The organism is Streptomyces sp. DF42 (assembly GCF_058267695.1).
In genome coordinates this window covers 225818-282498 of sequence record NZ_CM177859.1, presented here as the reverse complement: position 1 = coordinate 282498, position 56681 = coordinate 225818, and the positions used below count along the sequence as shown (strand labels likewise).

The 56681-nt window shown below is 71.2% G+C and carries 52 protein-coding genes and 6 pseudogenes (2 of these 58 running past the window's edge); 31 read left to right on the top strand and 27 right to left on the bottom strand.

Features of this window, described 5'->3' with window-relative positions; translation table 11 throughout:
- The 5 genes from ACYUED_RS01415 to ACYUED_RS01395 all read right to left on the bottom strand — a co-directional run.
- Window positions 1-530 carry the 5' end (the start) of an ATP-grasp domain-containing protein gene (locus tag ACYUED_RS01415; RefSeq protein ID WP_491290493.1) on the bottom strand. The gene continues 646 nt to the left of window position 1, outside the view, so the window shows 530 of its 1176 coding nt (coding positions 1-530); it begins with the start codon at window positions 528-530; the stop codon falls past the left edge of the window.
- 83 nt (window positions 531-613) lie between these two features.
- Complete coding sequence (locus tag ACYUED_RS01410; protein WP_491290492.1) at window positions 614-1633, bottom strand: ABC transporter substrate-binding protein; 1020 nt, start codon at window positions 1631-1633, stop codon at window positions 614-616.
- Between the two features lie 33 nt (window positions 1634-1666).
- A complete protein-coding gene (locus tag ACYUED_RS01405; RefSeq protein ID WP_491290491.1) occupies window positions 1667-2482 on the bottom strand; it encodes an ABC transporter ATP-binding protein in 816 nt (271 codons plus the stop codon).
- A 68-nt stretch (window positions 2483-2550) separates the two neighbouring features.
- Entirely contained in the window at window positions 2551-3600 is a 1050-nt protein-coding gene (locus tag ACYUED_RS01400; protein WP_491290490.1) for a FecCD family ABC transporter permease, read from the bottom strand.
- Window positions 3597-4589: a FecCD family ABC transporter permease gene (locus ACYUED_RS01395; protein ID WP_491294786.1), complete on the bottom strand. Its 993-nt coding sequence runs from the start codon at window positions 4587-4589 to the stop codon at window positions 3597-3599. Before ACYUED_RS01395 ends, ACYUED_RS01400 begins: the two co-directional genes overlap by 4 nt.
- Window positions 4590-4796: 207 nt before the next feature.
- Here ACYUED_RS01395 and ACYUED_RS01390 point away from each other — a divergent pair, with 207 nt between their 5' ends.
- Window positions 4797-5642, top strand: coding sequence for an iron-sulfur protein (locus tag ACYUED_RS01390; protein ID WP_491290489.1), 846 nt, complete (start codon window positions 4797-4799; stop codon window positions 5640-5642).
- Between the two features lie 28 nt (window positions 5643-5670).
- Here ACYUED_RS01390 and ACYUED_RS01385 read toward each other — a convergent pair whose 3' ends face one another.
- Both ACYUED_RS01385 and ACYUED_RS01380 read right to left on the bottom strand, forming a co-directional pair.
- Window positions 5671-7425: an ABC transporter ATP-binding protein gene (locus ACYUED_RS01385; protein WP_491290488.1), complete on the bottom strand. Its 1755-nt coding sequence runs from the start codon at window positions 7423-7425 to the stop codon at window positions 5671-5673.
- 28 nt (window positions 7426-7453) lie between these two features.
- Entirely contained in the window at window positions 7454-7666 is a 213-nt protein-coding gene (locus ACYUED_RS01380; protein WP_491290487.1) for a hypothetical protein, read from the bottom strand.
- 22 nt (window positions 7667-7688) lie between these two features.
- Here ACYUED_RS01380 and ACYUED_RS01375 point away from each other — a divergent pair, with 22 nt between their 5' ends.
- From ACYUED_RS01375 to ACYUED_RS01355, 5 genes are all read left to right on the top strand, one after another.
- On the top strand, window positions 7689-8006 hold the full coding sequence (locus ACYUED_RS01375; RefSeq protein ID WP_491290486.1) for a hypothetical protein: 318 nt from the start codon (window positions 7689-7691) through the stop codon (window positions 8004-8006).
- A gap of 88 nt (window positions 8007-8094) precedes the next feature.
- Window positions 8095-9180 carry an S-(hydroxymethyl)mycothiol dehydrogenase gene (locus ACYUED_RS01370; protein WP_491290485.1) on the top strand — a complete coding sequence of 362 codons (1086 nt, stop codon included), beginning with the start codon at window positions 8095-8097 and terminating at the stop codon, window positions 9178-9180.
- The gene (locus ACYUED_RS01365; protein ID WP_491290484.1) at window positions 9180-9809 is read left to right on the top strand and encodes an MBL fold metallo-hydrolase; all 630 of its coding nucleotides are present in this window, start codon (window positions 9180-9182) and stop codon (window positions 9807-9809) included. Before ACYUED_RS01370 ends, ACYUED_RS01365 begins: the two co-directional genes overlap by 1 nt.
- Window positions 9810-9837: 28 nt before the next feature.
- Complete coding sequence (locus tag ACYUED_RS01360; protein WP_491290483.1) at window positions 9838-10212, top strand: DUF4180 domain-containing protein; 375 nt, start codon at window positions 9838-9840, stop codon at window positions 10210-10212.
- Between the two features lie 94 nt (window positions 10213-10306).
- Window positions 10307-11221, top strand: a complete 915-nt coding sequence (locus ACYUED_RS01355) for an SDR family oxidoreductase (protein WP_491290482.1) — start codon at window positions 10307-10309, stop codon at window positions 11219-11221.
- 2 nt (window positions 11222-11223) lie between these two features.
- Here the strand turns inward: ACYUED_RS01355 and ACYUED_RS01350 are convergent, their stop codons facing one another.
- Window positions 11224-11760 (bottom strand): hypothetical protein, encoded by a 537-nt coding sequence (locus tag ACYUED_RS01350; protein ID WP_491290481.1) that lies wholly within the window; start codon window positions 11758-11760, stop codon window positions 11224-11226.
- A gap of 48 nt (window positions 11761-11808) precedes the next feature.
- Here ACYUED_RS01350 and ACYUED_RS01345 point away from each other — a divergent pair.
- The 3 genes and pseudogenes from ACYUED_RS01345 to ACYUED_RS01335 all read left to right on the top strand — a co-directional run.
- A pseudogene (locus ACYUED_RS01345) lies at window positions 11809-12282 on the top strand (SDR family NAD(P)-dependent oxidoreductase); the annotation flags it as partial.
- 162 nt (window positions 12283-12444) lie between these two features.
- Window positions 12445-12555, top strand: a pseudogene (locus ACYUED_RS01340) (oxidoreductase); the annotation flags it as partial.
- A gap of 165 nt (window positions 12556-12720) precedes the next feature.
- Window positions 12721-13419, top strand: coding sequence for a L,D-transpeptidase family protein (locus ACYUED_RS01335; RefSeq protein ID WP_491290480.1), 699 nt, complete (start codon window positions 12721-12723; stop codon window positions 13417-13419).
- Window positions 13420-13447: 28 nt separating this feature from the next.
- On the opposite strand, the gene ACYUED_RS01330 is transcribed toward ACYUED_RS01335, so the two are convergent.
- Together ACYUED_RS01330 and ACYUED_RS01325 are read right to left on the bottom strand one after the other, a co-directional pair.
- Window positions 13448-14650, bottom strand: coding sequence for a Gfo/Idh/MocA family protein (locus ACYUED_RS01330; RefSeq protein WP_491294784.1), 1203 nt, complete (start codon window positions 14648-14650; stop codon window positions 13448-13450).
- Between the two features lie 26 nt (window positions 14651-14676).
- Window positions 14677-14925 (bottom strand): hypothetical protein, encoded by a 249-nt coding sequence (locus ACYUED_RS01325; protein ID WP_491290479.1) that lies wholly within the window; start codon window positions 14923-14925, stop codon window positions 14677-14679.
- 316 nt (window positions 14926-15241) lie between these two features.
- Here ACYUED_RS01325 and ACYUED_RS01320 point away from each other — a divergent pair, with 316 nt between their 5' ends.
- From ACYUED_RS01320 to ACYUED_RS01305, 4 genes and pseudogenes are all read left to right on the top strand, one after another.
- Window positions 15242-16402, top strand: coding sequence for an ROK family protein (locus ACYUED_RS01320; protein WP_491290478.1), 1161 nt, complete (start codon window positions 15242-15244; stop codon window positions 16400-16402).
- 110 nt (window positions 16403-16512) lie between these two features.
- A complete protein-coding gene (locus tag ACYUED_RS01315; protein WP_491290477.1) occupies window positions 16513-16698 on the top strand; it encodes a hypothetical protein in 186 nt (61 codons plus the stop codon).
- 56 nt (window positions 16699-16754) lie between these two features.
- Window positions 16755-17090 (top strand): annotated as a pseudogene (locus ACYUED_RS01310) (multidrug DMT transporter permease); the annotation flags it as partial.
- Window positions 17091-17277: 187 nt separating this feature from the next.
- Window positions 17278-17589 (top strand): EamA family transporter, encoded by a 312-nt coding sequence (locus tag ACYUED_RS01305; RefSeq protein ID WP_491290476.1) that lies wholly within the window; start codon window positions 17278-17280, stop codon window positions 17587-17589.
- Between the two features lie 4 nt (window positions 17590-17593).
- Here the strand turns inward: ACYUED_RS01305 and ACYUED_RS01300 are convergent, their stop codons facing one another.
- Entirely contained in the window at window positions 17594-18973 is a 1380-nt protein-coding gene (locus ACYUED_RS01300; protein WP_491290475.1) for a S1 family peptidase, read from the bottom strand.
- Window positions 18974-19088: 115 nt separating this feature from the next.
- Window positions 19089-19919: an SAM-dependent methyltransferase gene (locus tag ACYUED_RS01295; protein ID WP_491290474.1), complete on the bottom strand. Its 831-nt coding sequence runs from the start codon at window positions 19917-19919 to the stop codon at window positions 19089-19091.
- Between the two features lie 174 nt (window positions 19920-20093).
- Here ACYUED_RS01295 and ACYUED_RS01290 point away from each other — a divergent pair, with 174 nt between their 5' ends.
- The 3 genes from ACYUED_RS01290 to ACYUED_RS01280 all read left to right on the top strand — a co-directional run bounded on the left by ACYUED_RS01290 (window position 20094) and on the right by ACYUED_RS01280 (window position 22587).
- Window positions 20094-21272: a MalY/PatB family protein gene (locus ACYUED_RS01290; RefSeq protein ID WP_491290473.1), complete on the top strand. Its 1179-nt coding sequence runs from the start codon at window positions 20094-20096 to the stop codon at window positions 21270-21272.
- A gap of 121 nt (window positions 21273-21393) precedes the next feature.
- Window positions 21394-22149, top strand: coding sequence for a type 1 glutamine amidotransferase domain-containing protein (locus tag ACYUED_RS01285; RefSeq protein ID WP_491290472.1), 756 nt, complete (start codon window positions 21394-21396; stop codon window positions 22147-22149).
- Window positions 22150-22200: 51 nt separating this feature from the next.
- Complete coding sequence (locus ACYUED_RS01280) at window positions 22201-22587, top strand: PPOX class F420-dependent oxidoreductase (protein ID WP_491290471.1); 387 nt, start codon at window positions 22201-22203, stop codon at window positions 22585-22587.
- A 65-nt stretch (window positions 22588-22652) separates the two neighbouring features.
- Here the strand turns inward: ACYUED_RS01280 and ACYUED_RS01275 are convergent, their stop codons facing one another.
- Both ACYUED_RS01275 and ACYUED_RS01270 read right to left on the bottom strand, forming a co-directional pair.
- Entirely contained in the window at window positions 22653-22892 is a 240-nt protein-coding gene (locus ACYUED_RS01275; protein WP_491294856.1) for a hypothetical protein, read from the bottom strand.
- A 23-nt stretch (window positions 22893-22915) separates the two neighbouring features.
- Window positions 22916-23125 (bottom strand): annotated as a pseudogene (locus tag ACYUED_RS01270) (hypothetical protein); the annotation flags it as partial.
- A 427-nt stretch (window positions 23126-23552) separates the two neighbouring features.
- Here ACYUED_RS01270 and ACYUED_RS01265 point away from each other — a divergent pair.
- On the top strand, window positions 23553-24899 hold the full coding sequence (locus tag ACYUED_RS01265) for a Gfo/Idh/MocA family protein (protein WP_491290470.1): 1347 nt from the start codon (window positions 23553-23555) through the stop codon (window positions 24897-24899).
- Between the two features lie 125 nt (window positions 24900-25024).
- Here ACYUED_RS01265 and ACYUED_RS01260 read toward each other — a convergent pair whose 3' ends face one another.
- The 3 genes from ACYUED_RS01260 to ACYUED_RS01250 all read right to left on the bottom strand — a co-directional run bounded on the left by ACYUED_RS01260 (window position 25025) and on the right by ACYUED_RS01250 (window position 27232).
- A complete protein-coding gene (locus ACYUED_RS01260; protein ID WP_491290469.1) occupies window positions 25025-25927 on the bottom strand; it encodes an aminoglycoside phosphotransferase family protein in 903 nt (300 codons plus the stop codon).
- 85 nt (window positions 25928-26012) lie between these two features.
- Window positions 26013-26426, bottom strand: coding sequence for a Zn-ribbon domain-containing OB-fold protein (locus ACYUED_RS01255; protein ID WP_491290468.1), 414 nt, complete (start codon window positions 26424-26426; stop codon window positions 26013-26015).
- A 137-nt stretch (window positions 26427-26563) separates the two neighbouring features.
- A complete protein-coding gene (locus ACYUED_RS01250; RefSeq protein WP_491290467.1) occupies window positions 26564-27232 on the bottom strand; it encodes a TetR family transcriptional regulator in 669 nt (222 codons plus the stop codon).
- Window positions 27233-27508: 276 nt separating this feature from the next.
- On the opposite strand from ACYUED_RS01250, the pseudogene ACYUED_RS01245 reads away from it, so the two are divergent.
- From ACYUED_RS01245 to ACYUED_RS01235, 3 genes and pseudogenes are all read left to right on the top strand, one after another.
- A pseudogene (locus tag ACYUED_RS01245) lies at window positions 27509-28365 on the top strand (ATP-grasp domain-containing protein).
- Window positions 28366-28492: 127 nt separating this feature from the next.
- On the top strand, window positions 28493-29182 hold the full coding sequence (locus ACYUED_RS01240; RefSeq protein WP_491290466.1) for a peptidoglycan-binding domain-containing protein: 690 nt from the start codon (window positions 28493-28495) through the stop codon (window positions 29180-29182).
- Between the two features lie 50 nt (window positions 29183-29232).
- On the top strand, window positions 29233-29418 hold the full coding sequence (locus ACYUED_RS01235) for a hypothetical protein (RefSeq protein ID WP_491290465.1): 186 nt from the start codon (window positions 29233-29235) through the stop codon (window positions 29416-29418).
- 47 nt (window positions 29419-29465) lie between these two features.
- On the opposite strand, the gene ACYUED_RS01230 is transcribed toward ACYUED_RS01235, so the two are convergent.
- The 6 genes from ACYUED_RS01230 to ACYUED_RS01205 all read right to left on the bottom strand — a co-directional run bounded on the left by ACYUED_RS01230 (window position 29466) and on the right by ACYUED_RS01205 (window position 38669).
- The gene (locus ACYUED_RS01230; RefSeq protein WP_491294782.1) at window positions 29466-31781 is read right to left on the bottom strand and encodes a PP2C family protein-serine/threonine phosphatase; all 2316 of its coding nucleotides are present in this window, start codon (window positions 31779-31781) and stop codon (window positions 29466-29468) included.
- Window positions 31782-32105: 324 nt separating this feature from the next.
- Entirely contained in the window at window positions 32106-32480 is a 375-nt protein-coding gene (locus ACYUED_RS01225) for a hypothetical protein (protein ID WP_491290464.1), read from the bottom strand.
- Window positions 32481-32802: 322 nt separating this feature from the next.
- Entirely contained in the window at window positions 32803-33726 is a 924-nt protein-coding gene (locus ACYUED_RS01220) for a MurR/RpiR family transcriptional regulator (protein WP_491290463.1), read from the bottom strand.
- 121 nt (window positions 33727-33847) lie between these two features.
- Complete coding sequence (locus tag ACYUED_RS01215; RefSeq protein ID WP_491294780.1) at window positions 33848-35542, bottom strand: ArnT family glycosyltransferase; 1695 nt, start codon at window positions 35540-35542, stop codon at window positions 33848-33850.
- Between the two features lie 91 nt (window positions 35543-35633).
- Window positions 35634-37568, bottom strand: coding sequence for a phosphatase PAP2 family protein (locus tag ACYUED_RS01210; protein ID WP_491290462.1), 1935 nt, complete (start codon window positions 37566-37568; stop codon window positions 35634-35636).
- A 201-nt stretch (window positions 37569-37769) separates the two neighbouring features.
- Window positions 37770-38669: a BadF/BadG/BcrA/BcrD ATPase family protein gene (locus tag ACYUED_RS01205; protein WP_491290461.1), complete on the bottom strand. Its 900-nt coding sequence runs from the start codon at window positions 38667-38669 to the stop codon at window positions 37770-37772.
- Window positions 38670-38964: 295 nt separating this feature from the next.
- On the opposite strand from ACYUED_RS01205, the gene ACYUED_RS01200 reads away from it, so the two are divergent.
- The 6 genes from ACYUED_RS01200 to ACYUED_RS01175 all read left to right on the top strand — a co-directional run bounded on the left by ACYUED_RS01200 (window position 38965) and on the right by ACYUED_RS01175 (window position 47257).
- Window positions 38965-40101, top strand: coding sequence for an ROK family protein (locus ACYUED_RS01200; protein WP_491290460.1), 1137 nt, complete (start codon window positions 38965-38967; stop codon window positions 40099-40101).
- Between the two features lie 273 nt (window positions 40102-40374).
- Window positions 40375-41706, top strand: coding sequence for an extracellular solute-binding protein (locus ACYUED_RS01195; RefSeq protein WP_491290459.1), 1332 nt, complete (start codon window positions 40375-40377; stop codon window positions 41704-41706).
- A 116-nt stretch (window positions 41707-41822) separates the two neighbouring features.
- Window positions 41823-42734 (top strand): carbohydrate ABC transporter permease, encoded by a 912-nt coding sequence (locus ACYUED_RS01190; RefSeq protein WP_491290458.1) that lies wholly within the window; start codon window positions 41823-41825, stop codon window positions 42732-42734.
- Window positions 42731-43633: a carbohydrate ABC transporter permease gene (locus tag ACYUED_RS01185; protein ID WP_491290457.1), complete on the top strand. Its 903-nt coding sequence runs from the start codon at window positions 42731-42733 to the stop codon at window positions 43631-43633. Before ACYUED_RS01190 ends, ACYUED_RS01185 begins: the two co-directional genes overlap by 4 nt.
- 2 nt (window positions 43634-43635) lie before the next feature.
- Window positions 43636-45354, top strand: a complete 1719-nt coding sequence (locus ACYUED_RS01180) for a hypothetical protein (RefSeq protein ID WP_491290456.1) — start codon at window positions 43636-43638, stop codon at window positions 45352-45354.
- A 70-nt stretch (window positions 45355-45424) separates the two neighbouring features.
- A complete protein-coding gene (locus ACYUED_RS01175; RefSeq protein ID WP_491290455.1) occupies window positions 45425-47257 on the top strand; it encodes a hypothetical protein in 1833 nt (610 codons plus the stop codon).
- Here the strand turns inward: ACYUED_RS01175 and ACYUED_RS01170 are convergent.
- Complete coding sequence (locus ACYUED_RS01170; RefSeq protein ID WP_491290454.1) at window positions 47247-47909, bottom strand: nucleoside/nucleotide kinase family protein; 663 nt, start codon at window positions 47907-47909, stop codon at window positions 47247-47249. The genes ACYUED_RS01175 and ACYUED_RS01170 overlap by 11 nt on opposite strands.
- A 100-nt stretch (window positions 47910-48009) precedes the next feature.
- Between ACYUED_RS01170 and ACYUED_RS01165 the strand changes: the two are divergent.
- The 3 genes and pseudogenes from ACYUED_RS01165 (at window position 48010) to ACYUED_RS01155 (ending at window position 51540) form a co-directional block, all read left to right on the top strand.
- Window positions 48010-48406: pseudogene (locus ACYUED_RS01165) on the top strand (YybH family protein).
- A gap of 54 nt (window positions 48407-48460) precedes the next feature.
- Complete coding sequence (locus ACYUED_RS01160) at window positions 48461-49201, top strand: HAD family hydrolase (protein WP_491290453.1); 741 nt, start codon at window positions 48461-48463, stop codon at window positions 49199-49201.
- Window positions 49198-51540, top strand: coding sequence for a glycoside hydrolase family 65 protein (locus tag ACYUED_RS01155; protein ID WP_491290452.1), 2343 nt, complete (start codon window positions 49198-49200; stop codon window positions 51538-51540). Before ACYUED_RS01160 ends, ACYUED_RS01155 begins: the two co-directional genes overlap by 4 nt.
- A 53-nt stretch (window positions 51541-51593) precedes the next feature.
- Here the strand turns inward: ACYUED_RS01155 and ACYUED_RS01150 are convergent, their stop codons facing one another.
- Together ACYUED_RS01150 and ACYUED_RS01145 are read right to left on the bottom strand one after the other, a co-directional pair.
- The gene (locus tag ACYUED_RS01150) at window positions 51594-52553 is read right to left on the bottom strand and encodes a hypothetical protein (protein WP_491290451.1); all 960 of its coding nucleotides are present in this window, start codon (window positions 52551-52553) and stop codon (window positions 51594-51596) included.
- An 11-nt stretch (window positions 52554-52564) separates the two neighbouring features.
- Window positions 52565-54037 carry an APC family permease gene (locus ACYUED_RS01145; RefSeq protein ID WP_491290450.1) on the bottom strand — a complete coding sequence of 491 codons (1473 nt, stop codon included), beginning with the start codon at window positions 54035-54037 and terminating at the stop codon, window positions 52565-52567.
- Window positions 54038-54388: 351 nt separating this feature from the next.
- On the opposite strand from ACYUED_RS01145, the gene ACYUED_RS01140 reads away from it, so the two are divergent.
- Window positions 54389-54856, top strand: coding sequence for a DUF5709 domain-containing protein (locus ACYUED_RS01140; RefSeq protein WP_491294779.1), 468 nt, complete (start codon window positions 54389-54391; stop codon window positions 54854-54856).
- Between the two features lie 7 nt (window positions 54857-54863).
- Here the strand turns inward: ACYUED_RS01140 and sthA are convergent, their stop codons facing one another.
- The gene (gene sthA / locus ACYUED_RS01135; RefSeq protein WP_491290449.1) at window positions 54864-56267 is read right to left on the bottom strand and encodes a Si-specific NAD(P)(+) transhydrogenase; all 1404 of its coding nucleotides are present in this window, start codon (window positions 56265-56267) and stop codon (window positions 54864-54866) included.
- Between the two features lie 165 nt (window positions 56268-56432).
- Between sthA and ACYUED_RS01130 the strand changes: the two genes are divergently transcribed.
- A protein-coding gene (locus ACYUED_RS01130; RefSeq protein ID WP_491290448.1) for a sulfite oxidase crosses the window boundary here: on the top strand, window positions 56433-56681 show its 5' portion. It continues 879 nt past the right edge of the window; only the first 249 of its 1128 coding nucleotides appear in the window; it begins with the start codon at window positions 56433-56435; its stop codon lies off the right edge, out of view.

Here is a 56681-nt window from a genome sequence, read left to right as displayed (position 1 = left end):
AGGACGGCACCGGGCCGACGGTCCAGGATCTCCCTGGCCCGTGCCACGAGCTGTTCCGGGTCGTCGACCAGGACGACGTCCTCGCTGGCCACGCCCTCGCGTGGCTTGAGGACGCACGGGTACGGCGCATCCGCGGGCGCGACGGGCTCCGTGAGCTCGGCCGACCACACGGTGTCCACACCGGCGGCGGCGAGCCGGCGCCGCATCTCCGCCTTGTCCTTGGTGCGCAGCGTGGCTCGCCAGTCCTTGGCGGGGAGGCCGAAGTAGGCGGCGGCCAGGGCGGCCTGGGTCTGGAGGTGGTCGCTGTTGGTGAAGACGGCGTCGGGCCGGTGGTGTGTGGATATCCGGGTGACGACGGCCCGGTGGTCGCGGACGTCGCACTCCAGGACCTCGATGTCCGGGTGGGGGCGGCGATGGGCGGCGCTCTGGTCGGTGAGGACGGTGACATCCAGGCCCAGCCGGGCGGCGGCGGGCAGGAAGCCCTCGGTGACGGAGTCGGTCGGATTGAGGGCAAGCAGGTAGATGCGCACGGTGTGCAGGCAACTTCCTTTGGCGAGTGGGGGGTTGGGGACGGACCGGGCAGACGGCGCGGTCCGCCCCCGGGAAACGGGAGTTACTTCTTCGGGAGGTCCACGCCGGTGGCCTTCGCCACGTCCTTGAGCACCTGTTCGGCGGCCTGGACGCCGATGCCGGACATCCACGTCTCGTCCGGGACCTCGTGGACCCGGCCGTCCTTGACGGCCGGGAGAGCCTTCCAGACCGGGTTGGAGGTGACCTGCTCCTTCTGGGTCTTGCCGTCGACGTCGGCGGAGGTGACGAAGATCAGATCGGCGTCGGCCCGGTCGATCTCCTCGGGGCTGACGTCCTTCATGGTGACGTCGGGGTCGTTCGACACCTGGGACTTGGGCCGCTTGAGGCCGATGTCGTTCAGGACCACACCGCTGTAGGAGTTGGACTGGTACAGGCGGGTCGGACCGGCGATGAAGCGGACCACGGACGCGGTCGGCATCGTGCCGCCGTCCTTCTTCCGGATGGCCTCACCGAGCGCCTTGGCCTGCGTCTCGTACTCCTTGAGCTTGGCCGCGGCCTCCTTCTCCAGGCCCAGAGCCTCGGCGTGCACCTTCAGGTTCTGCTTCCAGACCCCGCCGGTGGTCTCCGTGAAGACGGTCGGGGCGATCGCGCTGAGCTTGTCGTAGACCTTCTCGTGCCGGACCTTCGACGACAGGATCAGATCGGGCTTGAGGGAGGCGATCTTCTCCAGGTTGGGCTCCAGGAGCGGTCCCACGTCGGCGGTGCCGCTCAACTCGCCCTTGAGGTACGTCGGGAAGCCGCCCTCGGTCTTGAAGTGGGGGGCGACCGCGCCGACCGGGTCGATGCCGAGCAGGGTGACGTCGTCCAGCTCACCGGTGTCGAGGACCACGACCCGCTTCGGCTTCGACGGGATCTCGACGTTGCCCATCACGGTCTTGAGGGTGCGTGGGAAGCCGGCCGACGCCGAGCCGGAGGACTTGGCGGTGTCGGCACCGTCGGTCTTCTCACTGCCGCAGGCGGCCAGTACGGCCGTACCGAGCACCACGGAGAGCAGCACGGCGAGGAGTCTGCCGATTCCGTGCAGGGGAGAGCGCTTGAACATGGGGGGTCGGTCTTTCTGGTAGGTGCTTACGGGTCAGGCGGACACGGCGGGGCGCCGTACCGCGCTGCTCTTCGGTACGACCAGCGGGGTGCCGGTCTCCGGGTCGGGGATCACCCGGCAGTCCACGTCGAACACGGACCTGACCAGGTCCGCGTCGAGGATGTCCGCCGGGGCGCCGGCGGCGGCGAGACGGCCGTCCTTGAGGACCACCATGTGGTCCGCGTAGCGGGCGGCCTGTCCGAGGTCGTGCAGCACCATCACCACGGTGCGGCCCGCCTCGGCGTGCAGGGCGGCGACCAGGTCGAGGACGTCGAGCTGGTGCCGCAGGTCGAGGAAGGTGGTCGGCTCGTCGAGCAGGAGCAGTTCGGTGTCCTGGGCCAACGCCAGCGCGATCCAGGCGCGTTGGCGCTGACCGCCGGAGAGCTGGTCGACGCTCTGGTCGCGCAGGGACGTGGTGCCGGTGCGCTCCAGCGCCTCGTCCACCGCCTGCTGGTCCGACGCCGACCAGGGGCTCAGCAGCCGCTGGTGCGGATACCGGCCCAGGCGTACGAGCGCCTCGACGGTGATCGCCTCGGGCGTGACCGGCTGCTGGGGGAGCAGTCCCATCCGGCGGGCGAGTGTCCGCGCGGACATGCGGTGGATGTCCGCGCCGTCCAGGGTGACGGTCCCGGCGGCCGGGGCGAGCAGCCGGCACAGTCCGCGCAACAGGGTCGACTTTCCACAGGCGTTGGGTCCGACGATGGCGGTGACGGCGCCTCCCGGCAGCGTCAGATCGAGTCCGCCGACGACGAGCCGGTCGCCGTAGCGCAGATCGAGGCCCCGCGTGGAGAGCTGGTTGGCGGTGGTCATGTGCGGCTCCTGACGCGCTTGCTGTGCTGCGGTCGCATGTGGCTCGTGGCCGGTTTCCGGGGCGCCGGTCATGGCCGGCTCCTCTGGAGGGGCGAGCTCTGCCGGAACATCAGCACCAGCAGCCAGGGCGCGCCCAGCGTGGCGGTGACCGCGCCCACCGGCAGCCCCTCGACCGGCAGCAGGTGCTGCACGACCAGGTCGGAGGCGAGCAGCAGCACCGCTCCCGCAAGACCGGCCAGCCCCAGGGAGGAAGCCGTGGGCGGACCGGTGACGAACCGCACGATGTGCGGCACGGCGAGCGCGACGAAGGTCACCGGACCCGCGACCGCGGCCGCCAGGGACGCCAACGCGACCGCGACGACAAGGAGTTGGAGACGAGCGGCCGACGTCCGCAGGCCGAGGGCACCCGCCGAGTCGTCCCCGAGGTCCAGCACGGCCAGCCGGCGGTGCAGTACGAGGGTGACGGCGAGCGCGAGCACCATGGCGCCGCCCGCTCCCCACACCTCCGTCCACGTCCGCCCGTACACCGACCCCGTGGTCCACTGCAGCGCGGACCCGGCGAGCTCGGCCGGGAAGCGCACGATCATCAGGTTCACGGCGGCGGCCAGTCCCGCCTGCACGGCCAGCCCGGTGAGCACGAGCCGGGTGACGGCGAGCCCGGACCGCCAGGCGAACACGCCCAGCAGCAGGGCCGCGAGCAGGCCTCCGCCGAGGGCTCCGAGCGGGACCAGCGTCTGTGAGGCCCCGGCGGCGATGAGCGCGACAGCGCCCAACGACGCCCCGCCTGTCACGCCCATGACATCCGGGGATGCCAGGGGATTGCGGAACAGCCGTTGCAGCACGCAGCCCGCCGCGCCCAGCCCCGCTCCGGCGACGATGGCCGCCACGGTCCTCGGCGCCCGGAACTGCTGCACCACCAGCACGTCTCCCGGATCCCCGAGGCCGACCAGCGCACGCAGCGCCGTGCCCGCGGGCATCCGCATCTCACCCGTCGTCAGGGACACGGTGAGCAGCACGAACAGCGCGACGAGACCGGAAACGGCGAACACCAGGACACGGCGCCGCACCCGGCTGCGGGAGGCGGACTTCGTACGAACGGTGGCGACGGCGGCGCTCATCGGGCCACCTTCCGGGCCAGCAGCGCCAGCAGGGGCGCGCCCAGGAACGCCGTCACGATGCCCGCATCCAGCTCCGAGGGACGGATCACCATCCGGCCGACGACATCGGCCGACAGCAGCAGCACCGGTCCGGCGATCAGGCAGCCGGGCACCAGCAGCCGGTGGTCGGCGCCGAGCAGGGGACGTACGAGATGGGGCGCGGCGAGGCCGATGAAGGCGATCGGCCCGGCCATGGCGACCGCCGACCCGGCGAGCAGGACCACCGCGATGCCGCCGGCCAGCCGGATCCGGGCCACCGGCACACCGAGTGCCTGGGCCGCATCGTCGCCCAGGGCAAGGGCGTTGAGCGCCGGAGAGACGGCCAGGGCGGCCACCAGCCCGAGCAGCAGGGTCGGCAGCACCGGCCACAGCACGTCGAGGGGCCGGTCGGACAGGGATCCGGCCAGCCAGAAGCGGGCCTCGTCGAGGGTGCGCTGGTTCATCAGCATCACCGCCGACGTCCAGGACAGCAGCACGAGTTGGAGGACGGTGCCGCCGAGCGCCAGCCGTACGGGATCGATGTCCCCGGCGCGGCGGGCCAGCGCCTGGGCGAACAGGGCGGCGCCCGCGGCGCCGGCGAACGCGAACCACACATACTGCACAGGGTCGTTGAGCTTCAGTGCGAAGATCGCGACGACCACCGCGAAACCGGCGCCGGCGTTGATGCCGAGGGTGGTCGGCGACGCGAGCGGGTTGCGGGTGATGCCCTGGGCAACGGCGCCTGCGACCCCGAGCGCCGCGCCGACCGCGAGGCCGATGACGGTGCGTGGCAGCCGCAGCCCGGTGACCACGAGTGCCTCCCGGCCCTGGGCGTGACCGAACAGCGCGTCGGCAACCGTGGACAGGGGCACCGACCTGGCGCCGAGAGCGAGGCTCAGCGCGGTGCAGAGCGCAAGGGCGCCCAGTCCGGCGAGGAACACGGGGACGTGTCTGAGGGCAGGGGAGGGCACACCGGTGGGAGCGGCCCGTCGGGTCACGGTCACAAGCCGTGAGCTTAGGTGAGCCTTCCTTTACTTATCAACCGGCCGTGAGATGGCCTCGGCCTGGGAGCTCCATGATCCCGGGGTGCGCATGCCCCGTGGATCAACTCGCCGGGCGTGAAGTAAGGTAAGCCTGACCTTGCTGTCCGTCGTCGAACCTCCTGTGCTGGAGCGCCCATGTCCGTGGCTCTGAAGGCCCACTCCGCCGGTGCCGTCACGCATGCCCTCGGCGGTGCCTACCGGAAGCTGGGCGAGGTCTGCGAAGCGCTGACCGTGCGGGTCGTGGAGCCGGGCCACGAATCGGCCCGAACCGTGGTCACCGCGGCTGAGTTGGCCTCGGACCGGGCAGCGCTCGACGCCTTCGTCGACGCCGAGGCGGCCCGCATCCACGACCGCTACGAGGTTGCTGCCCGCCGTGACGTCGCCGCCTCGCGGGCCCTGCACGCCTACGCCTGGACCCTCGGCGTGCTGACGGGCGGGACCTGGTACCTCCAGCGACGCGTGCCCCTGATCCGGCTCGACGACCTGCGGCCGGACCTCGCCACAGGCGGGTACGAGATCACACCCGGCACCGAACTGGCCTGCCTGGCAGGTGACGTGGTCGCCTCGCAGCCCGGAGTGCTGACGCTCCGCCATGAGGACCAGCTGCGGGCCGTGCTGCGCAAGGCGATGGCCGATCACATGCGTCCGCTCCTGACCGCGATCGGCCCCACCGCACGACGCGGGGCACGGTCACTGTGGGGCATGGTCGCCGACGACCTCGTGTCCGGCATCTGGCACCTGGGCCGGATGCTGGGCCAGGAGGGCGACGCCGTGCGCGCCGCCACCGAGGTGCTGCCGATCGGCCTGGCCCCGTACCCGGCCGGCGCCGGCTTCCGTGACCTGGTCGGGGACGACGGCCGACGGCACATCACCCGCACGCGTACCGGCTGCTGCATGTTCTCTGCGATCCGGCCCGCCGAGTCCTGCGTGACCTGTCCCCGCACCGGCGACGCGGAGCGGCTGCGCAGACTGGGAAGCTGAGCGGCTGCGCAGGCCGGGAACGCAGTTGTCAGTCGGCCGTGGCCAGGAACTGGGTGGCCGCCAGCTCGGCGTAGAGCGGATCGGCGGCGACCAGTTCGCGATGGGTGCCGACCGCACGTACCCGTCCCGCGTCCATGACCACGATCCGGTCGGCCATCGTCACCGTGGACAGCCGGTGGGCGACGACGAGAACCGTCGTCGTGCGCGCGACATCGGAGACCGTGTCCCGCAGCGCCGCCTCGTTGACCGCGTCGAGCTGCGAGGTGGCCTCGTCGAGCAGCAGCAGCCGTGGCCGGCGCAGCAGCGCACGGGCGATGGCGACCCGCTGCCGCTCGCCGCCCGACAGCTTGGTGCCGCGGTGTCCCACCAATGTGTCGAGGTCCTTCGGCAGGCGGGCGACGAGACCGTCGAGACGGGTCGTCTTGAGCACGCGGGTGAGCGCCTCCTCGTCGGCGTCCGGGTTGCCCAGCAGCAGATTGTCCCGCAGCGAACCCGACAGCACCGGGGCGTCCTGCTCCACATAGCCGATCGCCGCACGGAGCGGGGGCAACTCCCAGTCCGGCAAGCCGAGTCCGTCGAGGGTGATGGTGCCGGACTCGGGATCGTAGAACCGCTCGATGAGAGAGAACACCGTGGTCTTGCCCGCGCCGGACGGTCCGACGAACGCCGTCATGCCCCGTGCGGGCACGGCGAACGTCACCCCGTGGTGGACGTACGGCAGATCGTCGGCGTACCGGAAACGGACGTCGTCGAAGGCGAGGGCGGCCGGCTCGGCGCCCGCGGAGGGCAACGGGGCGGGCGCGGCGGCCGGTTCGGACGGCAGACTCAGTGCCTCCTGGATCCGGGCGAGCGCGGCGGCGCCCGTCTGGTACTGCGTGATCGCGCCGACCACCTGCTGGATCGGGGACATGAGGTAGAAGACGTACAGCAGGAACGCGACCAGCGTGCCCACCTGGATGGCGCCGGTCGCCACCCGCGCCCCGCCCACCGCGAGCACCGTGATGAACGCGATCTGCATCGCGAGACCGGCCGTGTTGCCCGCCGCCGCCGACCACTTGGCGGCTCGCACGCTCTGCCGCCACGACTCCTCGGCGGCCTCGTGCAGCGTCCGCTCCTCCCGGTGCTCGGCGCCGGACGCCTTCACCGTGCGCAGCGCGCCGAGGATCCGCTCCAGCGACGCGCCCATCACGCCGACCGCGTCCTGCGCCTGCCGGCTCGCCCGGTTGATGCGCGGCACGATCACTCCGAGGACCGTGCCCGCGCCGAGGATCACGCCCAGGGTGACGGCGAGCAGCACGGGGTCCACCAGGCCCATCATCGCCACGGTCGCGACGAGAGTGAGTCCGCCGGTGCCCAGCCCGACCAGCGAGTCGGTGGTGACCTCGCGCAGCAGAGTGGTGTCCGAGGTGATACGGGCCATCAGGTCGCCCGGCTCACTGCGGTCGACCGCCGTGATCCGCAGCCTCAGCAGATACGACGACAGGGCGCGCCGCGCACCGAGCACCACCGACTCCGCGGTGCGCCGCAGCACATAGGAGCCGAGCGCGCCCACCGCCGCGTTGACGACGACCAGGACCGACATGACCACCAGCGCGCCGGTGATGGCCCGATCGTGCGACAGGTCGTCGATCAAGCCCTTGGCCACCAGCGGCAACAGCAGTCCGGTGGCCCCCGTGACCAGCGAGAGCAGGGCGCCCGCCAGCAGCGCCCACCGATGCGGCCGTACGTAGGCGAGGAGCAACCGCCAGGCGGGCGGGCCGGACACGGTCTCTGCGATGCTCACGGCGCTCCTCGGAATTCGGCTGAAGGGTTCAGGCTACGTCGGCCTCCTCCCCCATGGCCTGCCAGTTCCGGGCCATCGAGAGGGTGAGCGGTCGGTCGGCGCCTTCGGGCAGACAGTCGGCGAGCATGCCGGTCAGGACGTCACCGGGCCCGAGTTCGACGTAGGCCGTCATGCCGTCGCGGTGCATTCGCCCGACCGCGTCCGCGAAGCGGACCGGATCGCGGATGTCACTCCTGGACACTGTTGAGGAACGGTTCGCACTCGTGCGGGACGGGCGCGCCGGTGTCCTGCTCTCCGTGGGCGCCACCCTCGACCCCGTGCTGCGCGCCACCGCCGGCCTGGACCTGGCGGTCCTCTACGGCGCGACCATCAGGCCCTTCGACGAGATCGGTCTGCGCACCACAGCCCTCGCGACGGACCACGCCGACGTGGTGCTGATCGAGCCCGGCCTGCCCGGCACCTCGGCCCGGCAGGTCGCCGAGACCCTGGTGCACGTGCCGCATCGGCTGCTCGCCCTGGGCGGTGCGGTCGGGTTCGATGAGCAGGCTGTCGGCCGGGCCGTGCGGGAGTTCCTGCGGTGAGCGGCGGCGCGGGACCACCGCCGCCGTTACTGATCAGTCACCCGTAGGGTCGGAAGGACGGACAGCGGCCGACGAAGGGCTCACCACCATGGCGCAGGAAGTACGCGGCGTGATCGCGCCGGGCAAGAACGAACCGGTGCGGCTGGACACGATCGTCGTGCCCGATCCGGGGCCCGGGGAGGCGGTGGTACGCGTCCAGGCCTGCGGGGTCTGCCATACCGACCTGCACTACAAGCAGGGCGGGATCAGCGACGACTTCCCCTTCCTGCTCGGTCATGAGGCCGCGGGTGTGGTGGAGTCGGTGGGCGAGGGCGTCACGGACGTCGCGCCCGGGGATTTCGTCGTCCTGAACTGGCGTGCGGTGTGCGGGAATTGCCGGGCCTGCCTGCGGGGCCGGCCGTGGTACTGCTTCAACACGCACAACGCGAAGCAGAAGATGACCCTGCTCGATGGCACCGAGCTGTCGCCGGCGCTGGGCATCGGCGCGTTCGCGGAGAAGACGCTGGTCGCGGCGGGCCAGTGCACGAAGGTCGACCCGTCGGTCTCACCTCAGGTGGCCGGGCTGCTCGGCTGTGGCGTGATGGCCGGGATCGGGGCGGCCATCAACACCGGCGGTGTCGGCCGGGGAGACAGCGTCGCCGTGATCGGCTGCGGCGGGGTGGGCGACGCCGCCGTCGCCGGGGCGAACCTCGCGGGCGCGGCGAGGATCATCGCGGTGGACATCGACGACCGGAAGCTGGCCACGGCGCGCGAGATGGGCGCCACGCACACGGTGAACTCCAGGCAGCACGACGCCGTGGAGGCGATCCGTGAGCTGACAGGTGGCTTCGGCGCGGACGTGGTGATCGAGGCGGTGGGCCGCCCGGAGACGTACCGGCAGGCCTTCTACGCCCGCGACCTGGCCGGCACGGTCGTGCTGGTCGGCGTGCCGACTCCGGAGATGAAGCTGGAGCTGCCGCTGCTGGACGTCTTCGGGCGGGGCGGATCGCTGAAGTCGTCCTGGTACGGCGACTGCCTGCCCTCCCGTGACTTCCCGATGCTCATCGACCTGCATCTGCAGGGCCGCCTGCCGCTGGACAAGTTCGTCACCGAGACGATCGAACTCGACGCGGTGGAGAAGGCGTTCGAGCGGATGCACCACGGTGACGTGCTGCGTTCGGTGGTGGTGCTGTGATGACCGCGCGCATCGAACGCCTCGTCACCTCCGGCCGGTTCACCCTCGACGGCGGCAGCTGGGAGGTCGACAACAACGTGTGGATCGTCGGCGACGACCACGAGGTGATCGTCATCGACGCGGCGCACGACGCCGATGCCATCGCGGAGGCCGTCGGGGACCGGCGCCTGGCCGCGATCGTGTGCACCCACGCCCACAACGACCACATCGACGCCGCGCCCGCGCTCGCCGACCGCACCGGCGCGACCATCTGGCTGCACCCCGACGACCTGCCGCTGTGGAAGCAGACCCACCCCGACCGGGGCCCCGACGCCCATCTGGTCGACGGCCAGGTCATCGAGGCCGCGGGCGCCGACCTCACGGTGCTGCACACGCCGGGGCACGCGCCGGGCGCCGTGTGCCTCTACGACCCCGCACTGGCCACGGTCTTCACCGGCGACACCCTCTTCCAGGGTGGCCCGGGCGCCACCGGCCGCTCGTACTCACACTTCCCGACGATCATCAACTCCGTCCGCGACCGGCTGCTCACCCTCCCGCCCGAGACCAAGGTCCTCACCGGCCACGGAGATGCGACCACCATCGGTGCCGAAACCCCCCACCTGGAGGAATGGATCACCCGCGGCCACTGAGAGCGGCCGACGGATACGATCACCGAGCATGACCACCCACACACTCGAAACCATCCATGGCGTACGCGTGCTGCGCGGCGCCCTTGAGGGCCCGCCGCTCGACGGCGAGCAGGCCGCGCTCGATCTGATCGGCGATGCGATGGGGCACGACGCGCAGCTGGTCGCGCTGCCCGTGGGCCGGGTGGCGGACGAGTTCTTCCGGCTGAGGTCGGGCATCGCGGGTGCGGTCATGCAGAAGTTCGTGAACTACCGCGTCCGCCTCGCCGTCGTCGGCGACATCTCCCTGCTTGTCGCCGACAGCACGGCACTGCGCGATTTCGTCCACGAGACCAACCAGGGCGCCCACATCTGGTTCCTCGCCGACGACGACGCGCTCGACGCGAGGCTGCGGCCGGCCGGGTGACCGGTCCGGGTTCCCCGTAAAAGGCGACAGAAGATGTCCGGCTTCCCCGGCACCCTCGACTCCGACAGCAGTCGTGCGAAACGGGAGGTCGAACATGTCCGCACCGCTGAGGGGCAAGGTGGCGCTGGTCGCCGGGGCGACGCGTGGCGCGGGCCGGGGGATCGCGGTGGAACTCGGTGCGGCCGGCGCCACGGTCTACGTCACCGGCCGCACCACCCGGGCCCGCCGCTCCGAGTACGACCGCCCCGAGACCATCGAGGACACCGCGGATCTCGTCACCGAGGCCGGCGGCCAGGGCATCGCCGTCCCCACCGACCACCTCGACCCCGCACAGGTCGGCACCCTGGTCGACCGCATCGCGGACGAACAGGGCCGCCTGGACGTTCTCGTCAACGACATCTGGGGCGGCGAGAACCTCTTCGAATGGGAGAGCCCGGTCTGGGAGCACGACCTCGACAACGGACTCAGGCTCCTGCGGCTCGCGGTCGACACGCACGCCATCACCAGCCACCACGCCCTGCCCCTGCTCCTGCGCCGCCCCGGCGGCCTGGTCGTCGAGGTCACCGACGGAACCGCCGAGTACAACCGCGACACCTACCGGAACTCCTTCTTCTACGACCTCGCCAAGACGTCCGTACTGCGCATGGCCTTCGCCCTCGGCCACGAACTCGGGCCCCGCGGCGCCGCCGCCGTCGCGCTGACCCCCGGCTGGCTGCGCTCGGAGATCATGCTCGACCAGTTCGGCGTGGGCGAGGACAACTGGCGCGACGCCCTCGAACGCGTCCCCCACTTCGCCATCTCCGAGACCCCGCACTACGTGGGCCGAGCCGTCGCGGCCCTGGCGGCCGATCCCGACGTGGCCCGCCGCAACGGCGAATCCCTCTCCAGCGGCTCACTCGCCCAGGAGTACGGCTTCACGGACCTCGACGGCAGCCGCCCGGACGCCTGGCGGTACCTGGTCGAGGTCCAGGACGCGGGCAAGCCGGCGGACACCACCGGATACCGGTGAGATCAGGCGGGGGGCACGGGCGGCAGCGGCCAGCGCGCGGAGTGGCCGGGCGGCAGCCCGAGATCGTCGCGTACGGAGGTGTAGTAGCCCTCGCGCCCGGCCCGCTGTCGCTCCAGCAGGCCCTGCCAGGCCGCGGGATCCCGCGTGCCCTCCCGTACGAATCGCTCCATCTCCAGCACCGCGACGATCCACTCCCGGGCCTGCTCCACGGCCTTCGGGCTGCCCAGCAGGATGAGGGCCTCGCCATGCGGCTCCCGGGCCGTCTGGACCTCGGCGAGCAGCGGCTCCGCGTCCTGCGGCGACAGGGGATGCGGATGCGGATCGTTGCCGAGGTACGCCGCCACCCGGTAGGTCAGCGCGACCTGCTGCTTCAACGCCTGGGCCCAGTCCGCGTACACCGCGAACCGCCGTTCCTCCCAACGGGCCACCCGCTCGTGGCGGAAGCGGGCCCGGTCGCCCCGGACGACCGCCAGATACGAGCCGAGCGCGCCGATCACGACACCTATCAGCGCGGGGAGTTGCTGCACGAACGCGGACATGGACGCACGCTATCCGCCCTGTGATCTTGGGGGGAGTACGTTCGGCCCATGGCTGACACCAAGCGCTTCGAAGGGTACGCAGTTCTCGTCACCGGAGCCGCCCGCGGCATCGGCGCCGCCGTAGCGCGGCGGCTCGCCGAGGAAGGGGCCCGGGTGCTGGTGACCGACGCGGACGCGCCCGAGGCCGAGAGGACCGCGGCCCACTTGCGTGAACAGGGCCTGGCGGCCGAGGCGTTGGCGTGCGACGTGGCAGACCGGGCCTCCGTGGAGGCGGCCGTCGCGCAGGCCGTCGAAACCTTCGGCTCGCTGGACGTCCTGGTCAACAGCGCGGCGAGCTGCACCCCCGACACCCCTCTTTTCGAGGACGGGCCGGACGAGGCGTGGACCCGCGACCTCGACATCACCCTGACCGGAACCTACCGCTGCTGCCGCGCCGCGCTCCCGCACCTGGCCGCCTCAGGCCGCGGCGCCGTCGTCACCATCGGCTCCGTCAACGCCCTGCAGGACTTCGGCAACCACGCCTAATCCCCTTGTAGCAGCGGGTCCGCGAAGCTTCGGCTCTTCGGATCTGTTCGAGTACTGGGGCCGTTGACATCTTGTTTCAGCCCGGCAGGCCATGCCTTCCTGCAGAGCGGTGCAACGTCCAGGAGCTCGTGGTGATGGTCAGGTGGGTGTCGAAGCGACGCCTTCCGCGACGCGGCCTGGATCACCGGCACCGCGCTCACCGTCGACGGTGGCCTCACCGCGGTCAACACGGGATTCCTCAGGGCGACTCGACAGGAGAGGGACGCCTAGGGCTGCCCTGGCGGTGCCCATCATCACTCTGTGACCTGGGGCACTGCGAATGTCACCGTTTCGTCGCATCGTGGGGAGGCCTTGCAACCGATCGCCCCGGACGCCGGTCTAGGTGGCAGAGACCGCAGATCAGACGACCATTCCGGACGAAAGGCAAGGCACGCCATGGGGGACATACGCAGACGGGGAGCCGTCGCACTCGGGATCACCGGACTGGTGGCACCGCTCGCGCTCGCACTGGGCACCGCGCCCGCACAGGCGGCGACGGGCTGCACCACGTCGACCGGGCCCTACCAGAAGAAGGTCGAGAAGTTCCTCGGCCTGACCGTCGACGGCAGGCAGTCCGCCACCGACTGCAAGGCCATCAAGGCGTTCCAGACCAAGCACGGCATCACGCCGAACATCGGCTATGCCGGATCCGTCACCTGGGGCGTGATGGATCTCATGAACAAGCAGAAGGCCGTTGGGAACAACCCCAACAGGGACGGCGCGTGCCCGACGAACAAGGGCCGCATCGCCTGCGTGAACCTCACCCTCCAGCTCAGCTGGATCCAGGACGGCAGCAGACTCGTCTACGGCCCCGTCCCGGTCCGCACCGGCCGCGACGGCTACGAGACCCGCACCGGCCTCAAGAAGATCTACTGGCGGGACAAGAACCACGTCTCGAACATCTACCACGTGCCGATGCCCTACAGCCAGTTCTTCGACGGCGGCCAGGCCTTCCACTCGGTCAACCTCAGCATGTGGAACCCGCCGGGCTCGCACGGCTGCGTCAACATGACCACCGCCACGGCCAAGAAGTACTGGTCGCTGCTGAAGACCGGCGACGACGTCTTCGTGTACGGCCGCAAGCCGGGCACCTGAGCAGAGCGCAGGCACCCGGCCCGGTGACTCAGTTCTCCGGCGCGTCCCCGAAGTCCGGGATCTCCAGCCTGGCCCCGCCCTGCCGTGCCGAATCATGCGCGACGATGCCCGGCAGGGTGTAGCGGGCGGCCACCCACGCGTTCACCGACGGCAGCGACCGCGTGTTCACCGCGGTCACGAAGTCGTCGACGAGGAAGTGGTGACTGCCCTCGTGCCCGTTGTGCAGGTTGTCGAACTCCCGCGGCAGCCGGGCCCGGTCGTGCACCGGCGCCGAACCGGAGGTGAAGGCGGCCCGCAGATCCGGCGCGATGTGCTGGAGTGACGGATCGTCAGGAGCCATGGTGGGCTTGGGCTCCAGCAGCTCGCTGATGTCCTGGACGCCCTTCTTGTCCTGCCACAGCGCGACCGTCGCGAGCTGCTCCATGCTCGCGTCGGTGCCGAAGAAGCGGAAGCGGGATTCGCGGATGTGCGAGGGGTAGCCGACCCGCCGGAACTCGTTCGTACGGAACGAACCGCCGCCCGCCACCTCGAACAGCGCGGTCGCGTTGGAGAGGTCGTTGCCGAACTGGCTGACGTCCTTGTCGAAGACACCGTCGCCGCGCTGGTCGACGACACCGATCGCCGACACGCTTACCGCATGCGTCTGCCAGGCGCCGAGGACCCCGCCCACCGAATGCGTCGGGTAGAGCAGCGGGGGATAGCTGGCGGTCGCCTTCCAGTTCTCGCCGCCGCTGTACTGGTACGCCTCGTAGAACCCCAGGTCCATGTCGTGGACGTAGTCGCCCTCGGCGTAGAAGATCCGCCCGAAGGCGCCCTTCGCGATCTGGTTGCGGGCGTGCACGGTCGCCGGGTTGTACTGGCTGGTCTCGCCCATCATGTAGGTCAGTCCGGTGGCCTTGACCGCGTCGATGATCGCCGCGATCTCCTCCGTGGCGATCGCCATGGGGACCGCGGAGTACACGTGCTTGCCGGCGTCGAGGCCCTGCAGCACCAGCGGGCCGTGCGTCCAGCGCTGGGTGAAGATCGCGACGGCGTCGACCGCCGTCGACTCCAGCATCGCCTCGTACGACGGGAAGGTGCCGGTGAGGCCTTCGGTGGCGGCCAGCTGCTCGGCCCGCTCCGGCAGGAGGTCGGTGACGTAGACATTGCTCACGCCGGGATGGGCCAGGAACAACTTGGCGAACTGGCCTGAGAACTGGCCGGCACCGACGATGCCGAGGGAGAACGTCATGGAAGGCATGCCCTTCATCAGTGGAGTCACTGGTCGAGAACCGGATTGATCTGGCTGTCGGTCTGGTTCAGGCTGGTCACGGACCTGCCGTTGTCGTGGATGTCCTGCATGGCCGGGTGCATCAACGCGTACACGGCGGCCGTGTAGTCGGTGATCGGACCGGGGAGGGTCGTGAGGTCCTTCTTGTCGGCGACCGCCTTCGTGAAGGCCGGGACGTGGGTGCCCTTCCTCGTGTACGCCGCCACCGCCGCCCGGGTGCCGTCGGGCGTGGCCACTGGGTCTGCCCGTCCCCGTCCCCGCCGCCGTTGGTGGCGAGGCCGTACACCTGGACGTTGTTCTCGTCGAAGCCGGGCTCGTCGCCCCGCTTACCGTTCCTGTCGACGGTGGCGGGGCGCGACGGGGGACTGCTGGAGGCGATGGGCATCGGAAGACTCCCTCGGCTGCGGCGGCTCACCCTCGGCCACTTACTTTTGGTGCGAAAGAATCCAGACGTCAAGGTCTCGACGAAAAATCCTTCGAGGCGGCCGTCGGCTCGCTGTCTTGAGCTGATTGCTTTCATGGCAAAAGAAATTATGTGGGAGTCTGACCTTCATGACCACAGGTGCCGCCAGCTGGCTTCCGCTGAGCCCCGGTGAGCGCTCGGTGGCGATCGAGGTGCTGGTCCACGGCCCGCTGTCGCGCACCGAACTCGCCCGGAGGCTCGACCTCTCCGCGGGCAGTCTCACCAGGCTGACCAAGCCGCTGATCGAGTCGGGCCTGCTGATCGAGGCCGCCGAGGCCGGATCCCCGGCGGAGGTGCGTCAGGGGCGCCCCTCGCAGCCCCTGGCCGTCGTCGCCGAATCCCGCTCCTTCATCGGCTTCAAGATCACCGAGGACAGGGTCTACGGCGTCGTCACCACCCTCAGGAGCGACATCGTCGCGCGCCACGACCGCCCGCTCACCACCCACGACCCGGCCGAGGTCGCCGACCTGCTCGCGGAGATGACGCGCGAACTCGCCCGCGCCCAGCCGCGCCTCGGGGGCATCGGCATCGGCGTGGGCGGTCTGGTCGAGGACCGCGCCGTGGTGGGGGAGTCGCCGTTCCTGCAGTGGCGGGACGTGCCGCTGGCCGGCCTGGTCCAGGAGCGCACGGGTCTGCCCGTCGTCGTGGAGAACGACGTCGCCGCGCTCGTCGAGGCCGAGACCTGGTTCGGGGCCGGCCGAGGCCTGGACCGCTTCGTCGTCCTCACGATCGGCGCCGGTATCGGCTACGGCCTCGTGCTGGGTGGCAGGCGGGTGTCGTGCGCCGAGGAGGACCGCGGATTCGGCCGTCACTGGATCATCAACCCCAACGGGCCGCTCACCCCCGACGGCGAGCGCGGCAGCGCCGTCTCGCTGCTGACCGTCTCCAGCATCCGCTACCAGGTCCGCGCCGCAACCGGCCGAGACCGGACGTACGAGGAGATCCTCGGCCTCGCCGCCGCAGGCGAGCCCATGTCCGCCCGCGTCATCGACGAGGCGGCACGCGCTCTCGGTACTCTTGTCGCCCAGATCGCCAACTTCGCGATGCCGCAGAAGATCCTGCTCGCGGGTGAGGGCGTCGGCCTCATGGATGTGGCCGGAGACACGGTGCGGGAGACGATCACCGTCCAACGGCACCCGATGGCCGCCCCGGTCCCCCTGGAGACCAAGGTCTCCGACTTCCACGACTGGGCCCGCGGCGCCGCCGTCCTGGCGATCCAGGTGCTGGTGCTGGGAGCGGCCGAGGCGTGAACTCCGCGACCGGCCTTGTCGGATGGACGTGATCAGTAACACGGTCCAGAACTGTCAGATATGTCCATTTTGGCTAGGCTTACTCACAACGCCTTCACCTCCGGAGCCGTATGCTTCACAGCATGTCCACCACTGTTGAACCCGCCTCCGATCGCTCGGCAGACGAGGTCAACGAGGAGATCCGGGCCCTGTGGCACCGGTCGGGCGGGACACTGAGCGGCGAGCAGCGCGAGGAATACCAGCGTCTCGTCCTGGAGTGGGCCGCCGCGGCCCCACAGCCGGCGCGAGCGGCCTGAGCACCGGCTGAGGCCCGCCGCGCATCGGAGCCCCGCACCGGGGCACCCCACACCGGATGGGCCCTCTCCTCGCACTGGCCTCGGCTGTCTGCTACGGCATCGTCGACTTCACCGGCGGGCTGCTGTCCCGCCGCGCCCCCTTCACCGCGATCACCTTCCTCGGCCAACTGGGCGGCCTGCTGCTCGCCGGCACCGCCGCCCTTCTCGTGCCCGCGGACGCCGTCCGTCCCGTCGACCTGCTGTGGGGCGCCCTGTCCGGCGTCGGAAGCGGCACCGCCATGCATTACCTCAACCGCGGACTGAGCCGCGGCGCGATGAGCGTCGTCGTGCCCGTCAGCGCGGTGACCGGCGTCGCCCTGTCCGTGCTGTGCGGAGTGCTCGCCCTCGGTGACCGCCCCGGCGCCCTGGCCTGGGTGGGCACAGCCGTCACGGTACCCGCGCCCTGGCTCGTCTCCGGCGGGGGAGCGGCCCGGCCCGGCGGGGGCGGGGAGATGCGGGACGGGCCTGCTCGCCAGCGCGGGCGTCGCCGTACAGTACGTCGCCCTCGGGCTGGCCGGACCCGCTGCCGGGCTGTGGCCGGTGGTCGCGGGCCGCGTCGCCGCCGTCCTCCTGCTGCTGCCCACCGCCGTCCGGCACGGGCGCCACCTGCGGCTGCCGCCGCGGCTCACCGCCCAGGCACTGCTGGTCGGGGCCGGGGCCGCGCTCGGCCTGATCCTCTATCTGCTCGCCGCCCAGCGGCAGTTGCTCGCCGTCGCCGTGGTGCTCGCCTCCCTCTACCCTGCCCTGCCCGTCGTCCTCGGCCTGGCCCTCCTGCACGAACGGGTCACCCCGCGGCAGACGGCCGGGCTGCTGGGCGCCGCGGCCGCCACCGTCCTGCTGACGCTCGGCTGACCGGTCAGCTCCAGCGCGCCGAGTAGTAGCGCCGGTACTCCTTGCGGTCCTGCTCGGCGCGGATGTAGCGGGTGGCCACCAGCGCGAGCAGACTGCCCCCGATGACCAGCATGCCGGGGCCGACGTTCTTGGGGTTCGCGAGCCGGGCCAGCAGCGTCTCACCGTTCGCGGCACCCGTCGTGGGAGCCGGCGAACCGGGGGAGGTGGCACCGGGTGCGATCGCGCTGTGCGTGGCCGAGGCGGACGGCGCGGGCGTCTGCGCGGCGCCCTGCCCGGCGGCCTGCTTCGACACGATCATCTGGACGCCGAGCGCCTGCATCGCCTTCGTCACCGGCTGGAAGAACGTCGTGCCGCCCGAGGTGCAGTCGCCGCTGCCGCCCGAGGTCAGGCCCAGTGCGATGCCGTCGGAGAACATCGGGCCGCCGCTGTCCCCGGGTTCGGCGCACACGTTCGTCTCGATGAGGCCGGTGACGGTGCCCTCCGGGTAGTTGACCGTGGCGTCGAGCCCCTTGACCTCGCCGTCGTGCAGTCCGCTGGTGCTGCCGCTGCGGAACACCCGCTGTCCGACGGCCGGGTCGGCGACGCCGGTGATCCGCACACCGTTGCCCTTGCCGATGGCCACGATGTCGGCTCCGTTGCCCGCCGTGCCGTTCGCGTACTGGACCAGGGAGAAGTCGCTGCCCGGGAAGTTCTGCTGGACTGTCCTGCCCAGCTGCTGGTTGCCCTGGTTGTCCGCGAACCAGATGGACCCCGTCGGCCCGCAGTGGCCGGCGGTGAGGATGAAGTCGCTCTTGCCGTTCGTCACGTTGAAACCCGCCGAGCAGCGCCCGCCGGTCGACAGGATCGGTGAGGCCCCGTTGAGCCGGGTGGTGAACTCGCCCTGGGTGCGCTCCATGCGGACATAACTGCCGATCCCGGTCGCCGTCTTGGTCATGCCCGACCAGTCGGTGGCCGAGACGGTGCTGTCGGCCTGCACCACCACCTGGTTCGTCCGGTAGTCCATGACCCACGCCGTGCCGGCGACGCGGGGCGCCGAACGCAGCGTCGCCGCGGCCGCCCTGAGCTCGTTCATGCTGTGGCCGACCATCTTCGACGCGACCCCCACGCGCTCGGCCTCCGCCGCCGCCTTCGCGTCGGTCACCGCGACGACCGGACGTCCGTCGGTGCCGATCCAGGTGCCTGCCGTGCGGGCCGTGCCGAGCCTGGACACGAGCGCGGCACCGGGGTTGCCCGAGGTCCCGGAGTCGCTGAGCGGGAAGGCGGAGGTGCCGGACGGTTCGCTCGCCATGGCGGCCTGCGTCACCATCGCTCCTCCCAGGAGGAGTCCGCCGACGGCCGCCAGTCGCGTCACTCGCCGGACGATCCGTCGTCGTGCGTGCCTCATGCATGGCTCCCGAACCCGAACGCGCGGCGTCAACGCCACGGGGCCCTCCGGTCGTTGAGTGCCCTCTGTCCATACGTGGCAGCGGGCGATCGCGTTCAGCGCGCGGGTGATCTTCTCAGCGCTTGCGGCCCACCCCGCCGTACATGGCCACTTCCCGCGGTCCGCCCCCGTGCGTCTGCTCGGGACGCCAGCGCGAGCACGAGACCACGCCCGGGTCCAGCAGCTCCAGGCCGTCGAAGAAGCGGGCCACCGCCTCTGGGGTGCGCTGGGTCAGCGAGGGGGTGCCGTGCTCGTTCCAGAACCGGACCGCCGCGTCCACCTCGGGCAGCCCGGGGCCGGTGATGGTGTGGGACAGGACGAGATGGCTGCCGGACGGCAGCGCCTCCATGAACCGCCGCACGACACCGTACGGGTCCTCGTCGTCGCGCAGGAAGATGATCACTCCTAGCAGCATCAGAGCCACCGGCCGGGTGAGGTCCAGGGTGTCGGCGGCTTGCTCCAGGACCGACTCGACGTTGCGCAGGTCCCCGTCCAGATGATCGGTGCGGCCCTCCGGCGAACTGGTGAGCAGCGCGCGGGCATGGGCCAGGACGAGCGGGTCGTTGTCGACGTACACGATCCGCGCGTCCGGGGCCAGACGCTGGGCGACCTCGTGCGTGTTGTCGGCGGTGGGCAGGCCGGTGCCTATGTCGAGGAACTGCCTGATCCCCGCGTCGGCCACGAGATGACGCACGGCGCGTCCCAGGAAGAGACGGTCGGCACGGGCGTACTCGCCGATGGCCGGATGGAGCTCGCGGATCCGGTCGCCGGCCACCCGGTCGACCTCGTAGTAGTCGCCTCCGCCGAGCCAGTAGTTCCAGATCCGGGCCGTGTGCGGGCGCACCGTGTCGATGCGTCTGCGCAGCGACGCGGCCGGATCTTCGGTGACTGCCGGGTTCTCCGTCACGAGGTCTGCTCCAGGAGTGCCTGATGATGCGGTACGTACGACGACAACTGGCAATCTAGACGGCGGAGTTGATGTCTGCCGAGGGCGAGGAGGGGATCTTTTCGGCGCAGGGTGCCTGTCGCCCCGCGGAACAGGCCGTTCCAGGTCGCCCCGGCGCCCCCTATCTTGTGCCCCATGACCAGGATCCCGCACGACACGTCCGGTGAACCGAATCCCCTCCGCGCACTCTCCCTCGAGAGCCTGCGATGTCGTACGAGCATGAAGTGGCGCACCTACCCGGCCGACGTGCTGCCCCTGTGGGTGGCCGAGATGGACGTACCGCTCGCCGAACCCGTCGTCCGCGCGGTCACCGACGCGCTCGCGCTCGGGGACACCGGCTACCCGGCGGGCACCGCCTACGCCGAGGCGCTCGCCGCCTTCGCCGAGAAGAGGTGGGGGTGGGACGGGCTCGCCGTGGAGCGCACGGCGATCGTGCCCGACGTCATGCTGGGTGTCGTCGAGATGCTCAAGCTGGTCACCGGGCACGGGGATCCCGTGGTCGTGAACTCACCGGTGTATCCGCCGTTCCACCAGTTCATCGAGCACATGGACCGGCAGGTCAGACAGGTCCCGCTCGGCTCGGACCTGCGCATCGACCTCGGCACGCTCGAGGACACCTTCCGGCAGGCGGTCGCCGGCGGTCGCCGGGCCGCCTACCTGCTGTGCAGCCCGCACAACCCGACCGGAACCGTGCACACCGCCGAGGAACTCGCCGCCGTGGCGGCCCTCGCCGACCGGTACGGGGTGCGCGTGGTGGCGGACGAGATCCATGCCCCGCTGACCGCCTCGGGCGTGGACTTCGTGCCGTACCTGAGTGTGCCCGGCGCGGAGAACGGGCTGTCCCTCATGTCCGCGTCGAAGGCGTGGAACCTGGCGGGGCTGAAGGCGGCGCTCGCCCTCGCGGGCCCCGCGGCCGCCGCCGACCTCGCCCGGCTGCCCGAGGAGGTCAGCCACGGCCCCAGCCACATCGGCGTCATCGCCCACACGGCCGCGCTGACCGACGGCACCCCCTGGCTGGACGCGCTGCTCGCCGGCCTCGACGACAACCGGCGGCTGCTCGCAGATCTGCTCGCCGAACACCTCCCGGCCGTCGCCCACCGGCCGGGCGAGGCCACTTACCTGGCCTGGCTCGACTGCCGTGCCCTCGGCCTCGGCGACGATCCCGCGGCCGTGTTCCTGGAGCGGGGGAGGGTGGCCGTGAACTCGGGGATTCCCTTCGGCACCGGCGGCGCGGGGCATGTACGCCTGAACCTGGGGACCTCGCCCGAGGTGATCACCGAAGGCGTACGGCGGATGGCGGCGGCACTCGACTGAACCGGAGGCAGGCGCGCCGGGCGGCAGCGTGCACCAGGCGGAGCGTGCACCACGCGGAGGGTGCACCAGGTAGCAGGCGGGGTGTCATGGACATGTGGCGTCGCCCTGTCATGATGACCCCATGCGCGTGCTGATGCCGGTCCCCGACCACGACTTCGACGTCACCGAGGTGGCCGTGCCCTGGCGGCTGCTCACCGACGCCGGACACGAGGTCGTCTTCGCCACCGAGCATGCCGGAACCCGGCCCGCCGCCGATCCACGGCTGCTGACCGGGGTGCTCTTCGGGCAGCTCGGCGCGGAGGACGAACCCAGGAGGTGCTACGAACAGCTCACCGCGGCACCGGAGTTCACCGCCACGGTCGCCTGGGCCGAGGTGGACGTGACGGCGTACGACGGACTGCTGCTGCCGGGCGGACACGCACCCGGCATGCGGCAGTACCTCGGCTCGGCTCAGCTGCAGGCGCAGGTCGCCCGCTTCTGGCCACTGGGCCGGCCGGTCGGCGCGATCTGCCACGGAGTGCTGGTCCTCGCCCGGACCCAGGACCCCGGCACGGGCCGCAGCATCCTGGCCGGCCGCCGGACGACCTGCCTGCCCAAGTACATGGAACGCACCGCCTACCTGACCACCGCCTGGCGCCTCGGCCGCTACTACCGGACCTACCCGGCATACGTGGAGGACGAGGTGCGCGCCGCCCTCACGGACCCTGCCCGGTTCGAGCGCGGCCCCCGGGTACTCACCCGGCGCGGCACGGCGAGCGACGACACGCACGCCTTCGTCGTCCAGGACGGCACCCTTGTGACGGCGCGCTGGCCGGGGGACGCCTACCTCTTCGCCCGCCGCTACCTCGAGCTCCTCGGGGCGTCGACCGGTCCCTGAGGGCGCCGCCGCACGGTCCCGGACTTCGACGAACCTGCTTAGACTCCCGGTATGGACGACTCGTCGCTGGAGCGGCTCGGTGCGGGCCAGTACGTACTGATCACCAGCTACCGCAAGAACGGCACGTCGGTCGCCACCCCGGTGTGGGTGGTGCGCGACGGCGACACCCTCGGTGTGTGGACGCCCGCCGACTCCTGGAAGGTGAAGCGGATCCGGGCCCGCGCCGACATCCTCGTCGGCCCCTGTGACCTGCGCGGCAACCCCACCGGCAGCCAGGTCCCCGCCACCGCGGAGATCGGCGACGAGGCGACCGTCGCCCGCTACCGCGAACTCATCGCCCGCAAGTACGGAATCACCGGCCGCCTCACCCTCCTCGGCAGCCGCCTGCGCCGGGGCCTGAAGGGCACCGTCGGTATCCGGGTGAGGCTCAAGCCCTGAAACGCGGACGGCCGCGCGGTCCTCCCGAGAGGAACCGCACGGCCGTCATCACGGCGCATCCCGTCCTACGACCCGTCCAGCACCGTGCCGGTCAGCACCGTCTCGCCGGGCTGCGGCCCATCGTTGCTGCCGAGCAGCTGCAGGCGGACGGACTCGGCGGGCTCCGTCACCTGGTCCCTGATGGTGGGCAGCGTCAGCTCCGCACTCAGCTCACCCGGGGGCACCTCGACGGACAGGTAGACGGAGGCCTGGGACAGCGGACGCTCCGGGTCCGGCCCTTCTCGCTCGCGACGGAGTCGAGCCATTGCGGGTCCACGTCCCTCGTGGCGGACTTGACGTGCATCAGGTCGAGACCGGCCCGGGCGGCGGCGGTCAGCGGGACGCGGACCTCGCGGGCCCAGTAGGAGGCGGTCAGCGCGCTGCCCGGCAGTCCCTCGACACGGACGCGGCCGAGCGCGGCCCGCCTGCCGTGGGTGTCGGTCAGGGCCACGTCGAGCCGAGTGCCGGCGGAGTTTGGCGGCACGATCACCCGCAGGGCCCGGAATAGAAACCGACGCGTGCGTCCCCCATCGGCACCCGGGCGGTCGAGCGCCAGACGAGTTGTCGTGCGCCGTTCGTGCCGGTGATCCGCCAGCCCGGCGGGAGACCGCCGTCGCTGTCGGCGGCTGCCACAGAGGGTCTGGCGGCCTGCGGCGGTGCCGCCTGTGCCAGCCCTGGCGATCCCCCCGCCACCGCGAGTACCGCCGCAGCGGTGACCCATATTCGCCGGGCACGGAACAAGGTTGCCCTCCTCACGTCCGATGCAAAGGCGCCCCGTTGGTCGGCGGGGCCGCTCGTGTTCCGGAGGACGACTCGGGGTGTCCGTGGGTTGCCTGTGCCCGGAGATTCGGGTGGTGCCCCGCAGTGCCATCAGGCCAACCGGGGAAGGGGGCATGGGCCCCGGGGCTTCGGGACAGGACCCCTCAATGAGCCGAACTCCTTTGCGCGCCGCCATCGTCGGGACCGGCAGCCGTGCCCAGACCTTCACCCGTGGCCTCGCCGCCCGCCCGGGCCATCTGGTGGCCGCCCTGTGCGACCCGAGCCCGACGCGGATGGCCTTCCACAACCGGGTGCTGGCCGCCGCCGGTGAACCCGCCGCCACCGAGTGGGAACCGGACCGCTTCACCGACATGCTCGCCAAGGAGGACATCGACGAGGTCGTCGTCACGACCGTCGACGCGGCACACGACCGCTACATCGTGCCCGCGCTGCGGGCGGGCTGCCGCGTCGTCACCGAGAAGCCCATGACCGTCGACGCGGACCGCTGCACGCGCATCCTCGACACGGTCGAGGCCACCGGAAACTCCCTCACTGTCGCCTTCAACTACCGCTTCAACCCGGTGCACGAGACGGTGCGCGCGCTGCTCGCCGACGGCGCCGTCGGCGAGATCCTGTCCGTGCACTTCGAGTGGCTCCTCGACACCCGCCACGGCGCCGACTACTTCCGCCGCTGGCACCGCGAGAAGCGGAACAGCGGTGGTCTCACGGTGCACAAGTCGAGCCACCACTTCGACCTCGTCAACTGGTGGCTCGCCGACGAGCCGCACGAGGTGTTCGGCTACGGACGGCTCGGTTTCTACGGCTCCGAGGCGGGCGAACGCCACGGACTGCGCCGCGACTACGACCGCGCCCACGGGGCGGCCCCCGCCGACTCGGACCCGTTCGCCCTGGACCTCACCGCCAACGACACCCTCCGCGCCCTCTATCTGGACGCCGAGCAGGACGACGGATACCTCCGCGACCGCAACGTCTTCGGCGGCCCGGTCACCATCGAGGACGACATGGCGCTCCTCGTCCGCTACGCACGCGGGGCGACGATGACCTACCACCTCACCGCCTACTCCCCGTGGGAGGGCTACCGGGTCATGTTCAACGGCAGCGCCGGCCGCCTGGAGTTGGAGGTCGAGGAGAGCCGCTGGGCCCAGCCCCGGATTCCGGTCGCCTCGGACAGCGGCGCACTGCACGGAGACACGGCCGCTGAGCACGCGGGAGGCGCACGACTCACCCTGCGCCCGCTGTGGCGGCCTCCGGTCGACATCCCGCTCGACGCCGCGCACGAGGCCCACGGCGGGGGAGACCCGCGCATGCTCGACGCCCTGCTCGGCCCCGTGGACACCGGCATGCCGACGGCTCCGGAGAATGGGGCCCACCCCACGGCCACCGAACGGGACGGCGCCCTCGCCCTGGCCGTGGGAGTCGCGGCCAACAGGTGCTTCGAGACGGGGCGGCCGGTGGCCCTGCGGGATCTGATACCTGGGCTGTGGGGGCGATGAGGGGTGCCGGTGCGGGCCGTGCCATCAGCCGCAAACGAGCGGTCAGGTTTCGTGACCGTGGCCTTCTCACGGAGATCGCGCCAGCTCCGGCACCGAATATCGGATGAGACTCGGTCGCTCCGAGCCTAGGTCGAACCGCCTCTCAGGACACGATCGAGCGCTGCCCGGCCTGCGGGGCCCCACGTCGGCTTGCCACCAGGAAGGCCGCGGTCTCCGTTCTGGCCCATCAGCATGAGGAACAGGCTTTTCAGAGCAGCCAACCCGCGGGCGCGCCGGATCGTCCCCCGGTCTGCCCGCGCGTATGCCTCGAAGAAGGGTGAGGCGGCGTCAGCGGGAAGGAGCACCCATGCGGCCGCGAGGTCCCACGCCGGATCGCCGGCGAACATGGCGTCGAAGTCGATCACGCCCGAGAGCGTCCCGTCCGAGACCACGACGTTCGCGGGATGAAGATCGCCGTGCACCCAGAGCGGCGGCCCCTCCCACTCGGGCGCCGCGACGGCGTCGTCCCAGACGGCCCGGACATCGTCGGCGAGGTCGTCGGGGACGACGGCGTGGAAGAAGTGGTCGAAGCCGTCCGTGCACTTCTTGGGGTGGCCGCCGCGGTCCTCACTGATCGGCGCGTCTTCGGGCGCCTCCACATGGAGTGCCTTGAGGAAGCCCGCCAGAGTGTCGGCCGCGTGGTCGCCGCGGCTGATGGAGGTGTGGTCCAGCGGCTCGCCGGGGACCCACGTCATGATGGCCCAGGGCTTCGGGAAGCGCGCGGACGGTTCACCGACCCGTACGGGGTTGGGGACCGGAAGCGGCAGGCGCGGGGCCAGGACGGGCAGCCACCGGCACTCCTTGCGCAGGAGATCGGGGGCACCTTCTGTACGCGGCATGCGCATGGCCAACTCGTCCCCGAGGCGCCACATTTGGTTGCCCCACCCACCCGCTACTTCGCGGATGGCCAGTCCTGCGAGGTCCGGATGCTGCTCCTGCAGCAGGTCATGGACGAGGTCTGCGGTGATCTCGATCTCGGAGTCGGTCATGCGAAGCCAGGGTAGAGCGGGTCCGGGCCCGTATGTAACCGCAAGGGAAGTGCTGCCCGGCGGCCGGCGCCGGACCGGGCGGCGCTCAGGACCAGGCGCGGTAGGGCTCGTCGATCAGCTGGAAGACCGGCTCGCCGCGGACCGGGTCCTTGGCCGTGGACAGCCGGACCCGGTCACCGCTGTGGATGCCGATGAGCGGACCCATGACCCGGCCGCGCACGACGAACCCCTCGGCCATCTCGACGAGCGACACGTTGCGCGCGGCAGGGGTGTTGCGGTGCACGACCGTGGCGTGGCGGACCGTGCCCGTGCCCGCACTGCGCTCCGTCCGCAGCTCGCCGCCCTGGCAGACCGGACACAGCAGCCGGTGGTAGGTGGCGGTGCCGCACCACGTGCAGCGCTGGAAGAGGACCGCGTCCGAATCGGGCGTCATGGGTTCGAGGACGGCTGCCGCGGAGCCGGCTGCCTGCATAGCAACGTTTCCTGAGTAGTGGTACACGCTGGTCAACTCCCTGCGCTCGGCCGGAATCCCACGTGCGCGGGTCAACCGTGCACGCACGTGCGCGGCTCACCGTGCCACCGTGCACGCCCACAATGTATGGCACTCAGTGTCACGCGTAAAGGCACTCCGTACCCTCAATTTCGTCCCAGCGCGGACTCGATCTCCTGGACGACCCGCCACAGGGGTGCGTCCCGGCGGGAGACGACGACCACGACGTCCTCGGGCTCCTCTGCCCCGTGGTGTGCGGGAGGGGCGCCGCCGAACGCCGCCCGGACGTACCCCAGAGCGTGGTCCACAGCGGCGTCGGAGTCGCCCTTCCCGTCCGAACGCAGCCAGGACCGCAGCGCGTTGTTGTGCGCCGCCACCACCGCGGCGGCGATCACGTCGGCCCGCAGGGTCCTGTCGCGGCCGGTGAAACGGGTACGCAGGTACTCCGCCAGGGCACGCTCGTAACGCCACACCACGGACAGCTCGTACGCCCGCAGCCCCGGCACCTTCTTGGTGAGGCGGTAGCGCTGCACGGAGAACGTCGGGTTCTCGGCGTACATCCGCAGGACGAGACGGGCCGCGTCACAGACCCGGTGCACGGGCTCCTCCGCCTCACCGCTCTCGGCGAGGAAGGCCGTCATGTCGGCCAGGCACCGCTCGTGGTCGGGGAAGACCACGTCCTCCTTGGAGGGGAAGTAACGGAAGAACGACCGCCGTCCCACACCGGCGAGCGCCACGATGTCGTCGACGGTCGTCTGCTCGTAGCCCCGCTCCAGGAACAGCTGGAACGCCGCCGCCACCAGGGCGTCCCGCATCGGTGGCTTCACGGCCGCCGCCTCCGTATTCATGGACGGAACGTAGCATCGGACGGCGCTGATGGCACTCAGTGCAGCCCCGGAGGGGAACTCAGTGCTCTCACCTTTCAGCTGCGATCGTATGGCCCCCCGGGGGGAACCCATGCGACGGCACGTCGACCAGCGCCGCGGGAGGTCGAGCCGGTCAGGGAGCTGTGGGCCGCGGGGCGCTCAACCCCGGCTGAATCCCCAGGTCAGACGTTTGCGCGGCAGGAGCGCGGCGGCATACCCTGCGGCATCCGCAGCCGCCGAGGAGCACCCACGGCACGCGCCCGCCCCCGCATCCTCTACGTCACCGACCTGGCGTACCCGGCACGCGGGCGCCGCTATGGCGACGAGGACATCTTCCTCACCTCGCGCCTGCGGGAGGACTTCGACCTCGCCCTGTGCCATCCACTGGACGCGGCCGCACTCATGGGTGCCTTCGAAACGGTCGTCGTACGCAACAGCGGACCCGTCCTGGCCTACCGGGAGGCGTACGAGGACTTCCGTGAGCGGGCGATCGACAGCGGGGCGCGCGTCTACAACCAGCTCTCCGGCAAGGCCGGCATGGCAGGCAAGCAGTACTTGCTCGACCTCACCGCCGCGCGCTACCCGGTCATCCCCACCGTCGACCGCACCGAGGACCTGCACCGGCTGCCCGGGACGGACCGCTACGTCGTCAAGCCCAAGCTCGGCGCAGACTCCATCGGTCTGCGGATCGTCTCCGCGGACCAGCTGTGCGACCTCGTGGTCGGAGACGTTCTCGTCCAGCCGTGTGTCGACTTCGCCTACGAGGTGTCCTTCTACTTCGTCGACCACGATTTCCAGTACGCCCTGTACGCGCCGCACCCCGACCGACGCTGGCAGCTGGAACCCTACGATCCGACGGACGACGACCTCGCGTTCGCCCGTTCTTCATCGACTGGAACACCGTCGACCACGGCATCCAGCGCGTGGACGCATGCCGGGCGCCCGGCGGTGAGCTGTTGCTGGTCGAGCTGGAGGACCTCAACCCGTATCTGTCGTTGGACGCGCTGGCGCACCCGGCACGGGACGCCTTCGTCAACACGATGAAGAGGTCCCTGCACCGCTTCCTCCGCAACCAGGTCTGAGGGCGCGCCCCCACTTCGGCGCCGAGGTCGAGGGAGACCGGGATCCGCTGAACTCCCGGGGCGGCAGCCGCGTATCACTCCTCGGGGGACGGTGGAGGCCCCTGCCACGGGGCGTAAGGAGAGCACTGTGCCCACACCGCCTGTATCAGGGTCGTCGCACGACCGCCCGCCGCTGGAACCGATCATTGTCCTGCGCCCGCGCCGCACCGACGCCCTGGCGGAGTTGTTCCGGGAGATGGAGCAGAGCCGCGCCGATCTCGAGTCCGCCGCCGTGCGGGACCCGCGGTCCTGGGACGAGGGCGAGACACAGGAACTCCCGCCCGTGCGCACCCGCGACGTCGACCCACCGCGCGCAGGCGGCCGATTGGGGTTCGGGCCCGGACTGCGCCGTGCCGCCGTGACGGTCGCCGTCTCCGCGGCCGCCCTCGTCGGATTCGGCTGCGCCCTGCTGCTGGTCGGCAGGAACGACAAGGCGGCCGCGCAGGAGCCCCGCCCCACCGCGTCCGCCCAGCCCACCGCGTCCGCGCAGCCGACCGCGACCGCCTCCGCCGCCGCTCCCGGCCCGGCGGACCCCGACGGCGCCGGCACCCTCCGCGAGGGCGACAGCGGCCCGTCGGTGACCGACCTGCAGGAACGCCTGCTGCACATCCCCGACGTCTACAAGGACGGCTCCACGAACGGCACGTACGACGCGACTCTCAGGGAGGCGGTGGCCCGCTTCCAGCTCTGGTACGGCATCAGAGGCGACGAGGACGGCGTCTACGGTGACGACACCCGGCAGGCGCTGGAGTCCCGGACGGCCTCCGGCACCGGTTGACCGGCGGGCCGTCGGCCCTCGAACACGGGGCAACGGGTGCGGAAATCCCGGTGAGCGGCGGACTGCCACACGTCACCCTGGACACGGGGGCGACACACCCGGCGCCCCGCCCGTTCGACCCGAAAGCCACGCCCATGAACGGCTCCCGCATCCCGGGCCTGGTCCTGCCCGTCCTGTTCCTGGTGGCCCTGGTCGTGGGCGCGTTCTGGTACTGGCGCCATCGCGGCGACGAGTGAACGGTGACCGGCCACCGAGCCGCGTCACCGTCCGCACCGCGGGCCGTCTACTCCGGAGCCCTCTGCTCCAGATCCATCGGAGCCCTGATGTCGAGGAGACAGACGTCGTCCCGACGTTCGCCCTCCAGCATCGCGGCGAGCAGCGGCCCCAGCGACAGGGAACCGGGGTCGTCGGAATGGTGGCTCAGGACGGCCTCGGAGAGCCGCTTGAGGCCCCGGTCGATACTCTCCTCGGGCCGCTCGACCAGGCCGTCGGTGTAGAGCATGACGCGGTCGCCCGGTTCGAGCCGGCACTCCGCCTCCACGTAGACCGGTGCCGCACTCGCCCCGAGCAGCATGCCGCGGGGACGGTCGAGATAGCGCACCTGACCGCCACGCAGCAGCAGAGGCGGCGGATGACCGGCCTGAGCCCAGACCAGGCGTCGCTCCGCCGAGTTGTAGCGGGCCAGGACCAGCGTCGCGGTGCCGTGGGAGTCACGGGAGTGCAGCAGCAGCGTGTTGAGCCGGTCGAGCGCACCCGTCAGCGAGGACCCCGTGATCACCATGCCCTTGGCGGTGAAGCGGAGTTGGGCCATGGTGGCGACCGCGTCGATGCCGTGCCCGGCGACGTCGCCCACCACGAAGAGGGCGTCCCCGTCGGGCAGTTCGATGGCACTGAACCAGTCACCGCCGACATGGATGCCCGACTGGGCGGGCAGATAGGCGACTTCGACGCGCAGCCCGGCCAGGCGCACGGGCCGGATCGGCAGCGGAAGCAGGGCGTGCTGCAGCCGGCCCGCCAGCGTCCGCTCGGCACGCAGCACGTCGTGCTGGGTGAGCATCGCCCGCTCGCTCTCCACGAGGGCGAGCTCGGCGCTGCGCTGTGCGGTGAGGTCCTGTACGACGCCGTGCACCTCGACGGGCGTTCCGGCGACGTCCGGCACGGCTTCGGCGACGACCCGCAGATGCCGCAGCCCGCTCGCCGTCCTGATGCGGAACGGAATGTCGAACGTCCGCCCCTCGCCGAGGAGTTCCGCGATGGCGTGGGCCAGTGCGGGCACGTCCTCGGGCAGGGTGAGCTCCGGGAGCTCGGTGAGGCCGACCGGCCCGCACGCGGGGTTCCGGTCGAAGAGGGTGAACACCTGGGAGGACCAGGTGACTTCGTGCGTGACCAGATTCCAGCTCGCCCAGCCGAGGCTGCCCAGCCGCTGCACGTCCGCGAGGCGCTGCTCCTGCCGGTCGGAGGAGCCGTGCCGCACCCACGTGATGACCAGCCCCGCGCCCAGCCGCGCCGCCCGCACCGAGTAGGTGGACAGCTCGGCGACCCCGTCCACGACCTCCTGGTGCGCGAACGGCTCGCTCTCGTACGGCTTCCCCGTGGTGAGCGCTCGGCGCATGCCCTGCCACAGGGGCTCGGTCGCCAGCGCCGGACAGCACTCGCGGAACCGACGGCCGATCAGTTCCCGCCCGGCGCGCCCGACGACATCGACGGCCTGCGTGGTCGCGGCGTCGATGCGGTAGTCCTTGATGTCTCCCGACGCGGCGGGCAGCGGCGTCAGCAGCATCGCCGCGTCCGGCAGCGCGCCGAACACGGCCTGCACCGTGTCCACCGAGGCGTCGGCCAGGTCCTGGGAGCGGGTGTCGAACGCGCGCAGCCGCCCGGCGCACAACTGCGCCACCGCGTGCAGGTGTTGCCGGACGCCGGCGCTGAACGGCCCGACGCGGGTGCGCAGGACCCCGATGCACACGTCCGGCGCGTCACCGGTGGGCAGGGGCAGCCAGGCGCGGGTCGGCCAGCGCTCGGGCGAATCCCCGATCATCAGATAGCGTTTCCGGTCCGCCTTGGCGTCCTCCAGCCAGCGCGGCTCCCCGGCCCGCAGCGCGTCGAGCGCGGGAACCCCGGCCAGCGGCGGTACCCGCTGCCACTGGGTGGCCAGGGTGTCGTCGATGCCGGCGTGCCCGATCAGCTCAAGGCCTCCCGAGGAGAGCAGGGAGTAGATCATGACGGCGCCGGCGCCGACCTCCGGCGCGAGATGCTCCAGCAGACACCGGGCCAGATCCTGCGGTGTGGCCACATGGACGAGTTCCCGGCCGAGCGGGCCGAGGGCCGCCGAACCCTCGTCGGTGGTGGCCACGTGGTGTGCGGAGGCGGGGGAGGACTCGGGGGTGAGGTCGGCGTCCGGTCGGGGTGCGGTGGCCGGTGAGGTTGCCAGGCCGCCGAGGGTGACCCAGCACTCCTCGAGCAGTGTGCGGGTCCCTTCCGCGGCGCGTCGCTGCAGCTCCTCCTCGGCGGCGTCCGGGGAACAGCCGGTCAACGCCATGACGGCGCCCCTGGCCTGCTCCAGGACGGCCGCCTTGGCGGCCAGGTCGCGCAGCCGGTCCATCTCGGCGCGCTGCCTGGCGACCACCTTGGCCAGCGCAACGGTGTCCGGGGCGGGGCGGGACTCCGCCGGCGTTGCGGGCTCGCTCGTCACGCGTCGAGCATCGCACATCGAGAGGTCTTCGATCGTGGTCTCGCCGACCCGGGCTTCACCCGAAAAGGGAAGCTCGCAGGCGTCGCGTTGACGATCTGGACGGTACGGGCGGCGGCAGCGTCCGCGCACCCGCCACGGCCACTGCCCCGGAGCCCCCCGGGCAGGGGTGGGACCAGGAATGCCTGCACCGGCTGGGAGCGGGAGTTCGAGGAGTGACGCGAGGGCGGGATGCCGTCAGCGGCCGGACTCGACCAGGGCCTGGGTGACCGTACGGACGCTGCGCGCGATGTGCTGGAGCTGCAGCACTTCTGCCGCGTAGAGCTTGATCGTGTGCTCGATGACCGACTCGTGCAGGCCCAGCGCCGGCAGGTCCGCGCGCGCGGTCTGCAGGGCGGTGCGCGCGACCCGGATCTCGTGCTGGACCTGTATCTGCGCATGGCGGGCCAGGAGCACGGGGTGGCGGATCAGGGCCGGATAGCTGGCGTAGCGCGCGGGCACGAGCTCGCGCAGCCACCTGGCCGCCGAGCGCTCCCAGTCGTAGGAACCGGGCGTCTTGACCTGGCACGGCCAGTCAGGGCTGATGCGCGTGGTCGTCAGTTGCATGATCATCGCTTCCGGTGTGCGGCGTCGGGAGGGTTGGTCCGACGTGGTCGGGCGGCCCCGGTCCAGGGGATGACCGGGGCCGCCAAGGGCGCTCGCACGGAAAACGAGGCCCGACCGGACATCCTGGGCGCCGACGCGGGTAGGAGACGGCGGCTTCGGGTGTCCGGGGTGACGCGTGAGCAGTATTTATATATGCCGTCCGCTTTGCAAGACGCATGAAAACATTCATGCGTGATTTGTTGTGAAAGGTCCTTTTGTCATGCCGCATAACAGGAGTGAGTGCGGGGTGCGCGCGGGGTGAGGGGTGTCGCGCCGCAGGCGGGGACCGTCAGTCACGCAGGAAGAATTGGTGCTGGTCGGAGATCTGCTCGTACTCCTCGAGCCGGGCCTGGGTGCGCTCGGGGTCCGCGTCGGTCATGGCCTGCAGCAGCGCGGCGGCGATCACGCCGGGCGCGGCGTAGGAGTCGAAGACCAGGCGGGAACCGGTGCCGGTGGCGAAGACGACGTCCGCCTCGTCGGCCACCGCCCCCAGCGCCAGGTCCGTGACCAGGGCGACCTTCAACCCGGCGCCGCGCGCGACGCGTACGGCCGTGAGGGTCTCATGGGCGTGCCGTGGCATGGAGAACGCCAGTACCCAGATGCCGCCCGCCTCGCGCGACTGCAACAGCGCGTCGTAGGCGACGCTGCCGCCCCGCGTCACCAGCCGCACGTCCGGGTGGATACGGCGTGCCGCGTACGCGAAGTACTCGGCGAGCGAGCCGGAGATACGCAGCCCGAGGACGGTCAGGGGGGTGGACGCCGCCAGCAGGCGCCCGATGGCGATCAGCTGGTCGGGGTCGGCGAAGTCGCGCCGCAGGTTCTCCAGGTTCTCGATCTCGGCGTCGACGGCCGCCTGCAGCTCGTTGCTGCCGTTCTCCTCGGTGGCGGCGGGGCCGCCGGCCAGCGTGCCGAGGGCGATCGACTGGAGCTTCTCGCGCAGCGCCGGGTAGCCGCTGAAGCCGACCGCCGCGGCGAAACGCGTGACCGACGGCTGGCTCACGCCCACGCGATCCGCGAGGTCGGTGATCGAGAGGAACGCCGCCTCGGTGATGTGCTCGATCAGATACTGGGCGATGCGCCGCTGCCCGGGGGAGAGCCGGGGCCGGTCGAAGAGCGTCCTGAGCTGGGAGGCCGGGGCGGCCTCCACCTCAGGAGCCGTCTTGCCCGAGGTGATCGCGGATGCCTGTGCGCGTGCCTGCTGCGGCGATGGCACCGGTGTGCCTCCTTTGTCTCCCACAGTGCTTCAACATAGCCCACACACCGTCGTGACCAGGGCTTGTACGGCCGCATCCGGGACCGCCGGACGCTTACTCACGTTGCCTGCGGGGCGTGCGTCACCGGCGGTAGATCGTGATCGAATGACCGACCTCGTCGATCGGGTGACTGCTGTCGATCAATGCCGCCAGCCCGCCCTGCGCCTTGGCCACGGCCGAGTCCGACACGACCAGCAGCCCGCGTACCTGACGCGGGGGCACCTTCCGCGGGTCGGACGCGTCGATGCCGTAGTACGAGGGCACACCGCTGCCCTTGTACACCAGCCAGATCCGCCGACCCCGGTAGCGCTCGTGCAACCGGTCGGCGAGCCGGCCCAGGTCCTGGCCCCAGTCCACGTTCGAGTCGTGCAGCCGCAGATGGGTCTTGGCGGGACCGCCGGACGCCTCGTTGGAGTACGGCAGATAGTAGGGGAACGTCCGCAGCGAGCTGACGGCGACGAACAGCACCAGCGCGCCCGTCATGAGAGGCGCCCACCGCCACCGCGCGGCGAGCACGCAGCCCGCGGCCACCGCCAGGAACATCGGCACGAAGACGGCGTACCGGGTACCGAAGTCCCGCGCCCCGGTCATGGCGGCGGCCAGCAGCACACCGGCGGGCACGAGCACGTACGGCGCGGCGGGCCGCAGCCGCCGTACCGCCACCACCACGACGGCACCCGCCGCCCACAGCGCGAGCATGCCCAGCGGCGTCTTCACCAGCAGCGCGGCCGGCAGGTAGTACCAGCGGGACCCGGTGTACAGATGCCCGAACAGGAAGCCCTGCCACGGATAGTTCTCCAGGCCGAACTGGATGCGCATGCCGTCCCGGTACGCCTCCGGGAACGGCAGCAGCTGCACGAGCAGCCCCTTCAGGCCGTGCACGGCGGGCACCTGCTGCCCCGGCGACCAGCGCAGCCGCGGATCGACCGCCAGATACGACGCCCATACGACGGCGACGGCTGCCGCGGCGACGACGAACGCCGCCGTGGCAGCCCGCACCAGGGTCCTTCGCCGGTCCCCGGTACCCGCCCGCCACACAGACCAGGCGGCCAGCGCCAGCAGCACCGGAACCACCGGGAGGACGTTCATCTTCGTGGCCAGCCCCGCTCCGAGGGCCACCCCCGCCCACGGGACGTACAGCCGGGGCCGCCGGCGCGCCCGCCACAGCAGCCACGCAGATGTCAGCACGAACCCGGCCGCGGGCACGTCGAGCGTGGCCAGCGAGCCCTGCGCGATGATGTCGGGGGAGAAGGCGTACAGGGCCAGAGCCGCCAACCCGGCCGTGGCGCCCGCCAGTTCACGCGCGAAGGCGAACACCACGAGCCCGAACAGCAGGGTCAGCACGATCATCGGCAGGCGGGCCCAGAACATCAGCCGCCACGGGTCGTTGCCGGACTCGTACAGCAGATGCCGGCCGAACCGGCTCTGATCGCCCTTGTACGAGGTGTCGACGTGCGGGCCGGCGATCGCCACCCCGGCCGCGACGACCAGCTTGCCGAGCGGCGGGTGCTCGGGGTTGAACCGCACCCGGTGCTCGTGCAGGTAGTCGGCGGCCGTGGCGACGTAGATGGGCTCGTCGATCGTCGGCGTCTGCTGCACGGCGGTCGTGACCATCGCCGCCGCCATCTGGCCGAGCAGCACGACCACCAGCAGTGGCACCAGCCACCGCCGGCCGGGCCGGGGCGACTCTCCGGCGGCCGTCGCCCGCGGCGGGGGGTGTTCCTCGTCGTCGCGTGTGCCCGGTTCCAGGACCGAGTGCTGTTCGTGCGCCATCATCCGCCCCGCGGTGACACCGACCGCGAGGGGGCGGGAGCGATCCGGGCCCGTCTCATGGGTCCACTTTCGCATCAGCTCCCGCCCCCGGGCGTCACCGCTTCAGGAGTCGTACCGACAGACCTTCCGTCGTGTAGACGGGTACGGCCCGCAGCCGGTCGGAGTTCAGTTCGACGCGGTCGAACCGGCCGCGCAGGTGCGGAGCCGACAGGACGCGCACCGTGCTGCCCGCGGCCGGTGCCTCGTGCTCGTCGAGCTGCAGGGACAGCACGCTGCCGCTTCCCAGCAGTACGCGCCGGGTCACCTCGAGGGCGGGTCCGTGACCCGAGCGCAGCGTCAGCTCCAGCGCGGAGGTCTCCTGCACGTACGCACCGTGCACCTGCACGGGCTGCTGCACCCGCAGCGTCCCGCCGGACACCCGTACATCGCCGTGGCCCAGCGCGTGGGACGAGGCGGCGACCAGCGTGCCGTCCTTCACCACGGTTCCGCCCGTGTACTTGTTGTGGCCGGTCAGGGTGAGGGAGCCGCAGCCCTTCTTGGTGAGCCCGCCGTCGCCGTCGATGTCGTTGCGCCAGCTGTCTGCCGCGCCGAAGCCGCCCGCCGCCGCGTCCAGCGTGACGGTCACGTCGCAGTCGAAGGCGCCGTAGCCGTCCGCCGCGGCGAACAGGTTGAGCCGGCCCCACTGCTCGAACCCGTCCAGCAGCACATGGCCGGAGGGCAGCGCGGTCGTGCGCAGCACCTCGCGCCGCTGGGCCGCGTCCAGGTACGGCTGCCGCGTCTCCAGCAGCACCTCGGCGCCCTTCGGTACGGTCAGCGGCCTGCTCTGGCCGTGCCGGGTCAGCACGTAGGTCAGGCGGGGCTCGACCGTGCGGGCGTTGGCGTCCCGGTCCGCGTACGGGTCGGTGCCGGGGCCGGCCGAGTGGGCGTAGGCGTACAGGGTGTCGGCGTTCGTCCCGGTCCGCGCCGTGAAGTAGGCGAGGGCCTGGGCGCGCGCCGCCGCCTTGAGGTCGGCGTTGGCGGGGTCCGCGAGGGTGGCCGCCGCGAGGGCCGTTGCCATGATCCGGCCGCCGATGACGTCGACGGTGGAGTGCATGCCCGCCAGGATGCGCGTGTCGCTGAGCTCCAGGGCGCGCGTGACGAGTTCCTGGAAGCGCTCGGGCACGGCGTACGCGTAGGCCAGGGAGGCCAGGTGGAAGGCGTTGGTGTGGCCGCTGGGGAAGCCGCCGTCGTCCGCCGGCGAGGTGCTGCGCTGACGCAGCAGCTGCGGGGCGACGACGACCTTCGAGTCGTACACCGGGTAGCCGAGCGCGTCCGTCCTGCCGGTGTCGACGACCTGGCTGTCCTCGTTCATGCGCCAGGGGCGCGGATACAGGTAGGCGTACTTGGAGGGGTTGCCCGAAGCCCAGGTGCCGCGCAGCGTGTCGACCAGTTCGGCGACCTTGCCCAGCTCGGAGTCGTGGGAGCCCGCGCCCAGCGCGGAGCCGGCCGGGGCGTCGGCGGGAACGGCGTCGTCGATGGTGGTCGCCGGGGTGCCGTCGGGCGCACTGGTGATCGACGTGACCGCCTTGGCGCCCGTCCGGTACAGGTCGGTGAGCGGGCCGAGGCCGCCGGAGGCCGCGTAGCTCTGGTGCTGGCGGTCGTAGAGGAACGCCAGCTTCGCCTGGGCCGGGGTGCGCCGCGTGGTGACCTCGATGCAGTACCGCATGTTGGCCCGCAGGATCTCGGGCCGCAGCGGGGCACCGGTGTTCCAGGCGCCGCCTGTCTTCCAGATCTGGGCGAAGCCGCCGAGGGCCCGTACGACCGCGTTGGTCTCGGGCGTACGGTTCGCCGGGAGGTTGGTCCTGTAGTCGTCGACGAACGCGAGCGGCGCGGTCGCCGCCTTGGCGTCGGCGGCCGACAGCCACGAGGTGAAGGTGGGTGCGGCCAGCACACCGGCCGAGGCGCCGAGCGAGGTCTTGAGGAATCCCCTTCGGCCGACGGCGGGCCGACCGGTCGACGAGGGGGAGCGGTGCCCGGCTGATGACGGCATGCGTGTGCCTCTCCTGGGTTTCTGCGGCCCTGCGGCCGGGAGGAAGATCGTGCGAACAGAAGTGGTCCGCGGGACACGTGGGGTGTGCGAATCCGGTGAGTCCCGTGAAGCTTTGAGCGAAGATCTACGGCCGGGTCCTGACCCGTCGGCGATGGCCCGGCGGCCGGGACGTGTCGTGTGCGTGAACGTGGGCCGATCCGTTCACAGGATCGAGCGGGCCAGTGCCACCGCGCCCTCCACCGGTGCCGCGCGCAGCGGCTGCGGCCGTGCTCCGGGCACGGCCGCGGCGAGCGCGGAGGCGAACGCGTCGTAGAGCGAGGGCTGGGCGAGGACGGTACTGCCCGCGACCACCACGTCGTCCACCGCGACGCCGCGGGCGGCGATCCGCTCCACCAGCGCGGCCAGCGAGCGGCCGGCCTCGGCGATCACGGAACGGGCGAGCGGCGAGCCCGCCTCCGCGGCGGCGAAGACCACCGGCGCGTGCCGCCCCCATTCCGCGGAGACGTCGGTGGCGCTCTCCAGCGCGGCCCCGAGAGCGGGTACTTCAAAGACACCGAAGGACGCGAGGAGGGCCTGGGCCAGTTCGTCCGGATCTTCCCCGCGGTCGTGCGCCGCCCATGCGGCCCGCGCGGCCTCGCGCACGAGACCCGCGGCGCCGCCCTCGTCGCCGAGCACCGCGCCCCAGCCGCCGACCTGGACGGGACTGCCGTCCGCGAGGCGGCCCACCGCGACGGATCCGGTCCCGGCGACCAGGCCGACCCCCTTGTCCAGGCCCGCGGCGGGCACGAGCAGTTCGGCGTCGCCGACGACCAGCGCGGGCGCGGCGAAGTGCAGTTGGAGAGCGGTACGTATCTGGGCGCACTGGCGCGGGGTCTCGCAGGCGTGGCCGCCCACGGCGATGGCGGTGGGGCGTGCGCCCGTCGGCAGCGCCTCGGCGACCAGGGCGGCCAGCCAGGCCGCTGCGGCCACGGGGTCGTGCGGCCGCCAGCCACTGCTTGTCCGCACGTGGTCGGCGACGGTCTCCGTTCCGACGTAGGCACGCAGATGTGTCTTGGTGCCACCCACGTCGATGCCGGCCACGAGGGGGGTGAAGTCCTGCACGGAACCTCTTTCGTCGTTGCGCTGGGCTGCGACGGCGGGCGAACCGTACCTGGACATAAGGGAGTTGGGGAACTAGGGAAGCCCCGGGACGGGCTTCTGACGGACACGGCAGGCGAGTACCGTGAAGTTCGTTAGGAAGTTAACTAACGAAGTACAGTGCGTCAAGAGGTGTCGCACGCCCGACCGCCCGGACCGCCGTCGGACTCCTGGCGGGCATGTGCGACACCGAACATCCCATCGCCGCATCCCGAAGACGACCCGCCCCCGGGAGCGGCCCGCGACCTGTGGGAGAACTGTGGAATACGACGTGGCGCAGGCCCCGCGCCTGACCGAGAGCGCCAGCGCGGTCTTCGCCGTGCTGGCCCAGGCGGGCAGCGCGACCCGGCCGCAGCTCGCGAGCCTGGCGGGCCTGTCCAAGCCGACGGTGTCGTCCGCCGTCGCGGAGCTGGAGAGCGCCCACCTCGCGGCCCACTCCGGCACCACCTCCAGCGGCACCGGCCGCAACGCCGCCGTCTACCGCCTCGGACCGGCCGCCGGTGCCGTGCTCGCCGTCGACCTCGGCCCGGCCGTCACCCGGGTCCGTGGCTGCGCCCTGGACGGCAGCCTGCTGGCCGAGGCCACCGGCACGCGCGCGGAGGCCGCCGACGCCGTCCGCGAGGCCCTCGGCGCGCTGCCCGCCGACGCCCCGCTGCGCACCATCGTGGTCGCCGTCGGTGACGTCACCCGGGAGGGCACCGGGGTGCGTCCCGCCACCGCCAAGGCCGGCCCGGTCTTCGATGCCGTGGCCGTCGCGCTGCCCCCGGGCGTGCCCGTCCACCTCGAGAACAACGTCAACTGCGCCGCGCTCGCCGAGCTGCACGAGGGCGCGGCCCGGGGCCGCCGTACCTTCGGCTACCTGCGCATCGGCGTCGGTATCGGCCTCGGCGTCGTCATCGGCGGCCAGGTGCTGCGCGGGGCCAACGGCGCCGCCGGTGAGGTGGCCCGGCTGCCCTACCCCTGGGACGACGGCCTGCAGCCGCGCCACGAGGCGCTGGAGGAGCACGTCGGGGCCCGCTCCCTGCTGCGGCGGGCGGCGACGGCCTGGCCGGACGCCGACGGGCCGTGCCCCACCACCACCGAGCGCCTCTTCGCCCTCGCGGACGAGGGCCGCTGCACGGCGCGGACGATCGTGGGCCGGCACGCCGCCGACGTGGGCCGGCTCGCCGCCGCCGTCACCGCCGTGCTGGACCCAGGGCTGATCGTGCTGGGCGGCAGCACCGGCGCGTATCCGCAGCTCCTGCCGGGTGTGCGGGCCGAACTGGAACGCCTGAGCTGGCCCACCGAGGTGGTCAGCAGCACGCTCGGCGATCTCGGCACCGTCGTGGGCGCCGCCCGGCTCGCGGTCGCCCGAGGAGTCCAAACCGTGACCGAGGCCGCGCATGCGAAGGATTGACGGCCTCCGACTCGGTCTGCCAATGTCCGGACAAGCGCTTTCTAAGTCGGCCGGGACGCCGACTCCGGGTGAGCATCCCGCCCGTACGCGAAGTACGGCAGCCGCACGAGGGCGTGCTTGTGCGACGCCGGCCGTCATGGCCGGGGACCCCACCCTCAAGGCGACACGGCCGGGCGAGGCCGTGCCCCGGGAAAGCGAAGCCTCCTTCAAAATGCACCCGTGCCGCCTCGGCTGGCGCCGTGCTTCCTCCGGTACGACGAAAAGGGATCGAAGATGACCAGTGTGGGTGTGCGGCGCTCCAGCCGACTCGGCCGCGGCGGCATGCGCCGCGTGGTTCCCCTCGCTGCCGTGGCCGCGGCAGGTGCCCTTCTGCTCTCCGCCTGTGGCGGGTCGGGGTCCGGCTCGGGCGGCACGTCCAAGTCGCTGACGTTCTGGATTTCCACGGTTCCCGGGCAGGACGCGGGCTGGAAGAAGCTGGTGGCGCAGTACAAGAAGGAAGCCGGCGTCACCGTCCACCTCGTCAACATCCCCTACGACGGCTACACGACGAAGCTGCACAACGCCGCGCAGGCGAACTCCCTGCCCGACGTGGCGGCCGTGCCGTCGCTGGACCCGATCTGGTCGAACAAGCTGATCGACCTCAGCTCCATCGCCAACACCAAGAGCAACAACATCAACGCCAACTTCCTCGCCAAGGACTCGTCCGGGAAGGTGCTGTCCATCCCCTCGGACGTCACCGCGTCCGGCCTGTTCATCAACAAGTCGCTGTTCAAGAAGGCCGGCGTCTCCTTCCCGGACTCGCCCCAGAAGACCTGGACCTGGACCGACTTCATCAAGGCGGCGAACAAGGTCCGGGAGAAGACCGGCGTCAAGTACTCCCTGACGTTCGACCAGTCGCCCTCCCGGCTGCGCGCCATGGTGTACGAGCTCGGCGGGAAGTACGTCCACGCGGACTCCTCCGGCAAGTTCTCGGTGGACGCCGCGACCAGGAAGGCCGTGAAGACCTTCGTCGCAATGAACGACGACAAGACCATGCCGAAGTCGGTCTGGACCAGCGGCGCCGACCCGTCGGCCATGTTCCAGAGCGGTGACGTGGTGGCCTACTGGTCCGGCGTGTGGCAGGTTCCCGCCTTCGCCGAGAGCGTCAAGAAGTTCGAATGGGCCAGCGTCCCGACTCCCGCCGAGCCGGTCCAGGCCAGCGACGTCAACGCCGGCGGCATGATGGTGGGGTTCAACAACAACGGCGCCGCGGCCACCGCCACGAAGAAGTTCATGTCCTGGCTGTACGAGCCGGACCACTACCGCGTGCTGTGTGAGACGTCCGGGTTCCTGCCCGTCGAGAGCGGTCTGAGCCCGAAGTACCCGTTTAAGGCGGAGGCGGCGCAGGCGGCGTTCAAGCTGTACAACGAGGAGATCCCGCTCTACGCCCCGATCTCGGGTTACTTCAACGGCGCGCAGACGGAGTGGGTGCTGAAGGGCAAGAGCATCACCACCGACCCGACCAAGACGGAGATCGGCAAGGCGATCAACGGCCAGCAGTCGGTCGACAAGGCCCTGGACAACATCGTGGCCGGCTACAACCAGCAGGTCGGCGGCGGATCGTAGGCCCGAGGGCCGGGCGGCGGTCGAGACACCGCCGCCCGGCCCTCGCGTCCCCAAGCGATGCCGGGCTCATGGCGTGAGCCCACAGGAATCCCTTCCACCAGCACGGAGTCAGGAAGATGAAAACACGCGCCTCGGACGTGTCAGCGAGCCCGCCCAGCAGACGCAACAGCTACACCATCGCGCCGCTCGTCCTCATCGCGGCCAATGTCGTGCTCTTCGCGCTGTTCTTCGTCTGGCCTGCGGTGATCGGGCTCGTCTACTCCTTCACGAACTACACGGGTGTGGGGGCGTTCCAGTTCGTCGGACTGTCCAACTACCACAACCTGTTCGGGGACTCCACCTTCTACGACGCGCTGACGAGGACGCTGCTGTACACGGTGCTCTTCGTTCCGCTGAACTTCGCGCTCTCGCTGCTCATCGCCAACGTGGTGGTGAGCAAGCACGCCAAGGGCGTGTCGGTCGCCCGTGTCGTCTTCTTCATCCCGTGGCTGCTGTCGCCCATCGTCGTGGGTGTCCTGTGGCGGTGGCTGTTCGGTGAGAACTTCGGACTGGTCAACTACGTCATCGAGAAGCTCGGCGGAAGTGCCGTTCCGTGGCAGTCGAACGCGGACCTTTCGCTGCTGGTGGTGGTGATGGCGGCGTCCTGGATGTGGACGGGTTTCACGATGCTGCTGTTCATCGCGGCGATCAAGAACGTACCGGTGTCGTACTACGAGGCGGCCTCGCTCGACGGCGCCGGACCATGGCGCCAGTTCTTCAGCATCACGCTGCCGAGCATCGCACCCACCTCGTTCATCGTCATCCTGCTCAACACGATCAACGCGATGAAGGAATACCCGGTGTTCGTCGCCCTCAACAACGGCGGACCCGGAACGTCGAACAACCTGCTTGTCCAGTACATCTACCAGACCGGCTTCCAACGGGGCCAGATCGGCTACGCGAGCGCCGCGTCATTCGTGCTCATGCTCATCCTGATGGCCGTCGCGATCATCCAGCTGATCGTCAACCGGCGGGTGGAGAACCGATGACAACCACAGACATGCCCCGCAAGGTCGACGCCGGTGCCGGACGGGCCGTTTCCAGGAAGCGGCCTCGCAGCGCGGGCGGCGGTGGGGTCCGGCGTGCGGTGTCCGCGACGACACTGCTGTGGTTCCTGGCGTGCCTGTACGGGTTGCCGGTGCTGTGGTTCATCCTCAGCTCCTTCAAGCCGGCCAGCGACCTGTTCTCCTACCCGCTGACGCTGGTTCCGCACAACCCCACCCTGTCGGGCTACCTGACGGCGTGGCGCAGTGCCAACTTCTCCCAGTACTTCATCAACACGACCATCGTGTGCGTGATCACGACGATCCTCACGGTGGGTGTCAGCTGCTGCACCGGGTACGCGCTGGCCAAGTACGACAACAAGTGGCTCAAGGCGTTCTTCCTCTGCATCCTGGCCACCACGATGCTGCCGGGTGAGGTCATGCTCGCCCCGGAGTTCCTGGTGGTCCGCAACCTCGGCCTCTACAACTCGTTCACCGGCATCATCCTCCCGGCCGTGCTCACCGCGACCGGATGCTTCATGTTCCGCCAGTTCTTCCTGACGGTCCCCGACGAACTCGTGGAAGCCGCACGCATCGACGGCGCCCGCGAACTGTCGATCTTTCTGCGGATCATGGTGCCGCTCTCCCGGCCCATCATGCTGACCCTCGCCATCCTGTCCTTCCAGTGGCGGTGGAACGACTACATCTGGCCGCTTCTGATGCTCAACGACCCCGACAAGTTCACCGTGCAGATCGGCATCCAGAGCATCGTCGGCGCGCAGAACATCAACTGGTCGGTCCTGCTCGGCGCATCGGTCATCTCCATGATCCCGCTGATCGTCATCTTCCTGGTCTTCCAGCGCTACGTCATGAGCGCCGACATCAATGCCGGACTGAAGGACTGACCGTGCCCACCCCGCTCGACCGCGAGTTCGTCCGCGCGGTGGCCCGCGCCGCCGACCGGCCGGCCGCCCCGCTGGCGGCCGGCCCCGACGAGGAACCCGCCGGTGTGACCCACCGCGCCCTGGCGCGCCGGGTGAGGACTCTGGTCGCGGCGTACCGTTCCCCGGACTCGGCACTGCACGGCAGCAGTCAGGCCGTCGCCGCCTCGATGACCCACGTCCGTGCCCTGCGGGCGGCGCAGACCGCCACCGGTCTCTTCGCCGGCGGCGACAACGTGCAGTCGCCGCCGGATTCCGCGTTCACCGTCAACGACGTGTGCGACGCGCACGTCATCGCCGCGGGCGCGGGGCCGGAACTGCGCGACGTCACGGCCGCGCTCGCCGAGATCGCCGGCGCCGCCACGGGCAGTCTCCTGACCGGTGGGGTGCACACCCCGAACCACCGCTGGGAGCTGTGCGCGGCGCTGGCCCGGCTGCACCGGTCGTTCCCCGACGACCGGCTGCTCGCCCGCGTCGAGGAGTGGCTCGCCGAAGGCGTCGACATCGACGCGGAGGGCCTGTACTCGGAACGCAGCGCCAACTACGCGGCCCATGTGTCCAACCCTTCGCTGCTGCTGCTGGCCGACGTCCTCGGCCGCACCGACCTGCTGGACGCCGTCGAACGCAACCTCGCCACCACCCTGGACCTCATCAGGCCGGACGGCACGGTGGAGACCGTCCACTCGCGGCGGCAGGACCAGTACCACCCGTTCCCGCTGGCGCCCTACCTGCCGCACTACCGGCTGCTCGCGATCCGTACCGGCCGGGGCGACTTCAGCCGGGCGGCGCGGCTGGCGGCCGCCGGCGGCATCGACGACCCCGACCTGCTCGCCCAGACCCTCCTCACCCCGGACCTGTGCCGCCCGCTGCCGGAACCGGCCGCGCAGACACTTCCACGCGACCGGTACCTCACCACCGCGCGCCTCGCCGCACGGGCCTCCACCACCGCGCACACGGTGGTGTACGGCGGCTCCGACGTGCCCGGGCACCGGTGCATCCGCTCGGGCCTCGCCTGCAATCCCACCTTCCTGCGCCTGTTCGCCGGCGACGCCGTACTCGACACGGTCCGGCTGTCGCGGGGATTCTTCGACCTGGGCCCCTTCCGCGCCGCCGGCATGCAACGGCTCGCCGACAGCCGGTACCGGCTCACCGAAACCCTCACGGCCGCCTACTACCAGCCGCTCCCGCCGGACCGGCGTCAGGGCGACGGCGTCTACCGGCTGACGGACGAGGGACGCTTCTCGGCCGCGATGGCCTTCCCGGACCGGCCTCGGGACGAGGTCTCACAGACGACCCGCGTCGATGTGGACCTCCGGGACGACGGTGCCGACCTGCGGATCGACATCAGCGGACCACGGGTGCCCTGGGCCCTCGAACTGACCTTCCGGCCGGGCGGCGTCCCGGACGGCGCCGTACCGATCGGCGACGCCCGCTGGTGCCTGACGAGCGGATCGATGACGTACCGCGCCGGAGAGGACGAGATCCGGGTCGAGGTCGGCGTCGAGGCCGGGGAACCACTGGCCGGGCCGCACCGGAGCGACGTACTGCGATACGACCCGGGTGAGGAATACACCGTGGTGGGCGGCACCGACGCGACGACAGGGAACAGGGTCTACGTCGGCGGCCAGGGACCGCAGACGCTGACCGTCGCGCTGCGTGCCCACCGGCCCGCACCTGTCGCGTGACCCCGACACCCACGCCATGGCCACCTGAGGCATGAAGGGCTGAACCCCCGTGCACCTCCCGCACCCTCCCGTGTACCTCCCTCACCAGCGGGGCCCGCTGCACGACCTGCCGGACAGCCCCGAGGCATACGACGCCGTCCTCGCCGACGTCGTCGAGCAGGCGCTGCGCCGCATCACGCCGGAGGGCAGCCTCGAACACCCCGACTGCGTCGACGACATCGGTGACACCTCCCTCGGCATGACCTCCCTGCTGGTGCTCGCCCTGCAGCGGACCGGGGACCCGCGCCTGCCGGAGGCGGTGCACCGCAGCCTCGCCTTCCACCTGCGCGAGCGGGTCCACGTCGAGGACAACCCCGGCTACCCGAACCTGCGGATCCGCAACTCGGGCCTCCCGTACGCCCGTTACGTCCTGGAGGCGGGCGCCCACCCCATCGGCGACTGGCCGAGCACCGTGTGGGCGCTGCTCCAGGCGGTCAACATCCTCGACGCCCCTGACGGCCTCGTCGACACCGGCCGACGCGCCCAACTCCTCGACGTGGCACGGGGCTACTGGCGCTGGCTCACCGAGGCGACCTTCTTCAACCCGCAGGAAGCCGGCAACCAGGCCATCGGCTGCGTGGTCGGCGGCCTGATGCTGGCGCGCCATCTGCCGCCCGAGGAGGGGGAGCCGGTCCGCACACGGGCGATCGGCCTCTACGCCGACGAGATCCGCGCCCACCGGGTGCGCGACCGGGGCGCGCTGCTGCCTCCCGAGCACGGCGGCGCCTACGACAACAACTACGGCCCGATCTCGCTCTCCTTCCTGGCCCAGGCCCACCGCGTCAGCGGGGAGGAGATGTTCGCGGAGGACGGTGACGCGCTCGCCCGCTACATCGACGCCCGCCTCACGGGCGGCGGCTTCGACAACGGCGGCCCCCGCTACAGCGAGCAGCACTCCGGCTTCGAGTCGGTCCTCGGCCTGCGCTACTTCAGCCGCCGTATCGGCTCCGACCTGGGCCGCTACCGGGGCGACACCCGCTGGGGGCGGCACGCGACCAAGCCCGACGGAGGGGTCGACGGCCACTTCGCCTGGATGCTGGTCTGGCAGATCCAGGACCTCACCCGCTGGCACCGCACGCCGTCGGCCACGCCCGCACGCCACCAACTCCGGGCGGGCACCGTCTCGGTGGCCTTCGACGACCGGATGACTCCGTCACTGATCGAGGCAGCCGGCACCTACTACCTGCCGGCCGCCGTGAACCGGCAGCACGGCTTCGGCCCCGTGCTGGACGGGTTCGTGTTCTGCCGGCCCATGGGCGAGGTCCGGGTACGCGACCTGAGCGCCGACGGGCTCGTGGCGAAACTGGTGACCAAGCCGGTCGTCGGCCGCGACCACGTCCTGCGGCATGTGCGGTCCCTGTACGTCACCGACGGCACCGCCCTGTGGACGACGGTCGCCGTGGAACGCCTGCCCTCAGACCCGTATCTGCTCGCCGGGCTGCCCTACGCGGCCGACGACGGCGACCGGGTGCGCCGGACGGCCGAGGGCGCGGTGGCCTCGGCGGGCGGTCTGCGTCTGACCCATCCGACGGCGCGGGGCACGGAGCACTTCGACGCCCGTGCCGAACTCACCCAGGAACAGGCGGCGTTCGCGCTCGCCGCCGACCCGCGCGGCTACGGCAACCCCGACGAGGGCTGGCGGCACCTGGTGAGTTCCACGGCCCTGGAGGCGGGCCCGGTCCCGGGCACGCCGGACGACCTGCACGTGTTCGTGATGCGTTACGGCTCCCAGGAGCCGCCGACGGTATCGGTGGAACGGACGGACGAGGGGCTCACCGTACGAACGGACGCCTTCACCGCGGTGATCGGCGCCGACGACGAGCGGGGGGAGCCGGGGCTGACGCTGTGCGCGGTCAGTGGGTGAGGGCGAGATCACCGAACGGCACCACCAGGTCCGCCCGTTCCCGGCTCGCGGCGACCAGCTCGGCATTGCGCTGGTCGCTGCGCAGCACCCACTCCACCGCCTCCTCGTGCTCCTTGCCGAACTCCTCGTGCCGGGCGATCAGCCGGCGCAGGCGCTCCTGCTCGTCCAGCTCGCAGAACCACACCTCGTCGAGCCCGCTGCGGACCCGTGGCCACAGGCCCGTGTCGAGCAGGAGGTAGTTGCCCTCCGTCACCACCAGCCGGGCCGTCGGCGGCACCGGGACGGCACCCGCGATCGGCTGCTCCAGTACCCGCTCGAACCCCGGCGCGTACACCACGTCGCCGGGCCCCTGCCCGTCGTTCTCGCGCAGACGCCGCAGCAGTGCCGCGTACCCGGCCGCGTCGAAGGTGTCGGGCGCCCCCTTGCGGTCCCGGCGGCCGAGCCGCTCCAGCTCGGCGTCGGCGAGGTGGAAACCGTCCAGGGGGACGTGCGCGACCCACGGCCGACCGGACCCGTTCAGCTCCCGCACCAGGTTCTCGGCGAGCGTGGACTTGCCCGCCCCCGGGCTGCCGGCGATACCGAGGATCGCGCGGCGGCCGCCCCCGACGAGGGCGCGGGCACGGGTCAGCAGGTCGTCGAAGGTCAGCGGCACACAGCGAAGTGTGTCACCCGGCCGGCAGACAATGAATCCGGGCGGGCCGGGGAGTCGTCCCTGTACTCCGGGGGCACCACCACGGAAAGGAGCCGGTGCCGTGCCCGACGACGCAGCACAGATCCGCACACTGATCGAGAAGTGGGCCGAGGCCGTCCACCGCGGTGACCTCGACGGCGTCCTCGCCGGCCACGCCGAGGACATCGTGATGTACGACGTCCCGCCGCCGCACGAGGGCATCCGCGGTCTCGCCGCCTACCGCGCGACCTGGCCGCCGTTTCTTCGACTGGCAGGCCCGGGGCGCCCGCTTCGACATCGAGACGCTCGACGTCACCGCCGGCGCCGACGTCGCCTACGCGCACGCGTTGCTGCGCTGCGGCACCCCGGAGGAACTGGCCGAACGCCCCACTCTGCGCCTGCGGTTGACACTCGGGCTGCGCAAGGAGCGGGAACGCCGGCCGGTCGCCCACGAGCACCACTCGTTCCCGCACGACTGACCCATGTGGCGTGCGCCACGATGTGGATGCGCCCCGGCGGGGAACCGAACGGGTATGACGCAGCTCGGGCTCCCCGAAAACATCCAGGCCTGCCTCTTCGACCTCGACGGGGTCGTGACCCGGACGGCCGTCGTGCACGCGGCCGCATGGAAGGAGACGTTCGACGCGTTCCTGCGTGAGCGCGAGGGCGAGGACTTCCGGCCCTTCGACTCCGGTGCCGACTACGACGAGTACGTCGACGGACGGCCACGCGCCGACGGCGTCCGCACCTTCCTCGCCTCCCGGGACATCGAACTGCCCGAAGGCAAGCCGGACGACCCACCCGACGCACCGACGGTGAACGGCATCGGCAACCGCAAGAACGCCCTGGTCCTGGAGAAGATCCGCACCGAGGGCGTCGAGGCGTACGACGGCACCCTGCGCTACATCGAGGCCGTGCGCGCGCACGGCCTGCGCACCGCGATCGTCTCCTCCAGCGCCAACACCCGTGACGTACTGCGCTCGATCAAGGCGGAGCACCTCTTCGACGTACGCGTCGACGGCGTGGTGGCCGCCGAACGCGGGCTGCCCGGCAAGCCGCACCCCGACACCTTCCTCGCGGCCTCCCGCGACCTCGGGGTCGAGCCGTCGCAGGCCGCCGTCTTCGAGGACGCCCTCGCCGGCATGGACGCCGGCCGTTCCGGTCACTTCGGATACGTCGTCGGCGTCGACCGCGTGGGACAGACCGACGCCCTGTACGCACACGGCGCGGACCGGGTCGTCAAGGACCTCGCCGAACTGGGAGGGAACGCATGATCACCCACCGCTCCTACACCGTCGAACCCTGGACCGTGCGGGAGACGCGCCTCGATCTGGACGTCCTCGCGCAGAGCGAGTCCGTCTTCGCGCTCTCCAACGGCCACGTCGGCTGGCGCGGCAACCTCGACGAGGGCGAACCGCACGGCTTGCCCGGTTCCTACCTCAGCGGAGTGCACGAGGTGCATCCGCTGCCCTACGCGGAGGCCGGATACGGGTACCCGGAGTCCGGCCAGACGGTCATCAACGTCACCAACGGCAAGGTGCTGCGGCTGCTGGTCGACGACGAGCCGTTCGACCTGCGCTACGGCCGTCTCGTCTCTCACGAAAGAGTGCTCGACCTGCGGCGGGGCGTACTGGAACGGACCTGTGAGTGGACCTCGCCCGCCGGATCCACCGTCCGGGTGCGCTCCACCCGCCTGGTCTCGCTCACCCAGCGGGCCGTCGCCGCCATCGGCTACGAGGTGGAGGCCGTCGGCAGCCGTTCCCGTGTGGTGATCCAGTCGGAGCTGGTCGCCAACGAGAGCCTGCCCGGGACGAACGGCGACCCGCGCGCGGCCCAGGCACTGAGATCACCGCTGGAGGCCGAGGAGGACACCGCCGTCGGTCACCGGCTGCGGCTGGTGCACCGCACGCGTCGCAGCGGCCTGCGCGTGGCGGTGGCCGCCGACCACAACGTCACCGGTCCCGATCGGACCACGACCAGCAGCGAGAGCAACGTGGACGTGGCCCGGTTCACGATCACCTCGGTGCTGGAACCGGGCGAGTGCCTGCGCGTGGAGAAACTGGTCGCCCACGGCTGGTCCGCCGTCCGCTCGCGGCCCGCGATGAGCGACCAGGTGGAGGCGGCGCTGGCGGCGGCCGGCCACAGCGGCTGGGACGGGCTCCTGGAGGACCAGCGGGCCTACCTCGACGACTTCTGGGCGCGTGCGGACGTCGAGGTCGACGGCGACGAGGAGATCCAGCAGGCCGTCCGCTTCGCGCTCTTCCACGTCCTGCAGGCCGGCGCCCGCGCCGAGCAGCGCGCGATCCCCGCCAAGGGCCTGACCGGTTCCGGTTACGACGGTCACGCCTTCTGGGACACCGAGACCTTCGTCCTGCCCCTGCTCACCTACACCGCGCCCAATGCCGTGGCCGAGGCGCTGTGCTGGCGGCACAGCACCCTGCCCGCCGCCCGGGAACGCGCCGCCCAACTCGGCCTGAACGGCGCCGCGTTCCCCTGGCGCACCATCGACGGCTCGGAAGGATCGGCGTACTGGCCGGCCGGCACCGCGGCCTTCCACGTGAACGCCGCCGTCGCCCACGCCGTCGTGCGCTACACGGCGGCGACCGCGGACGACCGCTTCGAGCGCGAGGCCGGCGTCGAGCTCCTGGTGGAGACGGCCCGCCTGTGGCGCTCGCTCGGGCACCACGACCACCAGGGCGCCTTCCACATCGACGGCGTCACCGGCCCGGACGAGTACAGCGCGATCGTGGACGACAACACGTACACCAACCTCATGGCCCGCCTGAACCTGCTGGCCGCCGCCGACGCCTGCGAGCGCCATCCCGATCTGGCGGCATCCCACGGCGTCGACGACGAGGAGAGCGCGGTCTGGCGGGACGCCGCCGAGGCGATGCACATCCCGTACAACAGCGAACTCGGCGTGCACGAGCAGCACGCCGGCTTCACCCGCTACCAGCGCTGGGACTTCGCCGCCACCGGCCCCGACCGGTACCCGCTGATGCTGCACTACCCGTACTTCGACCTCTACCGCAAACAGGTGATCAAACAGGCCGATCTGGTGCTGGCGATGTACACGTGCGGCAGTCACTTCGACGAGGAGCACATCGCCCGCAACTTCGCCTACTACGAGGCCCTGACCGTACGGGACTCCTCGCTGTCGGCGTGCGTCCAGGCCGTCATCGCCGCCCAGGCGGGCCATCTGCGCCTCGCCTACGACTACACGGCCGAGGCCGCCCTGATGGATCTGGCGGACCTGGAGCACAACACCCGCGACGGGCTGCACATCGCGTCGCTGGCCGGCACCTGGATGGCCCTGGTCGCCGGGTTCGGCGGCCTGCGCCGCGAGGGCGACTCCCTGTGCTTCGCGCCGCGCCTGCCCGAGAAGTTCAGCCGCCTCGCCTTCACCCTCCAGTTGCTCGGCCGCCGGCTGCGCGTGGAGATCGGCCCGGACAAGGCCTCGTACACCCTGCTGACCGGGCCGCCTCTGACGATCCGGCACCACGGGGACCCGCTGACGGTACAGGGCGACGATCCCGTCGTCCGCGCCGTACCGCGGCCACCGGCCGGCCCCGCTCCCGCACAGCCACCGCACCGCAGCCCCAACTCCCGCTGACCGGGCCCCGCCGACCGGCTGCGCGGACGCATCCCGAGCGGGGCCGCCGCTCCTCAGCCGCGCAGCTTCAGCTCCTTGCGCCACTTCACGAACTGCTGCTCCGGATCTCCCGTGTACGACCAGGGAGTCCGGGTCGCCCGAGGGCCCAGCATCCGCAGCAGGGCCGCGGCCTCCTCCTTGTCGCCCGCGTTGCAGGCCGCATGCGTCAGGTAGTTGAGGTCGCGCAGCTCACCGGGGGCGATGCCGCTGTGCGTACGGCCCATGATCCAGCGCTGCCAGGTTCTGCGTACGTCACTGACGGCCCCGTCGTGGTTCCAGTGCTGCCCGAGGCCCACCGCCGACTGGCTGCCCTTCGCCGAGTCGAGGGCGTACCGGTACTCCTCCACGCGCGCGTACTGCACGAGCACCGGGAGGGCGCAGCCCGGGGGTGCCACGCCGGCCGCGTCGCGGGCGAAGTCGTACATCAGACCGTGCGTGCCGTGCCAGCGTGCCGAGTAGTAGTGCAGGACCTGAAGATGACCCTCCACGCTGTACGGGTCGCGCTGGTGCAACTCGTCCCACCAGCGCGCCAGTTCCTGCCGCCGCACCCCCGCGGCGTACAGCCGGGCCACCGAGATCAGTGAGATCCACGGCGTCGGGTCGTCCAGATAGGCCTCCGCGGCCTGCAGGCACGCCGTCACCGCGGTGTCGATGCGGTGCTGGTCGATCGGCACGCCCCGGCCCGCGGAGATGGCCAGGTTGAACGCCCGGGCCGTCTCCGTCGCCGCCCGCAGCACCAGCGCGTCGCCGCTGCGGGGCTCGGCCGCCAGCCATGTCTCCGCCGTCGAACTGCTCGCGCAGGCCTGCGCGAGCAGCCGCACCCGGTGGCCGCGGGCGAGCCAGTTGGGGCCGGTGACCCGCAGCAGGTCCCTCAGGCCCTGCCAGCGGCCGATGACGATGTCGTGGCAGGTGTCGGTGAGGGCCGTGTCCCCGCAGTCCTGGTCGAAGTCGGGAACGAATCGGTCTCTCGCCATCGGGGTCTCCCTCAGAAGTCGGTGGAGAGACCCTCGTGGACACGGGAGTTCGTGGCCGTCTCGCCGTCGGGGACGTACTCCGTCTCGACGGTGCGGGTGGCGTCCAGTCGGGCGGGCCGGTAGTAGTCGCTGCCCTGTTTCCAGTACCAGAGCATCGGGACCAGGCCGACGGCGAGTCCGCCGATGCCGATCGTGATCGCCGCGGTGTCGAGTTCGCCCAGTGACTCGACGAAGATCCAGAACATGAACAGGGCGCCGAACAGCGGCCACAGCCCGCCGAGCAGGAGGTCGGCCGGCGACTTCAGCAGCATCTTGCGGTACGCCACGACCACCGCGAGGCCCGCGAGGCCGTAGTACACGGCGATCTGCAGGCCGATCGCCGAGATCGCGTCGGAGAGGATCTCGCCCACCGAGCCCAGGGCGTTGGAGGCGATGAGCATCGCCAGTGCCACCCCACCGACCACGGCGATGGCCACCCACGGGGTGTTCCACCTGCGGTGCACCCGGCCGAGCGCGGTGGGCATCGTACGGTCGCGGCCCATCGCGAACAGGGAACGCGTGACCTGGATGAGGGTGGTCTCCAGGGTGGCGATGGTCGACAGCATCACCGCCACGATGAGCAGCTTGCCGCCCCAGCCCGGCCAGATCTCCTCACCGAGCACGCCCAGCACGTTCGCGTCGTTCTCCTCGATCTGCTTCGAGGTCAGGATGACGTTCACCGCGATGGTGAACACCTCGAACAGCAGGAAGACGATGCCCACCCCGATCAGACCCGCGAGTCCCGTCGTACGGCGGCTGTTGCGGGTCTCCTCGCTGAGGTTGCTCGTGACGTCCCAGCCCCAGTAGTAGAACGCGGCGACCAGTGCGCCCGACGCGAAGCCCGCCGTCCCGTGGAAGTGGCTGAAGCCGAGCCAGGACCATTCGAACGTGCCGGGGTTGCCCGTGTGGAACAGGGCGAGCACGGCGAACAGCGCGAGGATCGTGAGCTCGACGCCGGACATGAGGAGCTGCGCGCGTACGGTGAGACGGGCGCCGCCGAGCACGACGAGCAGCATGACGACGAACCAGGCAGCGCCGACCATGGTGGAGAGCGCGGTGTTGTCGGCGAGGCCGTCGTCGAACAGGGCGAGGGTCATCGAACCGGCGGGCAGCGAACCGGCCACCATGAAGATCGTCGCCGAGATCACCAGTGCCCAGCCGCTGATGAACCCGAGAAAGGGATGGAGCGTGCGTCCCACCCAGGAGTAGCTGGCGCCCGCGTTCACGTCGATGCGGCCGAGGTAGCTGAACGCCAGCGCGATACCCAGCATGGGTATCGCGCAGTACAGCAGTGCGGCCGGGCTCGCCATGCCCACCGCGCCGACCAGGACGGCCGTGGTGGCGGCGATCGAATAGGCCGGGGCGCTGCCCGCGACGGCCATCACCACGGTGTCGAACGTACCGAGGGCATTGGCCTGCAGCCCTCTGCCCCTGATGTTGCTCATGGTTGCGCTGCTTTCCGTCGTGCACGACGTGGGGACGACCTTGCCCCGACGACGTTGAGGGAGGTGGGGGGTGACGAACCCGTCCCGGACGTACGAGGGTTGGCCTCGCGTCAGGGGCGGAGAAGGACGTGGAGAATCCCGCACGGCCGGTGCGTTGCCGGGCAGTCACAGCGTGTGTGCGAGTGATGATAGCCCCACCCTTTGAGCTTTCAAGATTGACCAGGAAGTAACCTCCCGGGCCGCCCGGGACTGCCGAGGTTGGACCGCGCGCAACGGGAAACGCGGACCGGGAGACCGTAAGGAAACGACCCACCGCGACGCGCGAGGGAGGCATCCATGGACAGCGAACGCATGGACTTCGAACCGATGGCCGACGACGTCTACCAGCCCACCGGAACCAACGAGGAACAGGCCGACGCGACGCCGCTCGATCTGCAGGACGCCGTCGACGAGCGCACTTACGACGACACCCTCGACGAGGGCTACTCCCCACCCGAAAAGCCGCTCGGCGTGACCAGGTACGGCACGACGCCCGCCGAGCAGCATGACGGCGAGACCCTCGACGAACGGCTCGCCGAGGAGGTTCCCGACGTGACCGTTCCCGCGGGCGACGACGTCGGCGACCTGCCCGGGGGCGAGGGCGAACCCGTCGACCCCGAGGCCGGTTCACAGCGCGCGGGCCGCCTGGTCGCCTCGGGCGAGGAAGCGCACCCCGACACGACGGTCGCCACCGACGTGGGCATCGACGGCGGGGCCGCCGGCGCCGAGGAGGCCGCCGTCCATGTCGTGGAGGACGACACCGAAGTGCCGGACCGCTGAGCGGCGTTCAGTCTCCGATGTGGTCGATCTGCCGCAGTTTGTTCGTGGCGTCCAGGGCGGCGACCTTGTACGACTCCGCCAGCGTCGGGTAGTTGAACACCGCGTTGACCAGGTAGTCGACCGTGCCGCCGCAGCCCATCACGGTCTGCCCGATGTGGATCAACTCCGTTGCGCCGGAGCCGAAGCAGTGCACGCCGAGCAGCCGGCGGTCGTCCGGGGAGACCAGCAGCTTCAGCATGCCGTGGGAGTCACCGACGATCTGGCCGCGCGCGAGTTCGCGGTAGCGGGAGATGCCGACCTCGAAGGGCACACTCTCCTCGGTGAGCTGGTCCTCGGTCCGGCCGACGAAGCTGATCTCGGGGATGGTGTAGATGCCGATGGGCTGCAGGTCGTGCATCTGCCCGACCGGCTCGCCGCAGGCGTGGTAGGCCGCTGACCGGCCCTGCTCCATGGAGGTGGCGGCGAGCGCCGGGAAGCCGATGACGTCACCGACGGCGTAGATGTGCGGCACCTCGGTGCGGTAGTGCTCGTCGACGGTGATCCGGCCACGCCCGTCCGCGGTCAAACCGGCCTTGCCGAGATCGAGTTCGGCGGTCAGGCCCTGCCGGCCCGCCGAGTACATCACGGCGTCGGCCGGTATCTTCTTGCCGCTCTCCAGGACGGTCAGCGTGCCCCGCGGATGGCGCTCGACGGCGGCGACGGTCTCCCCGAAACGGAACGTCACGGCGAGGTCCCGCAGGTGGTACTTGAGCGACTCGATGATCTCGACGTCGCACATGTCGAGCATCCCGGCCCGCTTCTCGACGACGGTCACCTTGCTGCCGAGCGCGGCGAACATCGACGCGTACTCCATGCCGATCACACCGGCACCGACGATGACCATGGAGCGCGGGACGCGTTCGAGGGCGAGGACGTTGTCGGAGTCCATGATGGTGCGGCCGTCGAACTCGACGCTGTCCGGCCGCGCCGGGCGGGTGCCGGTCGCGATCACGATGTGCTCGGCGCTGAGCAGCCGTTCGTGACCGGTGACCTCGCGCAGCGCGACGGTGTGCGCGTCGACGAAGCTTCCCGTGCCGGCGAAGAGGGAGACGTGGTTGCGGGAGAGCTGGCTGCGGATGACGTCGACCTCGCGGCTGACCACGTGCTGGGTGCGCGCGGTCAGGTCGGCGACGGTGATGTCCTCCTTCAGCCGGTAACTCTGCCCGTACAGATCGCGCTGGGTGAGACCGGTCAGGTACAGCACCGCCTCGCGCAGGGTCTTGGAGGGGATGGTGCCGGTGTGGATGGAGACCCCGCCGACCATGTCGGGGCGGTCGACGATGGCGACCCGGCGGCCGAGCTTGGCCGCGGCGATCGCGGCCTTCTGGCCGCCGGGGCCGGATCCGATGACAAGCATGTCGAAGTCGGGCACCCACGGAGTCTGTCAGCCGCGAGCCCCTCTTCGAAAGGGTGAACGGGCAACCGCCGCACAGTGATCCATCGGGAACTCCCCTTGATCAACCGGCGGTTGTGTTCCGTCACCGGAAACCTGCCCCTTCCGACTGCTCCGTCCGCCCGCCCGGGGGATAATGCGCTCATGGGCCATCGACTCGGTGACACGAGCGCACCCGCCCGGCTGGCCGCACCCGACGAGGGCATCGGCCGGGACGAACTGGCGCTGGCCACCCGCAACCACGGCCTGCCGCTCGAGGCGCTCCGCTACGACGTCTCCCCGCCGGGCCTGCACTACGTACTGACGCACTACGACATCCCCTACGTCCCCGACGACATGCCCTGGCCGCTGACCGTCGGGGGCCGGGTCCGCCGCCCCTTGGAGCTGGACCTG

Excerpts from the sequence above, each read along its gene's own strand:
- ACYUED_RS01355 (WP_491290482.1), top strand. The coding sequence starts at position 10,307 with ATGTCCGCACCGCTGAGGGGCAAGGTGGCGCTGGTCGCCGGGGCGACG.
- ACYUED_RS01140 (WP_491294779.1), top strand. The coding sequence starts at position 54,389 with ATGGACTTCGAACCGATGGCCGACGACGTCTACCAGCCCACCGGAACC.
- ACYUED_RS01285 (WP_491290472.1), top strand. The coding sequence starts at position 21,394 with ATGCGCGTGCTGATGCCGGTCCCCGACCACGACTTCGACGTCACCGAG.
- ACYUED_RS01210 (WP_491290462.1), bottom strand. The coding sequence starts at position 37,568 with ATGCCGTCATCAGCCGGGCACCGCTCCCCCTCGTCGACCGGTCGGCCC.
- ACYUED_RS01315 (WP_491290477.1), top strand. The coding sequence starts at position 16,513 with ATGCTTCACAGCATGTCCACCACTGTTGAACCCGCCTCCGATCGCTCG.
- ACYUED_RS01250 (WP_491290467.1), bottom strand. The coding sequence starts at position 27,232 with ATGCGGGACGCCCTGGTGGCGGCGGCGTTCCAGCTGTTCCTGGAGCGG.
- ACYUED_RS01290 (WP_491290473.1), top strand. The coding sequence starts at position 20,094 with ATGACCAGGATCCCGCACGACACGTCCGGTGAACCGAATCCCCTCCGC.
- ACYUED_RS01410 (WP_491290492.1), bottom strand. The coding sequence starts at position 1,633 with ATGTTCAAGCGCTCTCCCCTGCACGGAATCGGCAGACTCCTCGCCGTG.
- ACYUED_RS01335 (WP_491290480.1), top strand. The coding sequence starts at position 12,721 with ATGGGGGACATACGCAGACGGGGAGCCGTCGCACTCGGGATCACCGGA.
- ACYUED_RS01150 (WP_491290451.1), bottom strand. The coding sequence starts at position 52,553 with ATGGCGAGAGACCGATTCGTTCCCGACTTCGACCAGGACTGCGGGGAC.
- ACYUED_RS01260 (WP_491290469.1), bottom strand. The coding sequence starts at position 25,927 with ATGACCGACTCCGAGATCGAGATCACCGCAGACCTCGTCCATGACCTG.
- ACYUED_RS01300 (WP_491290475.1), bottom strand. The coding sequence starts at position 18,973 with ATGAGGCACGCACGACGACGGATCGTCCGGCGAGTGACGCGACTGGCG.
- ACYUED_RS01390 (WP_491290489.1), top strand. The coding sequence starts at position 4,797 with ATGTCCGTGGCTCTGAAGGCCCACTCCGCCGGTGCCGTCACGCATGCC.
- ACYUED_RS01360 (WP_491290483.1), top strand. The coding sequence starts at position 9,838 with ATGACCACCCACACACTCGAAACCATCCATGGCGTACGCGTGCTGCGC.
- ACYUED_RS01195 (WP_491290459.1), top strand. The coding sequence starts at position 40,375 with ATGACCAGTGTGGGTGTGCGGCGCTCCAGCCGACTCGGCCGCGGCGGC.
- ACYUED_RS01145 (WP_491290450.1), bottom strand. The coding sequence starts at position 54,037 with ATGAGCAACATCAGGGGCAGAGGGCTGCAGGCCAATGCCCTCGGTACG.
- ACYUED_RS01185 (WP_491290457.1), top strand. The coding sequence starts at position 42,731 with ATGACAACCACAGACATGCCCCGCAAGGTCGACGCCGGTGCCGGACGG.
- ACYUED_RS01365 (WP_491290484.1), top strand. The coding sequence starts at position 9,180 with ATGACCGCGCGCATCGAACGCCTCGTCACCTCCGGCCGGTTCACCCTC.
- ACYUED_RS01350 (WP_491290481.1), bottom strand. The coding sequence starts at position 11,760 with ATGTCCGCGTTCGTGCAGCAACTCCCCGCGCTGATAGGTGTCGTGATC.
- ACYUED_RS01370 (WP_491290485.1), top strand. The coding sequence starts at position 8,095 with ATGGCGCAGGAAGTACGCGGCGTGATCGCGCCGGGCAAGAACGAACCG.
- ACYUED_RS01330 (WP_491294784.1), bottom strand. The coding sequence starts at position 14,650 with ATGACGTTCTCCCTCGGCATCGTCGGTGCCGGCCAGTTCTCAGGCCAG.
- ACYUED_RS01280 (WP_491290471.1), top strand. The coding sequence starts at position 22,201 with ATGGACGACTCGTCGCTGGAGCGGCTCGGTGCGGGCCAGTACGTACTG.
- ACYUED_RS01190 (WP_491290458.1), top strand. The coding sequence starts at position 41,823 with ATGAAAACACGCGCCTCGGACGTGTCAGCGAGCCCGCCCAGCAGACGC.
- ACYUED_RS01230 (WP_491294782.1), bottom strand. The coding sequence starts at position 31,781 with ATGGACCGGCTGCGCGACCTGGCCGCCAAGGCGGCCGTCCTGGAGCAG.
- ACYUED_RS01275 (WP_491294856.1), bottom strand. The coding sequence starts at position 22,892 with ATGGCTCGACTCCGTCGCGAGCGAGAAGGGCCGGACCCGGAGCGTCCG.
- ACYUED_RS01155 (WP_491290452.1), top strand. The coding sequence starts at position 49,198 with ATGATCACCCACCGCTCCTACACCGTCGAACCCTGGACCGTGCGGGAG.
- ACYUED_RS01265 (WP_491290470.1), top strand. The coding sequence starts at position 23,553 with ATGAGCCGAACTCCTTTGCGCGCCGCCATCGTCGGGACCGGCAGCCGT.
- ACYUED_RS01215 (WP_491294780.1), bottom strand. The coding sequence starts at position 35,542 with ATGATGGCGCACGAACAGCACTCGGTCCTGGAACCGGGCACACGCGAC.
- ACYUED_RS01400 (WP_491290490.1), bottom strand. The coding sequence starts at position 3,600 with ATGAGCGCCGCCGTCGCCACCGTTCGTACGAAGTCCGCCTCCCGCAGC.
- ACYUED_RS01320 (WP_491290478.1), top strand. The coding sequence starts at position 15,242 with ATGACCACAGGTGCCGCCAGCTGGCTTCCGCTGAGCCCCGGTGAGCGC.
- ACYUED_RS01225 (WP_491290464.1), bottom strand. The coding sequence starts at position 32,480 with ATGATCATGCAACTGACGACCACGCGCATCAGCCCTGACTGGCCGTGC.
- ACYUED_RS01160 (WP_491290453.1), top strand. The coding sequence starts at position 48,461 with ATGACGCAGCTCGGGCTCCCCGAAAACATCCAGGCCTGCCTCTTCGAC.
- ACYUED_RS01405 (WP_491290491.1), bottom strand. The coding sequence starts at position 2,482 with ATGACCACCGCCAACCAGCTCTCCACGCGGGGCCTCGATCTGCGCTAC.